The sequence below is a fragment of the Pseudomonas sp. MWU349 genome (assembly GCF_017947325.1).
Classification (GTDB): Bacteria; Pseudomonadota; Gammaproteobacteria; order Pseudomonadales; family Pseudomonadaceae; genus Aquipseudomonas; species Aquipseudomonas protegens.
The window spans coordinates 1-57248 of record NZ_JAFEVP010000001.1; the positions used below are offsets into that span (position 1 = coordinate 1).

A 57248-nucleotide genomic window follows, 5' to 3' on the forward strand; every position below is an offset into this window, starting at 1 on the left:
CGCAGTTGGGGTTTTGTTTTTGCGCGTGGAAAAACTTGCGGTATCCGAGTGGCCGCCAAGGCGCCATTGATCAGCCACGATGGAAATCCCCTCAAAGTCCGTGGGTGGTTTTTGGTATGGTGCAGCTCTTTTTTAAAGGACTTGAGTTCATCCGCACGGAACAGCGTCGACCTCTATTCACCGAGAAGCTGTAGCAATGCCCGAAGCGATTCCGATCAAGGACCACGAGAAAGAAAGCCGCCTGGTCAACAAACGGCTGCTGGCCTGTGCCGTATTGGTGGTGGCCATCACCTGCGCCCTGGTGGCGCGGATGTATTTTCTGCAAGTGGTGGAGTTCGACTACCACTCCACCGTTTCCGAGAACAACCGCGTCCATGTGCTGCCGATCACTCCCACCCGGGGGCTGATCTACGACCGCAACGGCGTGGTCCTGGCGGACAACCGCCCCAGCTTCAACCTGACGATCACCCGCGAACGCACCACCGACCTCAAGGGCGAGCTGGACACCGTGGTCGATCTGCTGCACTTGCCCCCGGAAGACCGCACGCTGTTCGACAAGGAGATGAAGCAAGCCCGTCATCCCTTCGTCCCCGTGACCCTGTTCTACGAGCTCACCGAAGAACAGATCGCCGTGCTCGCGGTCAACGAATACCGGTTGCCCGGCCTGGACGTGGAAGCCCAGTTCGTCCGCCACTATCCCCTAGGTGCACACTTTGCCCACTCCATCGGTTACGTCGGGCGGATCAACGAGAAAGAAGCCAAGACCCTGGACTCGGTGGAGTACCGTGGCACCCAATCCATCGGCAAGACCGGCATCGAGAAATTCTACGAAGCCGAACTGCACGGCCATGTCGGCTATGAGGAAGTAGAAACCAACGCCCAGGGCCGGGTGATGCGAGTGCTCAAGCACACCGATCCGATCCCAGGGAAGAACATCGTCCTGAGCCTGGATATCAAGCTCCAGGAGGCCGCTGAGGAGGCCCTGGGTGATCGACGTGGTTCTGTGGTGGCCCTGGACCCGGCCACCGGCGAAGTCCTGGCCATGGTCAGCAAGCCAAGTTTCGACCCCAACCTGTTCGTTACCGGCATCAGCTTCAAGGAATACGCGGCGCTACACGACTCCATCGACCGGCCCCTGTTCAACCGAGTGCTGCGGGGCCTCTACGCGCCGGGCTCCACCATCAAGCCGGAAGTGGCGATTGCCGGCCTCGATAGCGGCGTGGTTACCGCTTCGACCCGGGTCTTCGATCCGGGCTATTACCAACTGCCGGACTTCGACCACAAGTACCGCAACTGGAACCACAGCGGCGATGGCTGGGTGGACATGGACGCAGCGATCATGCGTTCCAACGACACCTACTTCTATGACCTGGCGCACAAGCTCGGCATCGACCGCCTGCACGACTACATGGCGATGTTCGGTCTGGGCGAGAAGGTCTCTCTGGACATGTTCGAAGAGTCTCCCGGCCTGATGCCATCCCAGGCCTGGAAGCGCGCCACCCGCCGCCAGCCCTGGTTCCCGGGGGAAACCGTGATCCTCGGCATCGGCCAGGGCTATATGCAAGTCACGCCGCTGCAATTGGCCCAGGCCACCGCGTTGATTGCCAACAAGGGCGTGTGGAACCGTCCGCACCTGGCCAAGACCATCGACGGCGTGGCACCGGTGGACGAGCATCCGATGCCCAACATCCTGCTGAAGAATCCCCGTGACTGGGACCAGGTCAACCACGGCATGCAGATGGTGATGCACGATCCCCGCGGTATCGCCCGCGCCGCGGCAGCCGGGGCGCAGTACCGCATCGCAGGCAAGAGTGGTACGGCCCAGGTGGTGGCGATCAAGCAGGGCGAGCGCTATGACCGTCTCAAGACCCGCGAGCGCAACCGTGACAACGCCCTGTTCGTGGGCTTCGCCCCGGCGGAGCATCCACAGATCGTGATTTCGGTGATGATCGAGAACGGCGAAGCCGGTGGTCGGGTGGCCGGCCCCGTGGTGCGGCAGATCATGGACGCCTGGCTACTGGACCAGAACGGCCATCTCAAGCCGCAGTACGCCGCCCCGGCCAAGGCCCCCGGCGATCCCCACGTCTGAGTCATTTCAACATCAGGCTACCCGGCACCGGCTCATGCTGACTGAGCATGTGCTGGATGCTCTGCAGAAACAGTACCTCAGCCCGGCTCATGCGCTGCTCGCGGTTCCACAGCAGGTGAATGTCGACATCGGCAATGCCTTCATGTGGCGGCAGGCGCCACAGCAGCCCGGCTTCGGTATCGGCCGCCACCACATGCTCCGGCAGGCAGCCGATGCCGAAGCCGGCGATCACCAGGCGTCGTACTTCTTCCAGGCTCGGGGATGAGGCGACGATGCGCCCGCTGAAGCCCTGCTGATCGCGAAAGATGGTCAGCGGCGAGAGCATGCCGCCGATCTGGTCGCTGGTGAAACTGACGAAATTCTCCCGTTGCAGATCGCCCTCGGCCACATCCCCACGGCCGAACAGCGGGTGGTGCTTGCCGCAGAAAAACGCATAGCGCTGACGCAGGAACAGCCGCTGTTCCAGGCGCGGCTGTGGCCGGCGGTTAAGGCTCAAGCCCAGGGTCGCGGTCTTTTCCTGCAGGGCGCTGACGATGTCCGAGCTGCGCATCACTTCCACCTCCAGATCGACCCGCGGGTGCTGACGATGGAAGTCGGCCAGGAAGTCGTCGAAGCGTTCGCTGAAGATCCGGCTGATGATCAACAGCCGCACTTTGCCGATCACTTCGTCGGCGGGCTGTTCCAGCATGCTGCTGACCTGGGACATCTGGCCGTAGATCTCTCCGGCCAGTGCGAAGATCTGCTCACCCACTTCGGTCAGGGCAAAGCGTGGGCCGCGCCGGGCAATCAACTGCCGGCCCAGTTGTTCTTCCAGGCGCTTGAGGGCCTGGCTGACCGCCGGCTGGGTCAGGTGCAGGCGCGCCGCTGCACGGCTGATGCTCAGCTCCTGGCCAATCACCCGAAAGGTGCGCAACAGGTTCCAGTCGAGGCGGTCGTTGAGCAGGCGGTGGGCATCGCGGTCGGACATGGCAGGTGCTCTGGTTCGGGCGGTAGCTGAATAATAAGGCAGGATAATAATCGAGATAACCAATAGAAAATTGACTAATTATCCCCCGGAACGGATAAATCCACCCCAGACAGGTGCCAGAAGAAGCCCCTGCGCCCGACCCTTTCTCCTGCCAAAAAAATAATCAAGGGAGCCAACCATGAAGCCTTCCGCTTCGCCTCAGCCTCGCCGGGCTGCGGCCGCCGCCTTTATCGGCACCATGATCGAATGGTACGACTTCTACATCTACGCCACCGCCGCGGCGCTGGTGTTCGGTGCCTTGTTCTTCCCCTCCGACGACAAGCTGTTCAGCACCATGGCCGCCTTCGGCACCTTTGCCGTGGGCTTTTTCGCCCGACCTTTGGGGGGCATCATCTTCGGCCATATCGGCGACCGCATCGGTCGCAAGAAGTCCTTGGTCATCACCCTGCTGATGATGGGCGTGGTCACGGTCTGCATCGGCCTGCTACCAACTTATGCACAGATCGGTGCCCTGGCGCCGGTGCTGCTGATCCTGCTGCGCATCGTCCAGGGCATTGCGGTGGGTGGTGAGTGGGGCGGGGCGGTGTTGATGGCCGGCGAGCACGCGCCCAAGGGGCGGCGCAATTTCTTCGCGTCTTTCGCCCAACTGGGCAGCCCGGCGGGGCTGATCCTTTCGCTGCTGGCCTTCAGCGCCGTGACCCGTCTGCCCGAGGACGCCCTGATGAGCTGGGGCTGGCGCTTGCCGTTCCTGGCCAGTGCGCTGTTGCTGCTGGTGGGCCTGGCGATTCGCCTGGGGGTCAACGAGTCGCCGGAGTTTCTCGCCAGTCGCGAGCGGGCGGCCAAGTCGCTACGCAAGGAGCAGGCTCCGGTAATGGAGGTGCTGCGCACCGCCTGGCGTCCCTTGTTGCTGTGCATCGGTGCCAACACCCTGGGGATTGCCGGGGTGTATTTCACCAACACCTTCATGATTGCCTACACCACCCAGCAGTTGGAGATCCCCCGTTCACTGATCCTTGAATGCCTGTTCGTGGTGGCGCTCATCCAGTTCTGCATCCAGCCCCTGGCGGCCTGGATCGCCGAGAAAATCGGCGCCACGCGCTTTCTCTGCCTGGTGTCGCTGCTGGCCATGGCCTCGCCCTATCCGATGTTCGTGCTGGTGAGTTCCGGGCAGGCACCGCTGATGATCCTCGGCATCGCCCTGGCGGTGGTGTGCATGGCTTCCTTCTATGCGGTGATCGCCGGTTACGTCAGCGGCATGTTCGAGACCCGGGTGCGCTACACCGCGATCTCCCTGGCCTATCAGGTCTGCGGTGCCCTGGCCGGTGGCCTGACCCCGCTGATCGGCACCTGGCTGGCCCATCGGTTTATTGGCCAATGGTGGCCGATGGCGGTGTTCTACAGCCTGATCGCTGCCGTTTCGCTGATCTGCGTGCTGGCCCTGGCACGCCGGCACGCTCATGCCCATCGCCTGGAAATGGCATCCCACGCCTGATTGTCTGGAGAATCTGATGATGTTGAAAACCAATGGCCAGCGCCTCTGGGCGAGCCTGATGGCCATGGCCGAAATCGGTGCCACGGCCCGTGGCGGCAGCTGCCGCCTGGCCTTGAGCGATGAAGACCGGGCCGGTCGCGAACTGTTTGCCCACTGGTGCACCGAGGCCGGCATGAGCCTGAGCGTCGACCCCATCGGCAACCTGTTTGCCCGGCGCCCCGGGAGCGACCCGGACGCTGCCCCGGTGATGATGGGCAGCCACCTGGATACCCAGCCCGAAGGCGGGCGCTTTGATGGGGTCTACGGTGTGCTGGCCGGATTGGAAGTGGTGCGCACGCTCAATGACCTCGGGATCCAGACCCGCAAGCCCCTGGAAGTGGCGGTCTGGACCAACGAGGAGGGCGCGCGTTTCACCCCGGCGATGTTTGGCTCGGCGGTGTTCACCGGGGTCATGGCCCTGGACGCCGCCCTGGCAGTGCGTGACGCCGATGGCATCAGCGTCGCCCAGGCCCTGCAGCGCACCGGTTATGCCGGCAGCCGGCCCCTGGGCGCAGCGGTGGATGCCTACTTCGAAGCCCATATCGAACAGGGCCCGATCCTTGAAGACAACGCCAAGAGCATCGGCGTGGTCAGCGGCGGCCAGGCCATCCGCTGGCTCGATGTGCAGGTCGAAGGCCTGGCGGCCCACGCCGGCACCACGCCGATGCCGCTACGCAAGGATGCGCTGTACGGCGCGGCGCAGATGATTCTTGCGGTGGAGCAGTTGGCAGCGGATTTTGCCCCCCAGGGCCTGACTACCGTGGGTGAGCTGAGCATCGCCAAGTCGTCGCGCAACACCATTCCCGGCTTGTTGAACTTCACCGTCGACCTGCGCCACCACCAGGATCGGCAGATCGCCGCCATGGAGCAGCAGGTGGAGGAACGCCTGCTGGCCATCGCCAGCCAGCGCGGGCTCAAGGTCAGTATCAGCCGGCACTGGGTCAGCCCGGCCACGCCATTTGATGCCGAGTGCGTGGCGGCGGTGCAGCAGGCGGTGGATGGCCTGGGCTACCCTCAGCAGTCCATCGTCAGCGGCGCGGGCCATGACGCCATCTTGCTGGCCCGCTACTGCCCGACGGCTATGGTGTTCATTCCTTGTGTCGGTGGCCTGAGCCACAACGAAGCCGAAGACGTGTTGCCCGAGGACGTGCGCCAGGGCGCCGATGTATTGCTTAACGCCGTGCTGGCCCGTGCCGGCCGGGTTGAATAAGGAGAAGGTCATGCGCAGTTTTTTCCACCCCGAACAGTTGCTCCACCATCCACGCAGCTACTACTCGCGCGGCCAGATGCGCATACCCCAGGAGGTGCCGGAGCGCGCCCAGCGCCTGGTGCAGGCCGCACACTCCCTGGGTTTTGCCGTCGAGCAGCCACGGGATGCCGGGATGGCACCGTTGCTGGCGGTACACGGCGCGCCGTACTTGGCGTTCCTGCAGGATGCGCACCAGGGCTGGAAGGACATCCCCGAAGACTGGGGCGATGAGGTGATGTCCAACATCTTCGTGCGTGAGCCCAATGCCTTGCGCGGGGTCCTGGCCCAGGCCGCGTGCTACCTGGCCGACGGCAGTTGCCCGGTGGGTGAGTCGACTTGGCGTGCAGCCTACTGGTCGGCGCAAAGTGCCGTCGCCGGGGCCCAGGCGTTGCTCGACGGCGAGCCGGCCGCCTACGCTCTGTGCCGGCCGCCGGGGCACCATGCCCGCGCCGAGGCGGCGGGAGGCTTCTGCTACCTGAACAATGCGGCGATCGCCGCCCAGGTCCTGCGGGACAAATACGCCCGGGTGGCGGTGCTGGACACCGACATGCACCACGGCCAGGGCATCCAGGAAATCTTCTACGAGCGCGCCGATGTGCTGTATGTCTCGGTGCACGGCGACCCGACCAACTTCTACCCGGGGGTGGCCGGGTTCGCCGAGGAGCGTGGCGCCGGGGCGGGGGAGGGCTACAACCTCAACCTGCCGATGGCTCATGGCGCCAGCGAAGGGGATTTCCTCGCCCATCTGGAACAGGCCCTGGCGGCGGTGAAGGCGTTCGATGCCGAGGTGCTGGTGCTGTCTTTGGGGTTCGATATCTATGAACTCGACCCGCAGAGCAAGGTAGCAGTGACCCGCGACGGCTTCGCCATCCTTGGCCAGCGAATCCGCAGCCTTGGCCTGCCGTGCCTGATCGTCCAGGAAGGCGGCTATCACCTGGAAAGCCTGGAGGACAACGCCCGCGCCTTCTTCGCCGATTCTGGCGCCTGGGCCCTGTAGGCACCCCCAGCCCCGCCCGCTCGCAGGAGCCGGCTTGTCGGCGAAAGGGCCCTCACGTCTTGCACCCGACTAAAGGCCCTCATTCGCTGGCAAGCCAGCTCCTGCACAAACTGGCAGGCCGGTGCCAACGGGAGGGGGCGTGCGGTACTTGCCATTTGCTTTACGTTAACGTCAAGATGCTCGGGCGCCCGTTCCACTGGCGCAGGTTTTGCTTGATCTCCAATGACAGGGTAAGCAATTCAGGGCTGCCCGATGATCCGGGCAAAGCCCCTTTACTGCCCCCTGAACCCGGTGTAGACATTGACCACGGCTTGCGTGCTTCGCGCAATCCAAGGGAGTGGAGCGGGATGCAGCGGGCGGACCGATTCGGAGCGCTTGATGACTCTTATAAAAACAATAAAGGGTGAGCAGCAACACGAAGCCCGGCTGGCCCGGGAACGGCTGCACCTGGAAGGCCAGATCCCCGACGGGGTTCTGCGTGCGGAAATCGATGCCTCATGGCGGCGCAGCCTCAGCCATGGCGTGCACTTTGGCAGCCAGCACCAGCTGACCCTGGAATCCAGCGCCAGCCTCGAAGTGCTGCTGGCCAGCAACCGCCTGTTGCTGGACGCGGCGATCCCGGCCATCGACTACCTGAACCAGCATCAGGGCAAGGACGGGATGATCATCCTGGCCAACGCCGACGCCACCATCCTGGCCATCGAAGGCCGCGCCGACCGTCTCAAGGACAGCGGCGTGCAGGACATCACCCTTGGCGCCTGCTGGAGCGAAGCCACCCGCGGCACCAATGCCCTGGGCACGGCCCTGGTGGAGGCCCGGCCGACCCTGATCGACTGCGGCGAGCACTACCTGGACCGTCTCAGCCATTTCTCCTGCACCTCGGTGCCCATCCAGTGCCCCCAGGGCGAGATTCTCGGGGTGCTCGACCTGACCCGCGAAGGCCCGCTGGGCCGGGCCCAGGACAGCACCGCGCTGCTGGCCATGGCGGTCAGCCAGATCGAAGCCCGGGTGTTCCATGCCACCTACCCGGAGCAGATCGTCCTGGCCTTCCACAGCCGCCGGCAATACCTCGAATCACCCTGGCAGGGGCTGCTGGCCCTGAGCCTGGGCGGGCAGATCCTCGCGGTCAGTGGCCAGGCCTGCCAGTTGCTCAACACCCCGCGCGCAGCCCTGGTGGGGCGGCGCTGCGAGGAGTTCCTCGGGGTCGATGGCCTGCAACTGCTTGCACGCCTGCAACAGGGCGCCGTGGGCAGCCTGCAAACCGCCAAGGGCGAGCTGTTCTACAAGGCCCTGCGGGCGCCGCAGCCAGCGCTCAACCTGCATCGCGCGCCACGCAGTGCTCCGAAAGCCGCCGCCATGCCCCAGGACCTGGAAGCCCTGGCCGGGGGCAATAGCCGCTACGCCCGCACCTTGCGCATGGCCCGTCAGGGCCTGGCCAATGACCTGCCGGTGTTGCTGCTGGGGGAAACCGGTACCGGCAAGGAAGTCCTGGCCCGGGCCCTGCATCGCGCCGGCAGCCGCGCCGAAAAACCCTTTGTCGCGGTCAACTGCGCGGCTATCCCCGAAGGCCTGATCGAGTCGGAACTGTTCGGCTATCGCGAAGGCGCCTTCACCGGCTCGCGTCGTGGCGGCATGATCGGGCGCCTGCAACAGGCCCACGGCGGCACCTTGTTCCTCGATGAAATCGGCGACATGCCCCTGGCCCTGCAAGCCCGCCTGCTGCGCGTGCTGCAGGACCGCAAGGTAGCGCCCCTGGGCGCCGGCGAAGAACAGGACATCGACATTGCCCTGATCTGCGCCACCCACCGCGACCTCAAGCAGCAGGTGCAGGACAAGGCTTTTCGCGAAGACCTGTTCTACCGGGTCAACGGCATCAGCGTGCTGTTGCCGGCCCTGCGCGAACGCGAAGACCTGCAGCCCCTGGTGGACAGCCTGCTGGCCAAGCTCGGTGGCGCCCAGGTGAGCCTCAGCGATGAGCTGCGTCGGCTGCTGGCGGGCTACCACTGGCCGGGCAATATCCGCCAGCTGGAGATGGTCCTGCGCACGGCCCTGGCCCTGCGCGAAGACGGTGAGTGCCACATCGGCCTGGAGCACCTGCCCGACAGCATGCTCGACGACCTCAATGCCAGTGCTCGGCCGCAGACCGGGAGCATCCGCGAGAACGAGCTGGAGCTGATCCGCAGTGCCCTGGACAACCACCAGGGCAATGTCTCGGCGGCAGCGGATGCCCTGGGCATCAGCCGCGCGACCCTGTACCGCAAGCTCAAACAGTTGCGCGCCTGATGCGGCGCCTGATCACCCGGCTGGTGGACAGCCGCGATCCCCAGGCCCTGAGTGCCGCCCTGGGCTGGCTCTACAGTTTCGTGCGGCCCCACCGGCTGGCCATCGGCGGCCTGCTGGGGCTGTCGGTGTGCGCTTCCCTGCTGGTGCTGGTGCAGCCCTGGCTGACCAAGCTGCTGATCGACGACGGCCTGCTGGCCCGGGACTTCCCGCGGCTGGTGCTGATCGCCGCGCTGATGATCGGTGCAGGGCTGCTGGGCACCGTGCTCTCCGGGGTCAACCGCTACCTGCACACACGCTTGTCCGGGCGCATCCTGTTCGCCCTGCGCGACGACCTCTATCGGCATCTGCAGCGCCTGTCGCCAAGCTTCTACGGCCAGCGGCGGATCGGCGACCTGATGTCGCGCCTGGATGGCGATGTGGCGGAGATCCAGCGCTTTGCCGTGGACTCATTGTTTTCCGCCGTGTCCAGCGTGATCGGCCTGGTGGTGGCGCTGGCCATGCTCCTGACCCTGTCCTGGCAACTGTCGCTGCTGGCACTGCTGCTGATCCCCCTGGACGTGCTCTGGCTGCGCTGGATGCGGCGCAAGGTGGAGCGCGATGTGCGCCAGTTGCGCGAGCGTTCGGCGGACATGTCCTCGTTCATGGTGGAAACCCTGCCGGTGATGAAGTTCATCCAGAGCGCCGGCCAGCAGCAGCGCGAGGCCCGGCGCCTGGATGGCCTTGGCCAGGGCTACCTGCAACAGCTGTTGAAACTGCAAGTCACCGAGTTCTTCACCCAGGCAGTGCCCGGTACCCTGACCTCGTTGTCCCGGGCCTGCGCCTTCCTGATCGGTGGCTACTGGGTGGTACAGGGCACCTGGCAACTGGGGGCGCTGATTGCCTTTTCCACCTACCTGGGCATGGCGGTGGGCCCGGTGCAGAGCCTGTTGGGCCTGTATGTGGCGATCCAGCGCATGACCGTGAGCCTGGGCCGGGTCATGGAGCTGCGCGGCGAGGAGCCGGGCATCAGCAACCCCGGGGTGCCGCTGCCGGTGCCGGAGCAAGGCGAGCTGCATTTTCATGCTGTGCACTTTTGCCACCCGGGCCGTGGGATGACCCTGCAGGGCATCGAGGCGCGGATTCCCTACGGCCGCAAAGTGGCCCTCAGCGGCACCTCGGGCGCAGGCAAAAGCACGCTCATCGACCTGTTGCAGCGCCATCACGACCCGCAGTCCGGGCAGGTGCTGCTGGGCGGCGTCGACCTGCGCCAGCTGGACCTGGCGCAGTTGCGCCGGCAGGTGGCGGTGGTCAGCCAGGATATCGTGCTGTTTCGCGGCAGCCTGGCGGACAACCTGGCCTACAGCGTGCCCGATGCCAGCCGCGAAGCCGTGGCCGAGGTGGCGCGGCTGGCGCAGTTGCAAGGGCTGATCGAGTCCCTGCCCGAAGGCCTGGACAGCCCCCTGGGGGAGCGCGGCCAGCAATTGTCCGGCGGGCAGAAACAACGCATCGCCATTGCCCGGGCGCTGCTCCAGGACCCGATGATCCTGGTGCTGGACGAAGCCACCTCGGCGGTGGACGAAGCCACCGAGCGCGAGGTGATCGAGGCCATCGACCGCCTGTTCGCCGGGCGCACGCGGATCCTCATCAGCCACCGGCCTTCGACCCTGGCCGATGCTGACCTGCGCTTCGAATTGCGCGATGGCGTACTGCATGCGCTGGAGGTGGCCCATGAAGCCTGAGCTGCGCATCGGCGTGATCGACAGCGGCCATGCCGCCCATCAGCGGGTGGCGGGCGGACGGCGTTTCTTCCTGCAGCCTGAAGGGATAGGCCAGGGCCCCTTGCAGGAAGACGCCCTGGGCCATGGCAGCGCGATCATCGAGGCCATCGGCCAGCGCGCGCCGACGGCGCAGGTCTATGTGGCCCAGGTGTTCGACGGGCGCGCAGTCACCAGCGCCGCGCAAGTCAGCGCCGCGCTGCACTGGCTGCTTGCGCAGGACGTGCGCCTGATCAACCTGAGCCTGGGCCTGCGCCAGGATCGCGACCTGCTGCGCCAGGCCTGTGCCGCGGCCGAGGCCCGCGGGGTGCTGTTGTGCGCATCCAGCCCGGCCCAGGGCGAGGCGGTGTTTCCGGCCAGTTACCCCGGGGTGCTGCGCGTTACCGGCGATGCGCGATGCAGCGCGCAGCAGTGGTCATGGCTGAACACCGCCCAGGCTGATTTCGCCGCCTGCGTGCGCGGCAGCAGCCCGGGGCAGTCCGGCGCCAGCCTGGGGTGCGCGGCCCTGAGCGGGCATATCGCGGCCTACCTGGGTGCCCACCCGCAAGCCGACAAGGCCCAGGTCCGGCAGTGGCTGCAGGACAATGCCCATTACCGGGGGCCGGAACGCCGGCAACAGCCATGCACGCCATCCTGATCCTCGGTGCGGGGCCGGCCGGGGCCGCAGTGGCCCTGGGGCTGCGCCGCCTCGGCTACCCGGTGACCCTGGTCAGCGACTGGCGACGCTTTCCGGCCCTGGAAGGGGTCTCGCTGCGGGTGCTTGAAGCCTTGCGCGGTGCCGGCCTGGAACAGGCGCTGGCCCAGGCCCTGCAACCGTCCCAGCGGCGGGTGGCATGGAACGGTGCAGAACATGCGCAGAACATCGAATACCTGCTGGATCGCCCGGCCTTCGACCGTGGCCTGCGGGAAGCCTTGCGCGAAGCGCAGGTCAAGCTGATCGAGGGCCGGGTGCTGGGAGTGCAGTCCAACGAGGCCGGGCATCGCGTCCAGGTGCAAGGGCAGGACGAGGTGCGCGGCCAATTCCTGGTGGAGGCCCGTGGCCGGCAGGCGCCGGTGCTGGACAAAGCCTTGCGCCAGGGGACCGGCAAGGGCCTGCGCGGCCCGGAAACCGTCAGCCTGCTCAACCGTTGGCAGGGCCCCGGCGGCAGCGCCGCCAGCGCGGTGCACAGCCTGGAGGACGGCTGGGCCTGGATGGCCCGGCGCGAAGACGGCCAGTGCTACTGGCAACTGACCCTGGATGTGGACAGCGCCGGGCTGCCGGGCAAGGCGCAGTTGCTGGAGTACTGTCGCCAGCGCCGCCTGGGCTCGGCCATGGCCCGGGAGTTCTTTGCCAGTGGCCAGGAGCAGCAATTGCACCTGCATGCCCGCAGCAGCACGGCGATCCTCAACCCCCAGGTCTGTGGCGCGAACTGGCTGCGGGTCGGCGATGCGGCCATGGCCGTGGACCCTTTGTCCGGCAACGGCATTTTCCAGTCCCTGTCCTCGGCGTTGCAGGCTCCGGCGGTGATCAACACCCTGTTGCAGCAGCCGCAACGTGCAGCGCTGGCGCAGCGTTTTCACGGGCAGCGGGTGGAACAGTTGTTCCTGCGTTTTGCGCGCATCGGCCGGGACTTCTACGCCGACGAGCAACGCTGGCCCGGGCAGCCGTTCTGGCAGGCCCGCCGGCAGTGGCCGGATTGCCAGCCGGCGCACAGTGCCGTGGACTTTTCTGCCTTGCGCGTCGAGCGCGCCCCGGTGCTGCGCGACGGCCTGGTGGATGAAGCCGAAGTGGTGATCACCCCGGACCAGCCCCTGGGCATCTGGCATGTACAGGGCGTGGAACTGGCGCCGCTGTTGCGCCGTTTGCGCAGCCAGGGGGCGGCCCAGGCCCTGGCGCAACTGAGCCCGGAACAGAATCGGCTGATACGCAGCTGGTTGCTGGCCCAAGGCTACCGCCCCTGAACGGGGATCGTAGGAGCGAGCTTGCTCGCGAACCGCGCAGCGCCCATCCACCGAAGTGAACCCGCGGTCCTTTTCGCCGGCAAGCCGGCTCCTACAGGGGGCACCGGGAGCTGGCGCAGCCCCCCGGCTTGCACTGGCTGCGGTCAGCTATGGGGGTTGAGGTACACCCGCTGGCCGCCTTTCCAGGTTTCGCAGACCTTGATGTCGCGAATCCGGGTGGCCGGGAACTTCTCGTCCAGCGGGTCCTGTTCGAGGATCACGAAGTCGGCGAAGTTCTGGTCCTGCAGGGAGCCGGTCCAGGCCTCGGCATGGCACTGCCAGGCAGCGTCGTAGGTGATGGCTTTCAGCGCCTGCTTGCGGGTCAGGCACTGGCCCTCATTGAGGATGGGTTGCAGGCGCGGGTCATGGACGAACTGGTTGTCATGATTGCGGATGCCTTCCATCTTGCGGGTCACCGCCTGCTCCATCGAGCGCAGGGGGCCCAGTGGGGTCACCGAGTAGTCGCTGTGCAGGGAAATCCGCAGATCGTGGTCCAGGGCCGACTTGCAGAGGTCGAGCATGTTGTGTGCCTTCTTTTCGAAAATGGCTTTATCGAAGGCGTAGCCCCAGTAGCCGACATGGCCAATCAAAAAGCTCGGTGACAGGCCCAGGCGCTGCATGGTTTCCAGGGTGCTTTTGCTCAGCAGCGAGCAGTGTTCGATGCGATGGCGCTTGCCCAGGCCGCTCTGGCCCTGCAGGGCCAGGTCATAGGCCTGCAGCGTGAATTCGATGGCCTGGTCGCCGTTGGCATGGATCATCAGCGGCCAGCCTTTTTTCACCGCCGCGTGGATAAATTCCTGGTATTTGACCGGGAGTGTTTTCGGGGTGTCCTCGCCCTTGTCGCACAGATTGAAGTTGCCCACCGGGCGGTCTGTCTCGCAGCAGTAGGGCGCGACCTGATAGCCGGTCAACCCCTGGTTGGACCCGTCCGAGATCACCTTGATCGAGCCCTGATACATGTGCCTGGCCTCTTCCCGCGTGGCCGGCCGATAGTCCGGCAGCAGCTTGAGGGCTTCGAGCGAGTTGTTGCAGGCGGCGGCGTAGCCGATCCGCAGCGTTCTGGGGTGGGACAGGAAGTAGGCGTTCAATACCAGCTTCGACAAGGGGTCCATCATCGCGTCGTACAGCAGGGTGATCCCGCGGCTGGCCGCGGTGGCGAAGAAGGTGTCCAGGCGCTCGAAGATCTTCAGCATTGCAAGCTTCTGCCTGGCGGGAATCGACAGGATCCCGGCCACTATCTGGGTTTCCTGCAGCACGCCGTTCTCGACCATGACCCCGGTTCTTTCATGCACCAGGTCCCGGGCCGCCGTGTTCATGTAGGCGGTGTGCATGGAGGCGCTGATCAGCAGCATCGGCCGCTTGGCCTCGATGGTGTCCAGGTAGCCCTCTTCGGGCGTGTCGCCACATTGCAGGGTAATGAGTTGGTTCAGGCCGCCCGGCACCACCTTGAACGGCATCAGCGCCGGATCGACCAGGTGCCCGAGGACCCAGCTCGTGCTGTCTTCGGGGAGGTTGTTCTGGATGGTTTCCTTCAGCCATTCCCAGGTATAGAGCGGCCGCAGGCGCTGGCTGTTTTTTGCTGGCGCCTGCTGGCTATCGCCGTCGTCGGGCTCGATGGCGCCCAGGTTCAGCCAGCCATCCATGGCGCAGCTCTGCACGATGTGGGCGTGGGGCTCGATCAGGCCGGGCAGCAGGGTCTTGCCGTGCAGCGACTGCTTCTGGTAGTCGACGCCCAGGGCCTGCATGCGGGCTTCGACGGCGGCCAGGGTGCCCGCGGCGACCACGTCGCCGGCATGGATGCCCAGGGCTTCGACCCGCTCATCCATGTTGCCGTCGCGCAAGGGGTAGATGATGCCGTCATGAAACACCAGGGACTCGCCGTTCGCGTCCCTGGCCGGGCCCTGTGCCGCGTTGGGGTGGCTGGCGATATAGCTGGCGGGGTCGAGGGTGTCTTTCAAGGCTTCCCAGACGGGGTTGTGGCAGCCGCACTGGATGTAATCGTGATCATTTCCATTTGATCCCATGATGCATTCCTCGGGTTTGCGGTGGTGATGAGGCGTTGTGAGGGGATGAGCCCAGGCTCTTCAAACGAGGTGGCCAGCCGGCTCGGGCTGAGCGTAGCAGTGCTTTGCACGGCGAACAGGGCGGTCGTCGGGGGGGGGCGCCGGACCCCCTCCGGCGCCCCGGGTGGGGCGGTTGGCGCGGGGGCGGATCAGAGCTTGATCAGCACTGATTTCAACTCGGTGTAGTGCTCGATGGCCGCGTGGCCCATTTCCCGGCCAAGCCCGGACATCTTGTAGCCGCCAAACGGCAGCGCCGGGTCCAGGGCACTGTGGCAGTTGACCCACACCGAACCGGACTTGATCCGCGGAATCATCCGGTGCACCGCCGCCAGGTCGTTGGACCAGATGCTCGCGCCCAGGCCGTAGGGGCTGTCGTTGGCCATGCGCAGGGCGTCGGCCTCATCGTCGAAAGGAATGGCCACCAGTACCGGGCCGAAGATCTCTTCCTGCACCAGCGAATGCTTCTGGTCCACATCCACTATCACCGTCGGCTTGACGAAATACCCCGGGCCGAACTGTTCGCCGCCGCAGGCGATGGTGGCGCCGCTTTCGCGGCCCGTCTCGATGTAGCGATAGACCCGCTCCTGCTGGCGCGCGGAAATCAGCGGGCCCATCTCGACGCTGGCGTCCAGGCCATTGCCCAGCTTCATGGCATTGGCGATGCCGGCGATGTCGGCTACCACCTGGTCGAAATGCTTGCGCTGCACATACAGCCGGGAACCGGCGCAGCACACCTGGCCCTGGTTGAAGAAGATCGCGCTGGCAGCCCCGGCCGCGGCGCTGGCCAGATCGGCGTCGGCCATGACGATGGTTGGCGACTTGCCCCCCAGTTCCAGGGTCACCCGGGTCATGGAGTCCATGGCGATCTTGCCGATTTCCTTGCCCACGGCGGTGGAGCCGGTGAAGGTCAGCTTGTCCACCAGGGGGTTGCGGGTCAGGGCGCTGCCGGCGGTGATGCCGGTGCCGGTGACCACGTTGAACACGCCGTCGGGGTAGCCGGCTTCCTGCACCAGTTCGGCCAGTTTCAGGGCGCTGAGCGGGGTTTCGTCCGCCGGCTTGAGCACCAGGGTGCAACCGGTGGCCAGGGCCGGGCCGAGTTTCCAACAGGCCAGCAGCAGCGGGAAGTTCCAGGCGACGATGGCGCCGACCACGCCCACGGCTTCGCGGCGGATAAAACTGTGGAACTGATCGTCGGGCATCAGCGGCAGCGAGACCTCGACGCTTGAACCCTCGATCTTGGTCGCCCAGCCGGCCATGTAGCGCAAGAAATCGATGGACAGTTGCACGTCCATGGCCTGGGCCACGGCGGCGCTCTTGCCGTTGTTCAGGCATTCCAGCTGGGCCAGCAGTTCGGCGTCGCGCTGCATCAGGTCGGCGAGTTTCCACAGCAGGTTCTGCCGCTCCCGGGGGCGGGTGCGGGTCCAGGGCGAATCGTCGAAGGCCTGGCGTGCGGCGAGCACTGCGCGGTCCACATCGTCCACCGTGGCCCGGGGCACCAGGCACAGTTGTTCGCCGGTGGCGGGGTTGCGCAGGGGCATGGTCTGGCCGTCGCCGGCCTCGGTCCAGTGGGCACCGATCAGCATGCGCGGGGCGCGCTGGATAAAGGCCGTGGTAGCGGCGAGCAGTGGGGCAATAGCCATGGCGAAGCCTCTTGTTGTAGGTGAGGCCGGGGCTTTCGCAATGGCTGTGCCAGTTCCACCCAGGCGCCGCGGCCCCGCTATGGCGGGGCCTGGGGCGCAGCACCGGGGCTTGCGCGGCGGCAGTTTTTCGCAAACTGCGACAGCCCGGTGAGATTCAAGAGACGCATCGGCTGGCAGGTTCCGGGGGCCGGCAGGGGGCTCTAGATGTGCAGCCAGGCCAGGGTGCCCAGCAGCACGCTGCCGCCGGCCGCGCCGTAGGCGAGCTTCTTCAGCCATTCCTTGCGGGTCAGCAGGGTGATGGCCGCCATCGAGATGGCGATCTGAATCGCCATCATCGCCTGGGCCCAGCGATGGTGCTGGTGCAGCGCGGCTTCCGATTGCTCGTCCCAGTCCCGGGCCTCGGCTTCCAGGGCCTCGGCCTTGAGGCGCACCGCTTCCTTTTCCTTCTGGTAGCGCTGGGCTTCGATGCCGTAGTGCGCGGCATCGACTCCGGGAATGTGGGTTGCCAGCTCCGCCAGGTTCTGCCGGCTGGACTTGGCCTGGTAGTAGTTCCACTGGTTGGCGGCTTCGGTCTTTTTCATCGCGGCGTTGTTCTTGTCCATCGCCGCCAGGCTCTCCGAGGAGCCGGCCTGATAGCTCAGGAGTGCGCCCAGGGTGGCCATGATCGCCGTCATCACCGCGATCTTGCTGGCGAAGCGGTCACTGCGGGCGTGGGCATGTTCACTCACGTGTTCCAAGTGCTTTTCGTGGGGGCTGGGCACATCGAATTCTTCGGTCATGGCGATCCGATCGGCAGGGTGGGGGTGTTTCAAATTGTATCCATGGCCGCTGGCGGCAGCAGGGCCAGTGTGAGTTCGTTCAGCTGGCCGACAGCCTGGAGCTGTGGGCCCAGGCCGGAAGGGCCGCGCTCGGGATCAAGGTTGACCATTTCGCGATAATCAAAAAGAAGTTCTCGTTAGACGGTCGCAAGCTGGCCTTTCTAAAGTAGGCGCTTCGAATCCGTGAGTACTTCCCATGCCCATTTACCCGAGGCCTGCATGGGCCCTGTGCGCCCTGCTGGCCGGTTGCACCCTGGGGCCGGAACGGCCACCCGGCAGCACTGTGCCCCTGCCCGTGAGCCACCTGGACGCAGTGGCCGAGCAGGGGCTCGACCAGTGGTGGCAGCTCTACCGTGACCCTGGGCTCAATGCCGCGGTACAGGAAGCCCTGAGCCAGAACCGCGACTTGCGGATGGCCGCGGCCAACCTGTTGCAGGCCCGGGCGCTGCTGCGCGAAACCGATACCCTGCGCCAGCCTTCCACCCAGGTGACGGCCCGGGCCGGCTACGGCAGTACCGCCGACGACCAGATGGAAGCCGCTTTGCAGGACAGCCAGCACATCCGCACCGGCAGCCGCTATGGGGTCGGCCTGGATGTGCAGTGGGAGGCCGACCTGTTCGGCCGCCTGCACAGTCTGGCCGATGCCGCCCGGGCCGATGCCGAGGCGGCCCGGGCCGCCGAAGATGGGCTGCGGGTGGTGGTGGCGGCGGAAACCACCCGTGCCTGGTTGCAGGCCTGCAGCTACGGCCAACGCCTGCAGGTGGCGGGCGAGTCCCTGGCGCTGGTGGAGCAGGGCCGCACCCTGAGCGCCCGGTTGTATCAGGCCGGCGCCGCGGTGAGCCTGGATGTGGTGCGCGCCGAAGGCCTGGTGGGCCAGGTGCAGGCCAGCCTGCCGCCGCTGCAGGCCGGACGGCAACGGGCCCTGGCCGAACTGGCCGTCTTGCTGGGGCGCCCACCGGGTGATGCACCGGCGGCGGCCCAGGCTTGTCGCCAGGCCCCGACCCTGGGGGCGCCCATGCCCCAGAGCGATGCCCTGGCCATGTTGCGTCGGCGCCCCGACGTGAGCGAGGCCGAGCGCCGGCTGGCGGCGGCCACGGCGCGCATCGGCGTGGCCCGGGCCGACCTCTATCCAAGGGTCAGCCTGGGGGCCGGGGTCTTCACGTCGGCGCACCACCCCTCGGGTTTCGATGACCGTGATGCCTCGGTCTGGCAACTGGGGCCGCTGTTGTCCTGGAGTTTGCCCAACCTCAATGCCGCCCGCGCCCGCATCGCCCAGGCCAGTGCCGGCGAAAGCGCGGCCCTGGCAGATTTCGACCGCAGCATCCTGGCGGCCCTGAAGGAGCAGCAACAGGCCCTGAGCGCCTACCAGGCCGCGTTGCAGCGCCAGCAAGCCCTGCACCTGGCAGCCGAACGTGACCACCAGGCCTTGCGCCTGGCCGGGCTAGCCAGGGCCGCCGGTGCCTCCACGGCCCTGGACTACCTCGATGCCCAGCGCACCGATGTACGCACCCGGGCCGCGGCAGCGCAGGCCGATGCCGCTGTCATCGATACCCAGGTGCTGGTGTTCAAGGCCCTGGGCGGCGGCTGGCGCAGCGCGCCGCCGATTGTCCTGCCGCAGCCGAGCCGGGCTGCGGCCAACCCTTTCCCGCGAACCCCCAACGAGCCTTTGCAATGACCCAGCCCCCTGTTCCCGCTTCCCCGGCGCAAGCCGTCACCCGCCGTCGCTTACTCGGTTATGCCGGGCTGGCGCTGGTGTTGCTGTTGATTCTGGCCTGGGGCCTGCGCTGGTGGTTCAACGGGCGTTTCCTGGTGGAGACCGACGATGCCTACCTGCGCTCGGACATCGTCACCATCGCGCCCCGGGTCGCCGGCTATCTGGTGGCGGTCGAGGTCCGGGACAACCAGCCGCTCAAGGCGGGCGACCTGCTGGCGCGGATCGACGACAGCGACTACCGGGCCCGGGTCGAACAGGCCGAGGCAGCGCTGCGCGAGGCCCAGGCCGAACAGCGTGCCGGGCAGGCGCGGCTGGCCAATCTGGCCGCCCGCCAGCAACAGCAGCAGAGCCTGATCGCCGAAGCCCAGGCCCGAGTCGGCGCCGCCGAGGCCGAGGCACAGCGGGCCGGCCAGGAAGGGCGGCGGCAGCAACACCTGGCCAGCCAGCAAGTCAGCAGCGTGCAGCAACTGGAAAACGCCGCCGCCCTGGCGCGTCAGGCCGAGGCCGCCCTGGGCGCGGCCCGCGCCAGCCTGGCCGCGCGGCGCCAGCAGGTACAGGTGCTCGATACCGAACAGCAAAGCGCCCGGGCGCAACTGGACAAGCTCGAAGCGGGCGTGGCCCGGGTCACGGCCCAGCGGCAACTGGCCCGCATCGATCTGGCTCGCACCTTGATCCGCAGCCCGGTGGACGGTATCGCCGGCCAGCGGCGCCTGCGCCTGGGGCAGTACGTCGAAGTCGGTGCGCCGCTGTTGGCGGTGGTGCCTGAGGACGCCTATGTGGTGGCCAACTACAAGGAAACCCAGGTCGACGGCATGCGGCCCGGGCAAGCGGCGCGGGTCGAGGTCGACGCCCTGGGCGGCCATGTGCTGGAGGGACGGGTGGAGAGTTTCGCCCCGGCTTCCGGCGCCGAATTCGCCCTGCTGCCGGCGGACAACGCCACCGGCAACTTCACCAAGATCGTGCAGCGCATACCGGTGCGCATCCGCCTCGATCCGGGGCAGCCGCGACAGGCGCAGCTGCGCCCCGGGATGTCGGTGGTGGTGACCGTGGACACCCGTCATGACTAGTGCCCAGGCCCTATCGGAAGGCACCGGCGAGGCCGCCGCACAGGCAATCTCCCTGCGCACCTGGGTGGCGGTGCTGGGCAGCGTGGTGGGCTGCTTCATGGCCGGGATGAACGTGCACGTGACCAACGCTTCATTGCCGGACGTGCGCGGTTCTCTGGGCGCCACCTTCGAGGAGGGCTCGTGGATCACCACCGCCTACCTGGTGGCGGAGATCATCATCATTCCCATGACCGGCTGGCTGGTCTCGGTGTTTTCCATGCGCAGGGTACTGATGGTAGGCACCGCCGGTTTCGTGCTGTTTTCGATCGCCTGTTCCCTGGCGCCGAACATCCACAGCCTGATCTTCGCCCGGGTGCTGCAAGGGGCCTTTGGTGGGGTGCTGATTCCCCTGTCGTTCCAGCTGATTGTCACCGAGCTGCCGGCGGCCCGGCACCCCATGGGCATGGCCCTGTTCGCCGTGGCCAACAATGTCGCCCAGGCCGCGGGACCGTCCCTGGGCGGCTGGCTCACCGATGCCTATTCGTGGCGCTGGATCTTCTACCTGCAAGTGCCGCCGGGGCTGTTGCTGCTGGCGGCCATCGGCTGGTCGGTGCGGCCCCAGCCCATGGTCCTGGCAAAGTTGCGCCAGGGTGACTGGGGCGGTATCGCCAGCATGGCCGTGGGCCTCTCGGCGTTGCAGATCATGCTGGAGGAGGGTGGCCGTTACGACTGGTTCGCCTCAAGCTTCATCAGCCATTGCGCGATCCTGGCCACGGTCGGCCTGCTGGCCTTCGTGGCCATCGAACTGCGTCGCGAGCAGCCGTTGATCAACCTGCGCCTGCTGGGTCGCTACAACTTCGGCATTGCCAGCCTGATGCAATTCACCTTCGGTGCGGTGGTGTTCGGCGTGGTGTTCCTGGTGCCCAACTACTTTGCCCAGATCCACGGCTACAACGCCCGGCAGATCGGCCTGATGATGATTCCCTACGGCCTGATCCAGTTCGTCATGTCGTTCGCCACCCCGCGGCTGATGCGCTGGACCAGCGCCCGCACCATCATCATTGCCGGGTTCGCCATCACTGGCATCGGCTGCCTGATGAACATCCACCTCAACCCCGATGCCTCGGTGAACGTCATCGTGCCCTCGCTGGTGGTGCGCGGTATCGGCCAGTCGCTGGTGGTGGTGGCGCTGGGGGTGATGGCGGTCCAGGGGCTGGAAAAGGACCAGGTGGGCTCGGCCTCCGGGCTGTTCTCCATGGTGCGTAACGTCGGCGGGGCCATCGGTATCGCGCTGTCCAGCCAGATCGTGGTGGAGCGCGAGAAACTCCACGCCCAGCGCATTGGCGAATCCGTCAGCCTCTTCGCCCAGGCCACCCAGGAGCGCCTGGTGGAAGTGGTGCGCCTGCTGGCCCAGGCACCGGTGGAGTACGCAACGGCCCTGCATTCGGCGGCGCTGGCGCCCCTGCGCCAGCAAGCCCTGGGCATGGTGGACAAGGTGCTGCACCGCGACGCCCTGCTGCTGGCCTACAGCGATGCCTTCTTGCTGGCGGGGCTGGCCATGCTGTTGTGCGTGGTGGCCGGTGTGCTGCTGCGCCGGGCCTGAGCCCTCAGCGGTAGAACTCCGAAGGCGGCGTGCCGAACTGGCGCTTGAAGGCGGCGGCGAAGGCGCTCTGGCTGTCGTAGCCGTGCTGCAGCGCCACTTGCACCACCGGCATGCCCTCGGCCAGGCACTCCAGGGACATCAGCAACCGCGCCTGCTGGCGCCAACGGCCAAAGGTGATGCCGGTGTGGCGCTGGAACTGGCGATGGAAGGTCTTGGCGCTCATGGCCAGGCAGTCGCCCCATTGTTCGGCGGTGCGGTTGTCCGAAGGGTCGTCCGCCAGCGCCTGGCACACCCGCAGCATGCGCGGCTCATGGGGCCAGGGCAGGCTGAACGGCAGCACCGGCAGCGAGCGCATCTCATCGAGGATCAGGCGCATCAGGCGGCCGTCGCGGCTGTCCGGCGCATACTGCGTGCCGACCTGGGCGGCGGCCAGGATCAGCTCGCGCAGCAACGGCGAGACCTCGATCACGCAGTCATGCTCGGGCAGGCCGGCAATGGCATCGACATTGATGAACAGGCTGCGCATGCGCACCGCGCCGCGCATGCGTACCCGGTGCTCGACGCCGGCCTGCAACCACACCCCGCGGCTGGGCGGCACCACCCAGTGGCCGGACTCGGTGTCGATCACCAGCACGCCCTCGATGGCATAGGCCAGCTGCGAGCGTGGATGGCTGTGGGCAGGTATTTCATGGCCGTTGGGGTAATCCACGGCGATGCTGGTAACCGGCATGGACAGGCAGTCGATGGACGAGACAACAAGCAGATCGGACATGCAGCGCAGCGCCTCCGTCCTGGAAGGGATCATGGGGCGCTTATCATAGGTGAAAATGTCCATTTTGCGATAATCAAAGGGCGTTTAGTGCATTACATTCAGAAGATCGCTACCTAGACTACAGATCACTCCTTGCCCGCCGACGGTTGCAACCGCCCATGAACCCCCTGTTCCTGACCCTGCTACTAGCGCTACCCCTGCCTTACGGCCGGGGTCTGCCGGTGCTGCCAGGAACCTGGCACCCAGGCTGATCTCCCCCAGACTCCGGCCTCGAAGCGCTTTCCATGATGAAAGCAGGGGAGATCCATCGCGTTCTCCATTGTGCTTTCGAGGTCAGTATGCTCGCCCATCCCCATACCAAATACCGTCCCTTTGCCCCCGTGGACCTGGCCTCGCGCCAGTGGCCGTCACGTACCATCACCCAGGCTCCGATCTGGCTGTCCACCGACCTGCGCGATGGCAACCAGGCGCTGTTCGAGCCGATGAACCGCGAGCGCAAGCTGCGCCTGTTCGAGGAACTGGTGCGCCTGGGGTTCAAGGAAATCGAAGTAGGCTTTCCCGCCGCCTCGCGCACCGATTTCGAGGTGGTCCGCGAGCTTGTGGAGCAGCAGCGGATTCCCGCCGATGTCACGCCCATGGTGATGACCCAGCTGCGCGAGGACCTGATCCGCGAAACCGTACGCAGCGTGCAAGGCGCGCGCCGGGTCATCGTCCACCTGTACAACGCCATCGCCCCGGTCTGGCGGCGCGTGGTCTTCGGGCTTTCGGTGGACGAGGTCGAGTCCCTGGTAGAGCGCCATGTCAGGCTGTTGCGCGAGTTGACCGACCAGCATCCGGAAACCGAATGGGTGTTGCAGTATTCCCCCGAAACCTTCTGCATGGCGGAGCTCGAGGTGTCTCTGCGCATGTGCAACACCGCGATCCGTACCTGGGACGCCGGCCCCGGGCGCCCGATCATCATCAACCTGCCGACCACCGTCGAGGTGGCCACCGCCAACGTCTTTGCCGACCAGGTCGAGTGGATGCACAGGCGCCTGGAGCGCCGCGACCACGTCACGCTGTCAGTGCACCCGCACAACGACCGGGGCACCGGCGTGGCCTGCGCCGAACAGGCGCTGCTGGCGGGCGCCCAGCGGGTGGAGGGTTGCCTGTTCGGCAATGGCGAGCGCAGTGGCAACCTGGATCTGGTGACCCTGGCCTTGAATCTCTATACCCAGGGCATCAGCCCCGGGCTGGACTTCTCCGATATCGCGGCGGTGGCCCGGGTCGCCGAGGAATGCACGGCGCTGCCGATCCATCCGCGCCATCCCTATGTCGGCGACCTGGTGTTCACCGCCTTTTCCGGCTCGCACCAGGATGCCATCGCCAAGGGCTTTGCCGCCCAGGCGGCCGACGGTTTCTGGGAGGTGCCCTACCTGCCCATCGATCCGCAGGACCTGGGGCGGACCTACGACAGCATCGTGCGGGTCAACAGCCAGTCCGGCAAAGGCGGGATCGCTTTCCTGCTGCAGCGTGACCACGGCATCGTCATGCCCCGGCGCATGCAGATCGAGTTCAGCGCCATTGTGCAGAAGCTGGCGGATGCCAGTGACGCCGAGTTAAGCAGCGACGCTTTATGGGAGGTGTTCCAGCGCACCTATCTGGCGGGCGCAGAGGGTACGGCCGGCCTGCGGTATCTCGCTCATCGGTTGTTCGATGCCCCCGAGGGGCAGGGGATCGAGCTGCGGGTCGCCACCCCCGGGAACCAGGAGGCGTGCTTGCATGGCGTGGGCAACGGACCTGTCGCGGCGGCCCTGGCCGCCCTGGGCTTGCCGCTGCGCATCGACAGTTTTGAAGAGCGCAACCTGGGGGCGGGGGCCGATGCGCAGGCGCTGGCAATCGTCGAAGCGGTGTGGCCGGGCGTTGCCGGGTCACGTTTTGGCGCCGGCTGTCACGCCAATATCGTCACCGCGTCGGTGCAGGCCGTGATCAATGCCGCGGCGCGGTTTTATCCCGAGCAGGCGCCGGCATTCGTCCCCACCCAGGCATCGCTTGCGGAGCGGGCGGCTCCCTGAGTGACCCGCACCAGCAGTCGGCGCCCCAGGGGGCCGACCGCTGGAGCCCGGGCAAAAAAAAGCCCGCTGTAGCGCGGGCCAAATGGGATTCGTTAAGGAGTGATTGGCAATATAAGGGCGGCGAGGTGAAAGCACCGTGAAAAAAAAGTCGTGCAGGGATAAACCTCCGGCATCTTTGCCCAAGTCGTAGGGTGTTTTCGGATATGTCCGATATTACTGCCCCAGGAGCCCGCGTATATTCCCTCCTGCTCGCCCAGCCAAAGGGGGTACTTCGGTCTGGATGCCACTGCCGAAGTGATGGGCGAGCACCTTTTTCCCTCCTGCCGTTTCTTTCTCCCTGGCTGTTTCCTTCCCGCTTGGCCTGGCCCATATCCTCACCCCATTCCCTTCAGGGCAGATCGAGCCGACGCCGGATCTCGGCCCACAGTTGCGGGTCGTCGAAGTCGTTGATCACGCGGTGGGCGCCAGCATCCAGCAAGGTTTGCGGGCGCTGGCTGGTGGCCAGGCCGAACGTGCAGATACCGGCTTTTACCGCGGCTGTCAGCCCGGGTACCGAGTCTTCGAAGGCCAGGGCCTGGTCGGCGGTGGCCTGCAGGCATTCCAGGCCGCTCAAGTAGGGCAGGGGATCGGGCTTGGCCCGAGGCAACTCCTCGGCCACCAGCACCGTCTGAAAGCGCTGCCGCAGGCCCAGCACTTCGAGCATGTGCTCGGCATTGGCCCGGGGCGCGTTGGTGACCACGCACACGCCGATGCCGTGCTCCTGGGCAAAATCCAGCAGGCGCAGCAGGCCGGGCATGGGCGTCAGTTGCGGGGAGAGTTGGCGAAAGCGCACTTCCTTGCGCTCGGCAAAGGCTTCATGTTCCGCCACGCTGCGCTCGGGGAACAGGTAGCGGCACATGTTGGCGTTGGCCTGGCCGCTGACATGGGCTTCGAATTCTTCCTGGGTGAAGGTCCGGCCCTCCTCTTCCAGCAGCAGTTGCTGCAGGGCCAGCAGGTGCAGGGCGTCGGTGTCGGTCAGGGTGCCATCAAGGTCGAAGAGCAGAGCATTGAGCATGGGACAGTTCCTGTCGGGCCCCATCCGGGCCGGTTGGCTGAATCGATCAAGCCCGCATCCTAGCAGGCTTGATCCCAACCGTGACCGGTTCGCTCGGGGCCTCAGCCCTGTGCGTTGTCGCCTTCGCCCTGGTCTTCCACTTCGTCAGGCTGCGGGCAGTAGTCCTGGGGGTTGGCCGGCCACAGCACCTGGTCATGGCCGTCGTGCACCTGTTCGGCGCCGCAATCGACCTGGCTGACCTGGAAGCTCGGAGTGCCGTCCAGGCGATACAGGGCCTTGAGGCTGCGGGACTGGTCGTCGCCCATGCCTTCCACGGCATAGCCGAAGATGGCGCCGCGGGTTTCGTCCACCACCAGTTCCTGCCACTTGCCGGGGATCAACCGCTTGCCCTTGAGGTCGTACAGCGCCGAGGTGGCCAGGGCCGAGGTGTCGTCGGTGGCCAGCAGGTAGTGGCCGCTGTTGTCCAGGCGGATGTCCACGTACTGGCCCGGCTCCAGCAGCACCTTGCCGCTGGCGTCCATCAGGCCCACGGTACGCACCTGGGTGGCCTGGCCGAACAGGGTGGCCTGCTTGGTCGGGCTGTTGGCGGTGCTGAAGACGAACAGGTCGGCATTGATTGCGCCGATCTGGGCGTAGGTGGGCTTGAACAGCTCCACGCCCTTGTCCACATCGAAGATGCCGAAGGTGGCGCTGAACACGTTCTGCAGCACCGCGACCTGGTTCAGCCCCGGTACCTGCCGGAACATTCCCAGGGGGCTGAAGCCGGCCGGGTCCGCCGAGTCATAGACCGGTTGCACCGTCCAACGGCCCTGGCGGTCGATCAGCCCGGCCTTGCCGGAGCTGCCGTCGGCGTTCTTGGCGGTGACCAGCGCGCCCTGCTTGCCGAATACCTGGCAGGTGCCGAACTGGGCCTGGATCACGGTCTTGCCCTGGAAATCCATGTAGCCGCAGGGGCTGTCGTATTTTTCCCGGAAGGCCACCAGGCCGTCACCCGGTTCGCCCATCCAGTTGTAGGTGGCGGCGCTGATCAACTGGGCCTGGGCATCGGCCAGGGCCTTGCCCTGTTCGGTGCCGACCACCAGATGCTGGTTGGCAAAGTAGTCGATGCTGTCGAAGTCGATCTTCTTCTGCTCGCCGGTCTTGAGGTTCAGCGCCCACTTGTCGTTGCCGCGCTCGGCGATCATCCACCAGCCGCGCTTGGCGAAGTCATCGCGAACCACGCTGCTGTCATACAGGGCCTCGGTCACCACCTCGCCCTTGGCGCTGAGAATGCCGCGCTTGCCGCCGATCTCGTAGACGATGAAGTCGTCGTTGCCGCCCACGTACAGATCGTCGAAGCGCGGTGGCTGAATCTGTTTGCCGCTCTGGTCGATGATGCCCAGCTTGCCGTCCTGGCCGAAGCCGAAGTAGCCCGGGGTCAGCAGCCGCAGGTCGTCGGTGAAGGCGGCCTTGAGGGTCTGCTTGCCATCGGCGCTGCTGAGGTTCCAGGTACCGTCCTTGGCGAACAGGAAGGTCTTGTCCAGGGGCAGGGCGACCACGGCGTCGTAGTCATTGTCGGCGCTGACCAGCACCTTGCCGTCCTGGTCCAGCACCGCACATTCGCCATTGGCGCAGATTGGCATGACCATGGCCGCCGGCGCGGGGGCCGCAGCGACGGCTGCAGTCTTGGGACTGGTTTCTTCCTTGCATCCGACCAGGGTCAGAGCAGACAACGAGAGGATCAGCGAGCCGAGACGGGCACAGGCGCTTCTATCCATGAACTTCAGGTTCCTTGTAATAGAGGGGGGCGGCACACCCCATGGGATGGGGCAGGCAAAGCGGGGGTGATTCTGCGGGGCCGCCGGATAAATGCAAGATCCAATTGCAAAGAAAACCAGCGGTACAGCCTGGTTGCCGGCCTTGAGAACTGTTCTGGCGCTGGCTAATCGCTGTCTCAGACTGAGACGTTTGTCGCGAAATTGAACGTCGGGTAACACCTGGCAGCCTGCCAGGGCCCGGTGTCTTCGCCCAAGTCATTGATTCCGGGTTTTTTTATAAGCTGGCACGCTCCGTGTATTGCATACCAACAGACGTTTCTCTTGCCTCCATGACCGGGCGTGCCGGGCATGGCAGAAACCATAAAAACGACTCGCTAAAAATAAGAAAGCACCGTGGGAGGTTTGACGTTGATGAAGAGAAGACTGCGCCTGAGGCTCAGTGCCAGCCTGCTGGCCATTGCCACCTGTACCGCCTTGCATGCCCCTTCGAGTTTCGCCGCGCGGGATGCGCAGAGCATCCTCAAGGAAACCTGCCAGGGTTGCCACACTCCCGAGGCCGGGGAAGCCCTGAGCCGCATCAGCCACCAGCGCAAGACCCCGGAAGGCTGGCTGATGAGCATTGCCCGCATGCAGACCATGCACGGGCTGCAAATCAGCGACGACGACCGCCGCACCCTGGTCAAGTACCTGGCCGATACCCAGGGCCTGGCGCCCAGCGAGACCGACGGCGTGCGCTACGCCCTGGAGCGACGGCTGAACACCGTCGAGCATTTCGACGAACAGACCACCCAGATGTGCGCCCGCTGCCACTCCGGCGCGCGGATCGCCCTGCAACGCCGGCCGGCCCAGGAATGGGAGCGGCTGGTGAATTTCCACCTTGGGCAATGGCCATCCCTGGAGTACCAGGCGCTGTCCCGGGACCGGGAATGGCTGCCCACCGCCCTCAAGGAAATGGTGCCGCTGCTGGCCAAGCGTTATCCCCTCGACAACCCCGCCTGGAAAGCCTGGCAACAGGCCCGCCCGCAAGCGGCGGCGCTGGCAGGGGACTGGAGCTTCAGCGGCCACCTGCCGGGCAAGGGCGAACTGGCCGGGGTGATGAGCGTCAGCGCCGGCGAGGGCGATCAGTTCAAGCTCAGCGTCAAGGGCCAGTACGCCGATGGCAGCCCGTTCAATGGCCAGGGCAGCGCGATCCTCTACAACGGCTATGAATGGCGCGGCAACGTCACCGTGGATGGCGTGGTCATGCGCCAGGTGCTGGCGGCACAGGGCAATGCACTGCAAGGGCGGATGTTCGAGGCCGAGCATGACGAGCGCGGCCTGGACTTCATCGCCGCCAAACAGGGCAGCCAGCGACTGTTGGCGGTACAGCCGGGTTACCTGAAGGCCGGGGAGGAGGCCGAGGTGACCCTGGTGGGCGCGGGCCTTGCGGGCACTCCGAGCTTCGGCAAAGGAGTGGAGGTCGTGCAGGTGCTGGAGCAGAGCCCCGAACGCATCCGCCTCAAGCTCAAGGCGGCGGCCAGCGCCCAGCCGGGGCTGCGGGAGGTCAGCGTCGGCAGCCTCAAGGGCGCGACGCTGGCGGTGTACCAGCGCATCGCCGAGGTCAAGGTGGTACCGGCATTTGCCGTGGCGCGGATCGGTGACGGCGGCGGTTCGACGCCCAAGGTCCAGGGCCGCTTCGATGCCGAAGCCTGGGGCAAGGGGGCCGACGGCAAGGCCTACCGCATCGGCGTGATGCCGGCGCAGTGGAAGGTCGAGGCCTTCGACGCCCAGGCGGCCAAGGATGAAGACGTCAAGTACGCCGGCAGCATGCAGGCCGACAGCGGCGTGTTCACCCCTGGCGACGCCGGGCCCAATCCGCAGCGCAAGATGTCCACCAACAACGCCGGCAACCTCAAGGTGATCGCCGCCGTGGATGACGCGGGCAAGGCCCTGACCGGCGAAGGCCAGCTGATCGTCACCGTGCAACGCTGGAACAATCCACCCATTCCCTGAGGGGCGTCGAGCGATACCGACAGACACTTTCAGGCAATGACCGCAGGCCCCGAACGCGGGGTTTGCACAGGAGGTTGTAATGGGCGCAATTCTGAATCTGGTGGAGCGCAACCTGCATGAAGTGCAGGTGGACGCCGACCGCATGCTGTTCCATATCCCCAGCAGTTCGCTGTTTGCCAGCGATGCCTTGACCGGCAGCATCATCGATGCGCTGCGCGGCCCGGGCTGTACCCCGGAAGACTTGATCCAGCGTCTGGCCGGCGCCTATGACGGTGCCGACGTCAGCGACACCCTGCGCGAGCTGATGGCCCTGGAACTGGTCAGCGACGGCTCGCCCCTGACCCCGGAAATCGGCGTCAAACGGGTCGAACGCACGGCGATCAATACCGTGGTGCTCAACGTCAATACCGGCTGCAACCTGAGCTGCACCTACTGCTACAAGGAAGACCTGGACAAGCCCTCGGCGGGCAAGAAGATGGGCCTGGACACGGCCATCGCCTCGGTGGAAATGCTGCTGCAGGAATCCCCCGACGAGGAGCGCTACACCGTGGTGTTCTTCGGCGGCGAACCCTTGAGCAACCGGCCGCTGATCGAGGCCATGGTGGACTACTGCGAACAGCGCTTTGCCGCTGCCGGCAAGTTCGTCGAGTTCGTCATGACCACCAACGCCACCCTGCTCACCGAGGAGGTGGTGGACTACCTCAATGCCCACCGCTTCGGGCTTTCGGTGAGCATCGACGGGCCCAAGACCGTGCACGACCGCAACCGCATCACCGTGGGCGGGCAGGGCACCTATGACGTGGTGCGGCGCAAGGCGCAGATGCTTCTGGAACGCTACGACAGCCGGCCGGTGGGGGCCCGGGTGACCCTGACCACCGGCGTCACCGACCTTGAGACCATCTGGGATCACCTGTTCAACGAGCTGGGGTTCGCCGAGGTGGGGTTCGCCCCGGTGACCTCGGGGGACATCAGCAGCTTCAACCTCAGCAGCGAGGAGCTGATCGAAGTCTTCGCCAGCATGAAGCGCCTGGGCCGGCGTTACCTGGCGGCGGCGCTGGAGCATCGCAATATCGGCTTCTCCAACCTGCACCAGCTGATCACCGATATCCACGAGGGCCACAAGAAGGCGCTGCCCTGCGGCGCCGGGCTGAAGATGCTGGCGGTGGACCACAAGGGCGAGCTGAACCTGTGCCATCGCTTCACCGGCTCATCCCTGCCGACCTTCGGCAATGTGCATGACGGTGGGGTCAAGCAGATGGAGCTCAACGACTTCCTGTCCCAGCGCCTGGACCGCACCAACACCGGCTGCGACAGCTGCCGCATCCGCAACCTGTGTTCCGGCGGCTGCTACCACGAGAGCTATGCCCGCTACGGCGACCCGGCGCATCCGACTTATCACTATTGCGAACTGATGCGTGACTGGGTGGATTTCGGCATCGAAGTCTACAGCCGGATCATGGCTCACAACCCTGCGTTCATCAGCAGCTACATCACTCCGCGCAAGGCTCACTGACATGAAACATCTCAAGCCGATCAACAACAAAGCTCAGAAACTGACCGAGGCCGCGGCCCAGGATCGTATCGAAGAAGTGCTGGCGATGAACTCCGTGGCCGGCTGCGCCTCGACCACCGACCCGGGCTGGGAAATCGATGCCTTTGGCGGCGTCTCGTCGCTGTGCCAGCCGATGGAGGCCGACCTCTACGGCTGCTCCGACCCTTGCTGGTGGCCGGCCCAGGTGCCGGACATGATGAGCACCTACCCCGACTGGAACAAGGACGCCCAGGCCTCCAACGACAACTGGCGCAACCTCGGCACCGTCTTCCCCAAAGACAAGTAACCGGACAGCACAAGGATTCCAGCATGCGAGCTATCACAGTGTGCGGCCTGGCCGCCGGCGCGGTTCTCAGCGCCTGTTCTTTCACCGCCCTGGCCGACGAGGGCCTGGCCCTCAACAGCGGTCACGAGTACATGGTGACCACCAATTACCCCAACAACCTGCACGTTCTCGATCTGGCCACCGACAGCCTGTACAAGACCTGCAAGATGCCCGACGCCTTCGGCCCCGGCACCGTGCAACTGTCGCCGGACCGCAAGATCGCCTACGTGCTGAACAACCACTATGCGGACGTCTACGGCGTCGAGCTCGACAGCTGCAAGCAGGTGTTCCACGCCAGCATTACCCAGCACCCGGGGGAGAAGGCGCGCTCGATGTTCGCCTTCACCGTCAGCCACGACGGCAAGGAGCTGTACACCGTGGCCAACCCGACCCTGTTGCTCAATGACCGCTATGAGGTCAAGGAGCCGCGGCTGGATGTCTACGCCACCGATGCGGGGCTCGACGCCAAGCCGCTGCGCAGTTTTCCCGCGCCGCGCCAACTGACCATCATGCAGAGTGGCGACGACGGCACCCTGTATGTGGCCGGGCCGGACCTGTACAAGGTCGACGTCAAGACCGGCAAGTTCGAGGTACTGATCCCCAGCCGCCACTGGAAACGCCCCAACTACAGCGCGCCGGACGTGCTCTACGTGTGGAACCAGCAGACCTTCCGCCATGACTTCTCGCTGCTCTACACCGCGGCGAAGTTCAAGGACAAGAAGCAGGACCCGGCTACCGCCGAGCCATTGTACGGGCTGTTCAGCGTCGATCTTGCGACCGGCAAGACCGAGACCACCGACTTCGGCCCGCTGACCGAGATCTACTTCAGCGGCATGCGCTCGCCCACGGACCCCAACCTGATGTTCGGCGTGCTCAACCGCCTGGCCAAATACGATATCAAGCAGAAGAAGCTGCTCCAGGCCGCGACCCTGGAACATTCCTACTACTGCATCTCGTTCAACCGGGCCGGGACCAAGATCTACCTGGCGGGGACCTTCAACGACGTGGCGATCTTCGATGTCCAGAGCATGAAGCAGATCGGCAAGATCACCCTGCCGGGCGGCGACATGGCCATCACCACGGCGCAGGTCTTCGTTCGCTGACCCCGCCCCCAGCCCCCGGCTCCTGTAGGAGCCGGCTTGCCGGCGAACAGGCCGGCAAGCCGTGCAGCGCCCTCACCGACGCCTTCGCGGGCAAGCCCGCTCCTACCGTGCGGGGACCGGGCAGCTCAAATCGCCTTCCTCGCACTGCAGGTACTGTTTGAAACTCTCCACGCGGGTCTTGGTCAAGGCCGTGAGGCAGTTGCTGTAGGCCACCGGGTACAGGCTGCCACCTTCCACGCCCGAGGTGGAAAAACTGCACTCGGCATCGCGGAACGCCACCCAGGCGCGCTGGGCGCTGACCAGCCGCGTTTTGCTGTGTGGCTGGTCTTTCAGGCGCTGGTTGATCTGTTGGTAGAGGGCGTTCAGTTCCTTGTCCGCGGCCTTTTGCTGGACGTTGGCGCACAGGTTCATGTCGGTCTGGGTGGTGCTGTTGCACTCATAGGCCTGGGCCAATGGAACAAGCAGCAGTGGCGCGAGGGCCAGCAACAGGATCGGACGCATGGAAAGTCTCGCAATCGGTCAATGAGAAAAAAGTCTAGCCGCGGCTGGGTTGCCACTCGGGCCAGCGTTGCAGCGCTTCGTCGGCCAGCCAGGGCACATCGTGGGAGGTCCAGATATGCACCTGTGGCGTCTGCCCCGGATCATCGTCCAGGGTCGCCACCCGCAGGATTACGTGGGGCTGCCCCGGGCGCTCCGCCATCAGGTGAGAACCGCAGACCGAGCAGAAGTGCCGCAGCTTGCCCGGGGACGATTCGTAGGTGCTCAGGCGTTCCTGGCCCTGGGTCCACTGGAAGTGTTCGCGCATGACTCCGGCGGTCGAGGCAAAGGCCGCGGCGTGGGCCTTGCGGCAGGTCTGGCAATGGCAGTGGCCGATGGGCATGTCCAGGCGTTCGACCCGGTATTGCACCGCCTTGCATAGGCAACTGCCATGCAGCGGCCGGGCAGGCGCGCGACGCCGGGCGGCGGCCAGCAGGTCGTCGGCCATGGCCTGGATCTCCTCGCCCATGTGCAGCTTGGCCAGCCAGTGCGGCGGTATGCCCTGGGCCCCGTAGAAGGCTCCGGCCAACTGGCCGACGATGGCGGCGGTGGTGTCGGCATCGTCCCCCAGGTTGGCGGCGGCCAGCACTGCTTCGGCATAGTTGTCGCTGTGCTGGAAGCACCAGAGCGCGGCTTCCAGGGAGTCGACGCAATAACCGTTGCCGCGAATCTGGTCGCGGGTTTTATCCAGGTAATTGCCCTGGGCCAGGGCCGCGACCTTGCTCTGGCGAAAGCCCTGGGCGTCGAGCCGTTGCAGTTGCTGCTTGCTGGCACCGTCCAGGGCCTTGGCGATCAGCCCGGCCAACAGCTGGCAGCATTCGATGGCTTCGGCGGCGCCGTGGGTGGTACGCGAACTGGCCCCGGCAAACTCGCGCACCTGGGCCAGGTCGGGGTAATGGAACAGCACCACCGGCGCCAGGCGCATCAGCGAGCCATTGCCGGCGGTCTGCGGGTCGCTGGAACCCGCCAAGGGCTGGCCGTGTTCCTGATAGTCGGCCAGGGCCTGGCGCACCGTCATGCCGATATCGAAGCATTCGCCGGTGGCGCTCAGGTAGCCCCATTGCCACCAGTTGAGGTAGCGGCCCATCTGGTCGGCGGGGTCGAAACCGTCCTTGCGCAGCAGGCTTTCCCCCAGGCACAGGGCCATGGAGGTGTCGTCGGTCCACTGTCCGGCCTTGAGGTTGAACGGGCCGCCGCCCAAGAGATCGGTGACCGGGGGGAAACTGCCCCGTGGCTTGAATTCCACACTGGTGCCCAGGGCATCGCCACAGGCCAGGCCCAGCAGGCTGCCACGGTAACGGTCGGTGAGGGTGAGGGGCATGGCAGGTCCTTTGCAGAGGTATTGGCGCCGGCGACAGTAGCATTTTTCATGCTGGGCAATCAGTGGGGCCTTCGGCCAGATAAAGGTTGCGCTCGATTCAGAGAGGTCTAGTGTTCATCACTGGAGGTGGCCCATGAATTCTTCAGATCGCATCGAACGCAAGATCCTGCTCAAGGCCGACCCGGCCCAGGTCTGGCAGGCGCTGAGCGAGGCCGAACGCTTCGGCCGCTGGTTTGGCGTGGCCCTGGCCGGCCAGCAGTTCATACCCGGCCAGCGGGCCCGGGGCGCGGTGACCTACCCAGGCTATGAGCACCTGACCTGGGATGTCCTGGTGGAGCAGATGCTGCCCCAGGAGCTGTTCTCCTTCCGCTGGCACCCCTACGCCATCGATCCCGCGCAGGACTATTCGGCGGAGCCCAGCACCCTGGTCCGGTTCGAACTGGAAGAGCACGCCGGTGGTACCTTGCTGCGGGTCACCGAGTCGGGCTTCGATGGCATTCCCGCCGAGCGCCGGCTCAAGGCCTTTCGCATGAACAGCCGGGGCTGGGACGAGCAGATGAGCAATATCGAGCACTACCTGCAGCAGGGTTGAAACAGGCCGTTGCAAGCGGCACGTTGCAGAGCCAGGCCTGTCGCCTGAAACTGGCCGCTTCCCGTCTGGAGCAGCCCCTTGTTCGAAACCTATATGAAACGCTGGCGCCTGACGCCCGATGGCGACCCTATCGTCACCCCGGGCAGCCGCCTGTTGCCGGTGCGTCTGCAAGACGGTGCGCCAGCCATGTTGAAGATTGCCCTGGATGAACACGAGCAGGCCGGCAACCGGCTGATGGCCTGGTGGGCCGGGGAGGGGGCGGCGCGGGTTCATGCCCAGCAAGGCGATGCCCTGCTGATGGAGCGCGCCATGGGCAAGGGGTCGCTGATGCGCATGGCCCTGGCGGGCCAGCACGATGAGGTCAGCCATATCGTCTGCGCCACCCTGCAACAGTTGCACCGGCCACGGGCACAACCGCGGCCGCCGCTGGTGTCGCTGGATCGCTGGTTTGCCGACCTGCGCGAGGCGGCGCCGCAGCAGGGCGGGTTGTTCCTGCGCTGCCTGGTCGAAGCCGAGCACCTGTTGGCCACGCCCCGGGAACCGGTGGTGCTGCATGGCGATATACACCACGACAATGTGCTGGACTTCGCCGAGCACGGCTGGCGGGTGATCGACCCCAAGCGGGTCCATGGCGAGCGCACCTTCGATTTCGCCAACCTGATCTGCAACCCGGACCTGCCCAGCGCCACCGACCCTGTGCGCTTTGCCCGCCAGGTGCAGGTGATTGCCCGGGCGGCGCAGCTGGAGCCGCGCCGGCTGGTGCAGTGGGTGCTGGCCTTCAGTGGTTTGTCCGCTGCCTGGTTTCTCCAGGACGATCATCAGCCCGGGGCGCAGCACCAGCTCAAGCTCGCGGCTTTGGCCGCCCAGGCACTGGAGGGGTGAACTAGGGGGTTGCGTAAGTGCGGTATAGCGAATTTCCTACACGCGCTGTAATTCAATGCGCCTTCTGCGCACCGGGCTTTGTGTTTAATCTTCTTTCCCACAACTGCAGCGCAGGAAGCGCTCAGGATCAGGGAAGGTCGACCATTAGCACGGATGCTGCAGACAGGAAGTCATAATGGTCTTGGAAAAAACCCGCTTCGGCGGGTTTTTTTTCGTCCGGCATTTCGTGCCTGCAGCCTGGGTGCGGTGGCCGCTTTGATACTTCACGCAGCGGAACATGAACGTGGCAGGTTCTTTTCAGCCCGACGCTAAGGGCGGGGTTCTGCAGGTGTGCTTAGCGGGTGATTTCGTTGCGGACCTTTTCCAGAGCCTGCTCCAGCAGCGCCAGGCCGATGGAGCCCAGGGCCAGGCGCAAGGCCTGGGGCACATGGGCGGTGGTGGCGAAGGGCTCGGCCGAGGTCACCGTTACCCCCTGATGCTCCAGGGCCGCCACCACGGCGTCGGCCCGCCGTCCTTCCGGCAGTTTCAGCCAGAGAAAATACGATGAGCCATAGGCCTGGTAATCGCAGCCCTTGAGCACCCTCCGGGCCAGTTGCTGGCGGCTGCGGGCATCGTTGCGCTTCTGTTCTTCCAGGCTGTCCACCAGCCCCGACTCGATCCAGCGACAGCCCAGGGTCACGGTCAGCGACGGGGTGCTCCAGGTGGATACGCGGATCGCTCGTTCCAGGGCCGGGATCATCTCCAGGGGGGCGACGATAAACCCCAGGCGCAAGCCCGAGGCGACGCTTTTCGACAGCCCGGAAATATACAGCGTGCGGTCCGGGGCCAGGGTCTGCAGCGGCGGCGGGGCCGGTTCGGCGAGGAAGGCGTAGGCGCCGTCCTCGATCAGCAGCAGGTCATGCTCGCGGGCCAGTTGCGCCAGGCGCCGGCGTTCGGCCAGGGGCATCACCGTGCCCAGGGGGTTGTGCAGGGTTGGCATGCAGTACAGCGCCCGCACCGGGCGCCGGCGGCACAGGGCCTGCAGGGCGTCGAGGTCCATCTGGCCGTTGTGCTGGGGCAGCGCTTCGAGGTCCAGGCGATGGACCTGGGCCAGGGTCTTGAGGCCGGGGTAGGTCAGGGCGTCCACTGCCAGGATGTCCCCGGGCTGGAGCAGCGCCAGCAGGCTCACCGCCAGCCCCTGCTGGGCGCCGTTGACGATCAGCACCTGCTCGGCGGCGACGCGGATCTCGCGGTTGCGCAGGTGCCGCGCCGCGGTCTGGCGCTCATGGGGGCGGCCGCCCTGGGGCGCGGAATGCAGCAGGGCATCCAAGTCGCCGGAGGCGGCTATCGCCCGCAGCCCCTCGCGCAGGCTTTCCGCCTGGCCGGGCAGGGACGGGTAGTTGAACGCCAGGTCCACCGAGGCGGCGCTGGCCGGGTGCTGTTCCAGGCCCATGCCCCGGGGCAGGCTGGTGTCGCGGACAAAGGTACCGCGCCCGGGCTCGCCCACCACCAGGCCGATGGCTTCCAGCTCGTGATACACCCGCAGCGCCGTGGCCAGCGCCACCTGCTCGCTGGCCATCAGCGCCCGCACCGTAGGTAGTTGAGTGCCTGGGCACAGCTGGCCGGCGCGGATGCGCTGGGCGAAGTGATCGACGATGGTTTTGTAGCGGGTACGGCGCATGCTCGGCCACCTTATGTATCTAGAACACTTTTTTGTTTGTATCAGACAGGCGTCCTAATCTAGCGGCTTTTGCGCAGGAACGCTCACATGCCGGACCTTTCAACCCTCTCGATCTTCCTCGGCGCCGTGCTGCTGTTGCTGCTGTCGCCGGGCCCCAACATGGCCTTTGTCATCAGCCACGGCGCAGCCTATGGCTGGCGCGGTGGGGTGGCATCGGGGCTGGGGATCGGTGCAGCGGATATCGGCCTGACCCTGCTCACGGCCACGGGCGTCACCTCCGTGGTGGCCAGCTGGCCGCCGGCGTTCGACCTGATCCGCTATGCCGGGGTTGCCTACCTGCTGTGGCTGGCCTGGAAGGCCCTGGGCCTGCGTGGGGGCCTGGACCTTGCCGATTCACCCCGGGTGCCGCTGGCCACGGTGTTTGTCCGGGCCCTGTGCAACAGCCTGCTGAACCCCAAGGCGCTGCTGTTCTTCATGGTGTTCCTGCCGCAGTTCGTGCGCCCCGAGCACGGCAGCATCGCTGTGCAACTGGTGGTCCTGGGCTTGCTGCTGACCCTGGTCAGCGGGGTCTTCCATACCAGCCTGGGGATCTTCGGCGCGGCCTTGCGCCGTGGCTTGCCCGGCAGCGATTCGCTGTTGGCCCGCTGGCAATCCTGGCTGCTGGCGGCGGTGCTGCTGGCCCTGGCCCTGCGCCTGGCGCTGCTGGCGCGTCCGCTCTGATTCATCAGCCAATGGAGTTTGCCCATGTACATCGCCGCCTTTATCTACCAGCCGGGCCAGCGCGACGAGGAGTTCCACCGCCTCAGTGCGCTGATCGACGAAATCGCCATCAGCCTGCCGGGCTTCGTCGGCGCCCAATCCTGGACCAGCGCCGACCAGGGGCTGATCAACGCCAGCTATTACTGGGAGGACGAAGCCTCGATCCAGGCCTTTGCCAGCCACCCCAGGCACATCGAAGCCAAGCGCCAGTACCGGCGCTGGTACGCCGGTTATCAGGTGGTGATTTCCAGGGTCGAGCGCACCTATGGCGATGGCGCCATCACCCAGTTGCTGGGCAATGCCCGCCAGGGGCCGGTGCGCCGTGCCTGAAGGCTCAGCCGGCTGCCAGCCGCGCGGCCGCGCGCAGGGTGATTTCCCGGCGCTTGTGCAGCGAATCCGCGGCGCGCTGGCGGGCTTGCTGCACCACGCTGGCGGGGGCGGTATCCGGGCTGCCGGCATTGAACGGTGGCGCCGGGGCGTACTCCAGTTGCAGCTGTACCCGCTGCGCGGTGGCGGCGTCGAACAGTTCGGCGGCCAGGGTCAGGGCGAAGTCGATGCCGGCGGTGATACCGCCGCCGGTCAGCAGGTTGCCGTCACGCACCACCCGCTCATGCACCGGGATCGCCCCCAGCGGCGCCAGCAGTTCGTGGTAGGCCCAGTGGGTGGTGGCGCGCTTGCCCTGGAGCAGGCCCGCGGCACCGAGCACCAGGGAGCCGGTGCACACCGAGGTCACGTAGCGCGCCCGGGCGGCCTGCTGGCGGATGAACGCCAGGGCCTGCGGGTCTTCCATCAGTGCCCCGACCCCGGTACCGCCGGGGATGCAGATCACATCCAGCGGCGGGCAGTCGGCGAAGCTTGTGGTGGCCTGCAGCATCAGCCCCGAGCTGGCCACCACCGGCCCCGGCTCCTTCCAGATCAGGTGCACCTGCACATCCGGCAGAGAGGCCAGTACGTCGTGGGGGCCGGTCAGGTCCAGTTGCTGGACCTCGGGGAACAACAGAAAACCTATCTGCACTGCCATTGCCTGTTCCTTGTGTCGATGAAGTGGACGGCTTGACTCTAGCGCTCTAGGATTTGGCGCATACGCCAACCAGCCCTCGATTTACGCCAACCATGCCCACTGCACCGAAAAACGTGTTTGTCCTGGCCTTCGCCAATGCCCAGTTGCTGGACATCAGCGGGCCGCTGCAGGTGTTCGCCTCGGCCAATGACCGGGCCCGCGGCCTGGGCCTGCCCTTGCCTTACCACCCGCGGGTGATTGCCAGCCCGGGCGGGGCGACCCTGAGCTCCTCGGGGCTGGCGCTGCTGGCCGATCCGTTGCCGCTGCCGCAAGAGCCCTGCGACACCCTGATCGTTGCCGGTGGCTGGGGTGTCTACGAGGCGGCCCGTGATCCTGAACTGGTGGCCTGGGTGGCGGCCCGGGCTGCGGCGTCACGGCGGGTGGCGTCGGTCTGCACCGGGGCCTTTCTGCTGGCCGCCAGCGGCTGGCTGGACGGGCGTCGGGTGGTCACCCACTGGACCCGCTGCGAGCAGTTGGCCGAGCAATATCCGCAACTGGAGGTGGAGGCCAATCCGATCTTCATCAACGATGGCCCGGTGTGGACCTCGGCCGGGGTCACCGCCGGCATCGACCTGGCCCTGGCCCTGGTGGAGGCCGACCTGGGGCGTGCAGTGGCGCTGGAAGTGGCGCGGCAACTGGTGGTGTTTCTCAAGCGCCCGGGGGGCCAGTCGCAGTTCAGCGTGACCTTGTCGCTGCAGAACCAGGGCGGGCGTTTCGACCGGCTGCATGCCTGGATCGCCGAGCACCTGAACCGCGAACTGACGGTGCCGGTGCTGGCCGAGCAGGCGGGAATGAGCGAGCGTAGTTTCGTCCGTCACTACCGCGCCGACACCGGCCAGACCCCGGCCCGGGCCATTGAACTGATCCGTGTGGAAAGCGCCCGGCGCCTGTTGGCCGACAGCACCCTGCCGATCAAGCGCATCGCCGCCCAGTGCGGTTTCGGCAGCGAGGAAACCCTGCGTCGCAGCGTGCTGCGGGCCCTGGGCGTGACGCCCCAGGCCTACCGCGAACGCTTCGCCAGCATTGCGCAGCCCTGAGCGCGGGTTTCAGCCTTCTACCAGGCTCAGTTGGCCGTCGGCATACAGCACTTCGCGGCCGATCCAGGCCGGGTCTACCTGGGGCAGTACCGCCGAGGGCTTGCGCAGTTCGCGCAACAGGGTCGAACCGTGGGACAGGCGCCCGCCCATGCGTGCGATCACAGCCCGGGCCTGCTGATAGTGGGCATGGCGCCCGGGGTCGAGGGTGTCCTCCAGCAGAATGTCGACCCCCAGCACGCCCTGGACCTGGCCCGGGTAGATCATGAACCCCGCCGCCTGCTCGCTGCCTTCGCGGCCGTCCTGCCAGAAGCTGCCGCCACGGTTGCGCACCTGCTCATGGGGGGCGAACCAGTAGCTGCGATCAGCCTCGGGCACGGCATGGTGCAGGCGGAAAAAGATCCGCATCAGGTTGTCCCGGTACCACTCGCGCACTTGCAGGTAATAGCCGCGCATGCCCGGCAAGCCCAGGCGGTGGGCCAGGGTGATGGCCGGGCTCCAGTGCGGGAAGGCTTGCAACGGCAACTCGGCGCACTGCGGGCGCGGGGTGCCGGGGTCGGTTTCCCAGGGCAGGCGATGGGGGCTGTTGTCCAGGTTGTCGTAGGCGGTGGGCGGACGCCCCAGCAGCGCGCCGCCACTACTGGTCAGGGCGGTGGCGATGCACAGGTTGCCCTGCACCACGAACACATAGAAGCGGCTGAACCAGTCTGCCAGTTGCTGGCCGTCGGCCCCGGCGCCGTGCAGCTGCGCCAGCTCCCGGTCGAAGCGTCGCAGGCCCGCTTCCAGGTTCAGCAGGTGGCCGCGGGCGATGTGCTGCATGCGCAGGAAGCGCGGCAGCGAGCGCAACAGGCGCAGCGGGCGCAAGGGCAGCTGCGGGGTGGCGCCGCCCACCTCGCCGGCATAGCTGGAGGAGGGCAGGCCCCAGTCGGCCAGCCGCGCCAGGAACAGGTCATTGTTGATATAGGAAGCACCGCCGAATACCGCGGTGAAGGGTTCGTTGTCCTGCAGTACACGGGCGTCCCAGCGCGCCATGATCGCCGGAATGCTCGCCGCCGCGCGGCGCTGGCCGTACTCGACGAAACGGCTGGGTTGCGGTGGCAGGATCTCGGCGATATTGGCCGCGGTCAGGTGCCGGCGCCAGCCGTAGTCGCTGATGGGGCGGTACTGCAGCAGCCACAGTTGCTGGCCGTCCCAGGCCCATTCCACATCACCGGGCACGTAGTGGAAGGTCTTGAGCACCCCTTGCAGGAAATCCCACAGGGCGCTGGCGCTCAGGCCCCGGGTGGTGGCGAAACGGCCGCTTTCCCAGGCCGCGCCCAGGCGTGAAAGGATCGCCCGCTGCGGGCTGACCTGACCGTCGGCAAGGCTTTCCAGATGGCCCTCGACCCACTCCAGTTCCACCGCCAGGTGACGGACGAAGGCAATCCCCGACAGGGTCGGCTGGATAAAGCGCTGCACCACCACTTCCTCGACCCCGGCATCGCGCAGTTCGCTGATGCGCTCGGGCACTTGCTCGCTGGGCACCCGCAGGTAAGTGGTGCTCAAGCCGGCATTGGCCGAGTCGGCCTGGTCCTCGCCGTAGCTGGAGGAGCGCACCGCCCACAGCGCCGCGGGCTGGCTGGCGAGCAGGGCCGGCAGGCGCGGGTCGCGGGCGCTGTCCAGGGACAGGGCGCTGGGCACCGGTTGGCCGGCCAGCTCCGCCAGGCGCAGGCGGCCGCCCTTGGTGTGGGCCACGAAGCCGTTGTCGGCGGATTCCAGCCACGCGACGAACTCGGCGGGGTGGTCGATCCAGGGGTAATGGCCCCAGCCCGGCCGCAGGCTGACCCGCAGGTCGGCCCGGGCCAGGATGGCCGACCAGGCTGCGGCCTGGGCAATCCCCAGCAGCCGGTCCTGGTCGCCCCAGACCAGTTGCACCGGGTCCTTGATCCACTCCAGCAGCGGCAGCGCGGTATCGGCCCGCAGTTGCTCCCACAGCGGTACGAAGGCCCGGCACCGACCATAGCCGGCGCCCATGCGCCGGTACTGCTCCTGGCTCCACGGCTGGCGCGAGAACTTGCCGGCAAACCACGTCGGTTTATGGCTGAGCAAACCGTGAATCAGCAAGCGCACGGGCAGCGGCGACATCAGCGCCGGCAAGCGCCGTTGCCAGAGAAAGGCCCCCACGGGCGACAACAGCACGCTGCGGCAGAAGTGCCCCGGACGGCGCTGCAAGGCGTGCAGCACGATCAGCGCGCTGACCCCCACCGCGACAATCGCGTTGCCCGGCGCGGTCATGCCCAGCAGGGCCTCGGCGTATTCACCCAGGTCCTGGCAGGGCGGCAGCGGGTTGTCGCCAAACCCCGGCAGCTCCAGGGGCTGCACCTGATAGCGCTGGAAGTGCGGCAGGGCATCGTCCCACCAGTCGGCGGCGCTGCCATTGCCCGCCAGCAGGTACAACAGGGGCTTGCTCATGGGCATTCCTCAGCTCAGGTCAGGTCGCGCAGGGCGGCGTCCAGGGTCGGGTAACGGAAGCGGTAGCCGGCCTGCAGCAGGCGCGCCGGCACTACCTTCTGGCCATCGAAGAACAGCTCGGCCATCTCCCCGGCCAGGGCCCGTACCGGCGCAGCCGGCACATGCAGCCACACCGGGCGCTTGAGCACCTTGCCGACAGTGGTGGCGAAGGTGCCCTGGCTCACCGCTTCCGGCGCCACCATGTTGTAGGTGCCGGACAGCGTCGCGTCGTTCATGGCCCGGGCCATCACCTGCAACACGTCGTCGCGGTGCACCCAGCTCATGATCTGCCGGCCATCGCCCATGCGTCCGCCAAAGCCGAAATGGAAGGGCATCAGCAATGGCTTCAGGGCGCCCCCGGGACCGAAGACGATCCCCAGGCGCAGCACCACCTGGCGCACGCCGAAGCGGGTCGCCGGTTCGGCGGAGGATTCCCAGCGCGCGCACAGGTCGGCCATGAAGCCTTCGCCGCGCTCGGCGTTTTCATCCAGGCTCTGGCTGGCGTCGCGCACGCCATAGAAGCCGATGGCCGAAGCCTGGATCCACAGCTCCGGCTTGTGCTGGGCGTGTTGTAGCCAGTTGAGCAGGGCTTCGGTGGTGCCGACCCGGCTGGCCAGCAGTTGCGCCTGGCGCTTGGCCGACCAGCGCGGCCCGGCCACCGGGGCGCCGGCCAGGTTGATGATTACGTCGAAGGCTTCGCCGTGGCCCAGCTTGCTCAGCGAGCGCAGGCAACGGGCGCGACCGTCGAACAGGTAGGCGGCGCGCAGCGGGTCCCGGGCCAGCACGCTGACCGTGTGCCCGGCATCCAGCAGTTGGTTGACCAGGGTCTCGCCGATAAAACCGGTGCCTCCGGTGACCAGCACCCGCTTGCCGCTGCCCCCGGCAAAGGGGTTGGCGCCCTGGCCCTGGCGTTGCAGGCGCAGCGCCGCCAGGCCGTCGCGGATGCCCGAGGCGGTGACGCCCACGGCGAACAGGCTCAGGGCCCAGCCCTGCCAGCCCAGGTCGATGGGATTCAAGGCACTGGGCAGGCGTGACCATTCCAGCAGTTGCAGGCCGTACAGGGCGAAGAAGGCCCCGGCGTTGATCGCCAGCACGGTGTGCATGATGCGTTCGATGGCCGGCAGCTTGCGGCTGCGATCCTCGACCACGAAGTCCCACAGGGTCAGGCCGATTTCCAGGGCGAACAGTACGGCGATCACCAGGGCCCAGATGCCCTGGAACGCCAGGTGGGCGATGCCCATGAACAGCACGCCGTAGAAGCACGAGCGCAGGGCATGGATGCTCAGTTCCTTGCGGGCGCTGTGACGCTGCGGCAGGGCCACGGTGAGTTCGTGATGGTAGAGAGTATCCAGGGCGCCGAGCACGCCCTGGGCGAGCAACAGGGCGATGGCCCACTGCAGGATTGGCAAATCAGCCACGATGGTGAAGTCCTTTTACGAGGGAAGACGAGAGGTACGGCGGTCGTGGCGCTGCAGCCACAGTAACGGCGGCAGCAGCACCAGCAGGGCGAAGCTGTCGATCCACAGGTGGGCGGTCATGTTCATCTGCCAGGACAGCCACATGTCCTGGGGCGCCCACAGCACAATCCCGGCCATCAGCCAGGCCCAGGCGGCAGGTGCCCGCAGGCGGTTGCCCAGGTGCACCAGCCCCAGCAGGAACAGCGAATAGCTTTGCAGGGTGGCGCCGAACAGCCCCAGCCACCAGATCTGCTGGGCCCGGGCCGGTGCCGGCGCGGCGGCGCCCCAGAAGGCTTGTTCGATGCCCGCGAGGTAATCGTTGAACAGGCCACTGTGGCCGGCCCAGGCCAGCAGCAGCCCGGCCAGCAGGTGGCCGGCGCCGACGGCATACAGCCAGAGCACCAAGGCCCGGCGCAGGCCGGGTCGGGGAGAAGCGGCGACGGATAACATTCCATGTCCTGTGGGGGGATCGAGGCCGCGAAGTGTACCGATTTTTTCCGGCCCATGGCGTGCGCCGGTGCCCATCTCAAGGCTTGCCGAGCAACTCCAGCAGCGCGTCGAGGGTGGCTTGCGGCGCTTCCTGGGGCAGGTTGTGGCCGATCCCCGGGAGGATCCGCCGTTGATAGGGCCCACTGAACAGGCCGACATCGGGGTCCGGTTCGGTGGCCGGGCCGACGCCGTCGTCAGCGCCGCACAGGGCGATGGTCGGCACCCGGATCGGCGGTTGCGCCTCCAGCGCCCGTTCGATGCTTTCCAGGCCCGGGTCGCCCGGCACATAGCCGAAGCGATGGCGGTAGGAATGGATCACCACCGCGACGAAGTCCGGGTTGTCGAAGGAGGGCGCGCTCAGGCCATAGAGCCCCGGCCCTTGTTTCCAGGTTGGCGACCACAGGCGCCACAACAGCTCGCAGAATTCCCGGCGGTTGGCCGTCAGGCCGTCCACCCCGCGTTGGGTATTGAAGTAGTACTGGTACCACAGCCGCAGTTCGGTCTCCGGCGCCCGGGGCTCGATGGCCCGGGGAATGTCCTGGATGTTGTAGCCGTCGGCGCTCATCAGGCCCTTGACCCGCTGCGGCCACAGCGCCGCGACGATGCACGCGGCGCGCCCACCCCAGTCGTAGCCGGCGAGGGTGGCCTGGGGCAGGTGCAGGGCGTCCATCAGCTCCAGCAGGTCCCGGGCCAGGGCCGCCTGCTGCCCGGAGCGCATCACCTGTTCGCTGGCAAAGCGCGTCGGGCCGTAGCCCCGCAGGTAGGGAACGATGACCCGATAGCCGCGCTCGGCCAGGGGCGGGGCGATCTCGTCGTAGGACCGCACGTCGTAGGGAAACCCATGGAGCAGGATCACCGGCTCGCCGTTGCGCGGGCCATGTTCCTCATAGGCGATATGCAGGCTGGGGGTGCTGACCTGGTGCAGGGAGGCTGGGCTGGGCATGAGGACTCCGGATCCGGTGGGCCGGGAAAAGCTAGCGCAAAACTTGCGCGCTGTCCTCAAGCCGCAGCGGCATGCTGCCCGTGGGCGTCGCGCCAGCAGCCGGCGGATGTCTTCCAGGGAACTGTGGCCCTAGGGTTCGGGGCCCTTGATGTGCACGTAGCAGCGCAGGCCGACGGTGAAGCTCAGGGGCCTTATGAGGGCGTGCGAGTGCGGACTCTAGCGCTGTGTGGCCCGCAAGATCGCCTTCGCCGGCAAGCCGGCTCCTACGCAGCGGCGCCGCCACCTGAGGGCTGTATGCGCTGGCTTGCCAGCGAAGAGGCCCGCAAGATTGCCTTCGCCGGCAAGCCGGCTCCTACGCAACGGCGCTGCCACCTGAGGGCCGTAGGAGCTGGCTTGCCAGCGAAGGGGGCCGCAAGCCGGCCCCTAGAGTTCGTCGCTGCGGGCCAGGTGCTTGAAATGATGCCGCCACAGGTCGATGCCCAGGCCGCCGCTGCGGTCCAGGGACGAACCCACGGTCAGGTCGGTGAGCAGGGTCGGCTGCAAGCCGGCATCGAACAGGGCAAAACCTGCGGCCAGCACGCAGGTGTCGGTCTGGATACCGCACACCAGCACGCGCTCGGGGGCGAGGCTTTTGAGGTGCTCGAGAATCTCCGTCGTCGGCCCGTAGCCGTGCTTGATGAAGACCTTGTCGGCGGCCACCAGGCTCTGGTCATCCACCGCCGGCTGCCAGCCCAGTTGCCGGGCGAAGGGCGTGCGGCTTTCATCATGGCGCTCCACCGTGGCCACCGAGGGCATGAGCCCGAGCAGGCGGTTGATGCCGTCCACCAGCCACTGCGGAGGGTTGAAGCAGGGTTGCACGTCGATGATCAGCAGCACCTGGTTCATGACGCTTGCCCCAAACGGGCCGGCTGGCGCAGGCCGATGCAGTTGCCCCAGGGGGCCTGCACCTGGCAGATCGAGTCGCCGCCTTCAATGACCATGGGGCCGCGATACAGGTGCCCACCCAGCCCGGTCAGGCGCTGCACCTGGCCGGGCAGATCGGCGACCTGCCAGTACACCACCGTGCCCGCCGGCCCCTGGCCGACCTTGGCGTCGCAGGGGACGATTTCCAGGGACAGGCCCGCGAGCTGCAAATGGCCGAAATCATCCGGCTCATGCAGCACCCGGCGGGCCTGGGGAAAGGCCTGGGCGTACCAATGGGTGGCGGCACGCCAGTCGGCGGCATGGATCATCACGGCGATGATCGGCGAGTCGGGCATGGGGCGAGTTCCATTTCTGTCGGGCACCAAGGGAAGAGCGCCCCGGTCTCAGCACCGGGGCCGGGCTCAAGGTTGCCAGACGCTCTTGTCGCCACTCAAGCGCCGGTCGAGAAAACTTGCCGCGCTAATCAGCGCCAGGTGCGTCAGGGCCTGGGGCGTGTTGCCCAGGTGACGGCCGTGGCTGTCGAACTCCTCGGCGTACAGGCCCAGGGGGTTGGCGTAGCGCAGCAACTGCTCGAACTCCAGGTGCGCCTGCTCCAGGCGCCCGGCCCGGGCCAGGCATTCGACGTACCAGAACGAACAGGCGGCGAAGGCGCCTTCGGTGCCGGCCAGGCCGTCGATCTGGCTGTCGTCATTGCGGTAGCGGTAGACCATGCCGTCACGCACCAGGCTCTTTTCGATGGCATCCAGGGTCGCCAGCCAGCGCGGGTCCTTGGCGCTGACAAAGCGCACCAGGGGCATCAGCAGCATCGAACCGTCCAGGGCGGTGCTGCCGATGTGCTGGACGAAATGCCCGCGCTCCTGGTTCCAGAACCGGCTCCAGATATCGTCGTAGATGGCTTGCCGGGTCTGGTCCCAGCGGGCGAAGGGGGCCGGCAGCGAACGCTTGGAGGCCAGGCGGATGGCGCGGTCCACCGCCACCCAGCACATCAGCCGCGAGTGCAGGAAGTGGTGCTGCTCGCCGCGCATCTCCCAGATGCCCACATCCTTGCTCTGCCAGCTGTCACAGACCTGGTCCACCACCTGTACCGTGTGTTGCCAGCCTTCGTGGGAGATGGCCTCGCCGTACTTGTTCACCAGGTACACCGCATCCAGCAGCTCGCCGAAGATATCCAGCTGCACCTGGTCGTAGGCCTGGTTGCCGATGCGCACCGGTTGCGCGCCGCCGTGCCCGGAGAGGTGCCCAAGCTCGGTCTCCGGCAACTGCTGGCGGCCGTCGATGCCGTACAGGATATTGAGCTTCATCGGTTGCCCATGGCAGTCGCTGACCCGGCCCCGCAGCCAGCGCATGAAGGCGTTGGCCTCCTCGACGAAACCCAGGCGCATGAAGGCGTAGACGGTGAACGAGGCGTCGCGTACCCAGGTGTAGCGGTAGTCCCAGTTGCGTTCGCCGCCGGGGCTTTCCGGCAGGCCGAAGGTGGCCGCCGCGAGGATCGCGCCATGGCGCCTGGAGGTCAGCAGTTTCAGCGCCAGGGCCGAACGGTTGACCATCTCGCGCCAGCGCCCGCGGTAGTTGGACTGGCCGATCCAGTCGCGCCAGAACTTCAGGGTGCGCGTAAGGTGCAGCTCGCTATCGCCGTGCTGCACCCGCAGATCGTCGACGCCACCGAGGATGAATTCGGCGCCCTGGCCCTGTTGCAGCACGAACTCGGCCCGGGCCGAGTCCCGTTCAAGGTGCAGCGGCTGGTCGCCCAGCAGGCGCAGCCCGGGCTGCCCGGGGGCTTCGAAGCACACCGAGTCGCCTTCCTGTCGTGCCCCGGTGGTGGCCCGCCCATAGTCCAGGCGCGGCGCGCAGTGCAGGCGCAGGGTGGCCTGGCCGCTGACCACCCGTACCCGGCGGATCAGCAGCGGCAGCTGCTCGGGGTCGTCGTCGATGGTCAGCAGGTCGGTGACTTCCACCACCGCCTCGGCTCCCAGCCAGCGGGTCTGCAGGACGTTGCTGTCGGGCAGGTAGATCTGTTGGCGCCGGGCGTCGGCGAGCACCGGTGCCAGTTCGAAGATCCCGGCGGCGGCGGAGTCCAGCAGTGAGCAGAAGATGCTCGGGCTGTCGAACTCCGGCCAGCAGAAGAAATCGATGCTGCCCTGGTCGTTGACCAGGGCGGCGCTGCGCATGTCGCCGATGATGCCGTGGGCGTCGATGGGGCGCTGTGCCGTGGGATGCTGGTCAGCCATTGCCGCGAAACTCCGGATAGAGGCTCATGCCGCCGTCGATGAACAGGGTGCTGCCGACCACATAGTCGGAGGCGTCCGAGGCCAGCCATAGCGCGGCATTGGCCACATCCTCGGGATCGCCGACCCGGCCGTAGGGAATCAGCTTGAGCAGTTCTTGCTCTGCCGCGCCCTCGGTGGCGGCGCGGTTGATGGCGGTGCGGATCGCCCCCGGGGCGATGCCATTGATGCGGATCCGCTGCTGGCTGACCTCCTGGGCCAGGGTGCGCATCAGCATGTCCACGCCGCCCTTGGAGGCCGCGTAATTCACGTGCCCGGCCCAGGGAATCAACTGGTGCACCGAACTCATGTGGATGATCTTGCCCGCCGCCTTGGACACCCCGGCGCGCACCCCCTGGCGCTGGAAGATGTTCAGCGCCGCGCGAGCGCAGAGGAACTGCCCGGTGAGATTGACGCCGATCACCCGGTTCCAGTCGTCCAGGCTCAGGCTGGCGGCCGGCCCATCCTTTTGCAGGCCGGAATTGGCCACCAGGATGTCGAGAAAACCAAAGGCCTCGATGGCCTGGGCGAACAGCGCCTCGACCTGGGCCTCATCGGCCACATCGGCGCCAATGGCAATGGCCCGGCCGCCTTCGGCATTGATCCGCGCGGCCAACTGCTCGGCCGGCGCGGCCTGGGAGTTGTAGTTGAGCACCACGCTGGCGCCGGCCGCCGCCAGGGCGATTGCGGTGGCGGCGCCAATGCCGGAGCTGGCGCCAGTGACCAGGGCTACCTGCTGGTCGAGGGATATCTGCATGCACTGCACTCCTGTTGCCGCTGTCGAAGGCCGGGGCTGGTGCGCCCATGCGACACGCACCGCATCAGTGGCCCCTGTTGTGCTGACCCCGGACGCGGTTCAGGAGTTCAGTTCAGCGCGCTTGTTGCAGCCCGCGCAGCAGCAGCTCAAGCGCCTGCAGGGCTTGTTGCAGGCGTTGCCCGGGCTGCTCGGCGGCGGCGATCCACAGCGCCGCGTCCACCAGGCTGCCGTTGATCAGGCGCGCCAGGGCCTGGCTCGGCGCGGGCGTGATCAGCCCGGTTTCGACCAGCGCTTGCAGGCGGCGGCTGAGGGAGTCGATGCAGTGTTCCTCGGCGGGCTGCCGTTGCCCCAGCACGGCCCGGGCATCCTGCAGGACGATGCGGCGGATTTCGGCTTCCTGGGCCATTTCCAGGTAGGCCCGGCAGCGCTGGGCAAAGCCTTGCCAGGGATCACTGGCCGCCGCGGAAATGGCATCCAGGCGCTCATCCATTTCACTGTCGATCTGCTCCACCACCGCCGCCAGCAACCCCTGCTTGTCACCGAAGTGGTGATACAGCGCGCCCCGGGTCAGCCCGGCTTCGGCGGTCAAATCGTCCATGGAGGTCTTGGCGTAGCCCAGGCGGGCAAAGGCCTGGCGCGCGCTGGCAATCAGCCTGGCGCGGGTTTGCTCGATCATCGCGGCGCGTGGGCGGTTGCTCATGGATACAGTTCTCCAACAAATGGCGGGTTGACATACGAGGCGTATGTTTACATGATTTTTAACATACGAGGCGTATGTATTTCTACCGTGCCTGCCCTTTGTGGCAAGTTGCAGCCCCCCAAGGAGTCGTTGTAAATGGCAAACCCCTACCGCGAACTGTTCAAGGCTCCCGGCAGCCGGGCCTTTGTGCTGGCCGGGATGATCGCGCGCATGCCGATCTCCATGACTGGCATCGGCCTGATCACCATGCTGGCTCAATTGCACGGCGGGTACGCCCTGGCCGGTTCGGTGGCGGCGACGTTCGCTCTGGCCACGGCGTTCTGCTCGCCCCAGGTATCGCGCCTGGTGGACCGTTACGGCCAGAGCCGGATATTGCCCCTGGCCGCCGGCCTGGGGGGCGGGGCGCTGCTGGCCCTGCTGCTGTGCACCCGCTTGCAGGCCCCGCACTGGACCCTGTTCCTCTGCGCCGCCCTGGCCGGCTGCATGCCCAGCATGTCGGCCATGGTCCGTGCCCGCTGGACCGAGCTGTACCGCGGCCAGTCGCAACTGCAGACCGCCTATGCCCTGGAGTCGGTGCTCGATGAGGTCTGCTTCATCGTCGGCCCGCCCTTGTCGGTGGGCCTCAGCGTCGGCCTGTTTCCCGAAGCCGGGCCCCTGGCGGCGTTGCTGATGCTGGTGCTGGGGGGCGGTGTGTTCGTCATGCAGAAGAGCACCGAGCCGCCGGTCCATCCCCATGAGGAAGGGCACTCCGGCTCGATCATCCGCTCGGTGGAAATCCGCCTGCTGCTGTTGCTGATGACCGCCATGGGCACCATCGTCGGGGTGGTGGACGTGGTCAGCGTGGCCTTCGCCCAGCACCAGGGGCAGCCGGCGGCGGCGAGCATCGTGCTCTCGGTGTACGCCATCGGCTCGTGCCTGGCGGGCATCGCCTTTGGCGCCCTGAAACTGGCCACGCCCTTGCCCCGGCTGTTCATGTACGGCGGCATCGCCACGGCGCTGACCACCTTGCCGCTGCTGCTGGCGAGCAACATTCTCGGCCTGTCCCTGGCGGTGTTCGTTGCCGGGCTGTTTTTCTCGCCGACCCTAATCGTCGCCATGGCCCTGGTGGAACGCAGCGTGCCGCCGGCCAAGCTCACCGAGGGCCTGACCTGGCTGGTCACCGGCCTGAGCATCGGCGTGGCCCTGGGGGCCGCGGGGTCTGGAGCGCTGGTGGACCAGTTCGGCGCCCGCAGTGGCTTCTGGCTGGCCTTGGCTGGCGGCGCGGTGGTACTGGGGGCGGCGTTGCAGAGCTATCGGCGCATGCGCTGAGCTGATCGGTGGACTAATTTGTTCCCCTCGTGCTGCGTTTCTTTAGCGTCCATCCGTCGAGGGAATAACCGTGACTCAGTTGAACCTGCTGTGCCTGCCGTATTCCGGCGCCAGCGCCATGGTCTACAGCCGCTGGCGCCGCAAGCTGCCGCAGTGGCTGCACCTGCAACCGCTGGAGCTGCCCGGGCGTGGCACCCGTTATGCCGAGCCGCTGCACACCGACATGCGCGAGCTGGCGCGGCAGCTTGCCCTGGAAATCCGGGGCACGCTGCGCACCCCTTACGCCCTGTTCGGCCACAGCATGGGCGCCTTGCTGGCCTGCGAACTGGCCCATGCCTTGCGCGCCCTGGGGTGCCCGGAGCCGGTGGCGCTGTTCGCCTCGGGTACTGCCGCGCCGACCCTGCGCACCGAGTACGACCGGGGGTTTGCCGAGCCCAAGACCGATGAGCAACTGATCGAACAGTTGCGCACCCTCAACGGCACCAGCGAAGAAGTGCTGGCCAACCAGGAACTGATGAGCCTGACCTTGCCGATCCTGCGGGCCGACTTTCTCTTGTGCGGGCGTTTTCGCCCAGTGCAACGGCCACTGCTCAATTGCCCGGTGCATGTGCTGGGCGGCAAGACGGATCGCGCCACCACCGAGCAACTGATCGGCTGGCGCAAGGAAACCCACGGCAGTTTTTCGGTGGACATGCTTGCGGGCGGGCACTTCTTCATCCACGAGCACGAGGCCAAGGTGCTGAGCCTGCTCAAGGGCCATCTGGAGGTGCATCGCCGCCGCCACCTGCAACCGGTCGCCGCGCTTTCCTAGCGGCTACAGACATGCTTGCTGTAGCCGCTGGCGCAGGCTGCGCACGGCCCGCAGGGGCGCAAAAATCCCGAGTTCTCCAAAGGTTCGGCTGGCAATCGCCAAGCAAGCCCCTGCGGGCCTTGGCGCAGCTTCGCGGGCTCGGCAGCGGCTACAGGGAAGAGGGTGGGGCGGTTGGTGGGGTTCAACCCAGGGAGCTGCCCAGGCGCCAGTAGCCCATCAGCGTCAGGTTGCGACGCTCCTGGCCGCGCTCGTTGATCAGGTGGCGGCGAATGTTCATCACCGTGGCCGACTCGCCGGCCACCCAGGCGTAGAAATCGTTGTCCGCCGGTTGGGCGGTTTCCCAGAGGCGCTGTTCGTCATTGCGTTCGGAAACCTTGATCGGCCGGCGCTGGCTGTTGGCCGGCGGCAGTTCAGCCAGCTCCCGGGCGGCATGGATCAGGGTTTCGCCATGGCGTGCGCCCAGCAGGTCCCGGGGCAACCAGTTGATCCGCGCCTGCGGGTGGCAGCGCAGGTCGATGCAATCGCTTTCATAGGGCACTTCGATAAACGCCTGCACATCCGGGTGGTCCGGATAACCCTGCAGTTCTTCCAGAATGCCGGCAATCGCCGGCAGCGCGGTTTCATCGCCCATCAACAGCACCTTGCGGATCCCCGCCGGCGGCAGCCATTCATAACCACCGGGGTCGCCGCTGTAGGCCTTGTTCGGCACCACCATTTGCAGGCGGTCGCCGGGCCGGGCATGGGTGGCCCAGGCGGAGGCCGGGCCGTTGACCCCGTGCAGGACGAAATCCACATCCATCTGCGCAGGGTGCAGGCGCAGGGCGCGAATGGTGTAGGTACGCATCGGCGGTTGCTGCTCGGCCGGCAGCTTGCGCCGGGCCGCCTGCCAGTCGCCTTCCACCGGCAGTTGCGAGGGCGTGCCATCGGCCCCGGGAAACAGCAGCTTGATGCGCTGGTCCGGCGCCAGGGTGCGCGCCTGGGCGATGTCCTCGCCGGTGAACACCAGGCGGGCCATGGACGGGCTGAGGTGGATGCGCTGCTTGAGCTCGACGTTGATTACCCGGTAGCCCCGGGGTTGCTGGGCGCCGGCGCCTACCAGCTTGCGCAAGCCATTTGCCAGTGAGCTGGCCAGTGAAGTGGCGGAGGACATGATCGCGACCTTATTAAAGAGAAGGTCCTGATTTGACGAGCCGCACGCCCTGGAATTTACCGATCGCAGCGGCGCCGCAGTGCTGCGCCCACGGTTAATTTTTCCCCTGGCCCATCCGTTTCGTAGGGATAGCCGAGCCAACGCTCGATACCCAACATGTACGGATGAACCCAGATGAACGCTGAAAAGTCCCTGAAACTTGCTCGCCGGTTTATCGAGCTGCCGCTGGAGAAGCGGCGGTTGTTCCTCGACGGACTGCGAGCTGAATACATCGACTTTTCGCTGTTTCCGATCCCCGCCGACGTGGTGGTCGAGGACCGCCACGCGCTGTCCTACGCCCAGCGGCGCATGTGGTTCCTCTGGCAGCTGGATCCGCAGAGCGGCGCCTACAACCTGCCCGGGGCGGTGCGCCTCACCGGCGCGTTGAATCGCTCGGCGCTGGAGCAGGCCTTTGCCAGCCTTGTCGCCCGTCACGAAACCCTGCGCACGGTGTTCAAGCGTCATGCCGACGACCGCCTGGAGCAGGCGCCTGCGGATATTTCTCTGCCTGTGGAGTTCCTGGATCTGAGTGATATCGATGCACCTGGGCGCGAGCAGGCCGTCGCGGCCGAGGCCCAGCGCCAGTCGCTGCTGCCGTTCGATCTGGGCAGCGGGCCGCTGCTGCGGGTCAAGCTGCTCAAGCTCGGCACCGAGGAGCACGTACTGCTGCTGACCCTGCACCACATCGTCTCTGATGGCTGGTCGATGAACGTGCTGATCGACGAGTTCATCCGCTGCTACGACGCCTTCGAACGAGGTGAGACACCGCGACTGCCGCCGCTGCCGATCCAGTACCGCGACTATGCCCTGTGGCAGCGTCGCTGGCTGGAGGCCGGTGAGCAGGCGCGGCAGCTTGAATACTGGCAGGCCCGCCTGGGGGACGAGCATCCGGTGCTGGAACTGCCCATTGATCATCCGCGCCCGGCGATGCCCAGCTATCGCGGCACCCGTTATGACTTCGCGATAGAGCCGCAGTTGGCCGAACAGCTGCGGGCCCTGGCAAAACAGCACAATGTGACCCTGTTCATGCTGTTGCTCGGCGCCTTCAACGTGCTGCTGCACCGCTATACCGGCCAGGGTGATATCCGTGTCGGCGTACCCATTGCCAACCGCAATCGCGCGGAAGTCGAGGGGCTGATCGGCTTCTTCGTCAACACCCAGATACTGCGCACCGAGCTTGGCGGCCAGACCCGGGTCGGCGAGTTGTTGCAGGCGGTCAAGGAAGCCGCCCTGGGTGCCCAGGCCCACCAGGACCTGCCGTTCGAGCAATTGGTGGAAGCCTTCAAGCTGGAGCGCAGCCTGAGCCATACGCCGCTGTTCCAGGTGATGTACAACCATCAGCCGCAAGTGGCGGACATCAGTACCGTGCAGACCGCCTCCGGGCTGGAGCTGGGGGTAGTGGAATGGCAGAGCCGCACTACCCAGTTCGACCTGACCCTGGACACCTACGAAAAGTCCGGCAAGCTGCATGCTGCCCTGACCTATGCCAGCGACTTGTTCGACGCCGCCACCATCGCCCGCATGGCGCGCCATTGGACCGCGTTGCTGCAAGGCATGCTGGGCGATGCTGAACAGCGCATTGGCGAGTTGCCGCTGCTCGATGCCGAGGAGCAGCAAACCCTGGTGCACGAGTGGAATGCCACCCGGGTCGCTTACCCCACCGGGCAGTGCATGCACCAACTGATCGAAGCCCAGGCCCGGCGCACCCCCGAGGCCTGCGCCCTGGTGTTCGGCGAACGGCAACTGAGCTATGGCGAACTGGATGCCCGGGCCAACCAGTTGGCACGTCTGCTGCGTGAACAGGGCGTGACGGCGGATGGGCTGGTGGGGATCTGCATCGAGCGCTCCATCGAGATGGTCGTGGGCCTGCTGGCGATCCACAAGGCCGGTGGCGCCTATGTGCCGCTGGACCCGGAATACCCCCAGGACCGCTTGGCCTACATGATCGAGGACAGCGGCATCCGCCTGCTGCTGACCCAGAGTTCGCTGGTACCGTTGCTGGCGGTTCCTGGTACTCAGGCCCAGGGGCTCAAGGTCATCACCCTGGACCAGGAGCAGGACTGGCTGGATGCCTATAGCGACAGCCCGTTGCAACTGCCGCTCGATCCGCTGAACCTGGCGTACGTGATCTACACCTCGGGTTCCACCGGCAAGCCCAAGGGCGCCGGCAACAGCCATGCGGCGCTGGTCAACCGCCTGTGCTGGATGCAACAGGCCTATGGCCTGGACGCCAGCGACGCGGTGTTGCAGAAAACCCCGTTCAGCTTCGATGTCTCGGTGTGGGAGTTCTTCTGGCCGCTGATGACCGGCGCCCGTCTAGTGGTGGCCGCCCCGGGCGCCCATCGTGAGCCGGAGCGGCTGATCCAGACCATCACCGAGCAGCAGATCAGTACCCTGCATTTTGTGCCGTCGATGCTCCAGGCGTTTATCCACGACAGTGGCGTGAGCGCCTGCACCAGCCTCAAGCGCATTGTCTGCAGCGGCGAGGCGCTGCCCCTGGATGCCCAGCAGCAGGTGTTTGCCCGACTGCCGAACGCTGGCTTGTACAACCTCTATGGCCCGACCGAAGCGGCGATCGACGTCACCCATTGGACCTGCGTCGATGAGGGCGCCAGCAGCGTGCCCATCGGCCGGCCGATCGCCAACCTGCGCACCCATGTACTGGATGCGCAGCTACAGCCGGTTCCGGCGGGTGTCGCTGGCGAGCTGTATCTGGGAGGCATTGGTCTGGCGCGCTGCTACCACCGACGTCCGGCGCTGACTGCCGAGCGCTTTGTGCCTTGCCCTTTTCATCAGGGCGCGCGGCTGTACCGCACCGGTGACCGAGTGCGCCAGCGTGCTGACGGCGTGATCGAGTACCTGGGGCGTCTGGACCATCAGGTCAAGCTGCGCGGACTGCGTATAGAACTGGGTGAAATCGAGGCCCGGCTGATGCAGCACCCCGGTGTACGCGAGGCTGTGGTGCTGGTGCAGAACGCCAAGCACCTGGTGGCGTATCTGGTGCTACAAGAGGCAGGGCTTGCCGAGGCGTGGCGCGATGAGCTCAAGGCTTGGCTGGCCGGCAGCTTGCCAGAGTACATGGTGCCCCATCATCTGCTGGCCCTGGAGCGCCTGCCGGTGACCGCCAATGGCAAGCTCGACCGCAGAGCCTTGCCGCTGCCAGAGGCGGCACAGCAGCTGACCTACGTGGCTCCGGAAAACACCATGCAGAAGGCCTTGGCTGGGGTCTGGCGCGATGTCCTGGGGCTGGACCAGGTGGGCCTGGACGACAACTTCTTCGAGCTTGGCGGTGATTCGATCATCTCGATTCAGGTGGTCAGCCGCGCCCGTCAGGCCGGGATTCGCCTGGCCCCCCGGGACCTGTTCCAGTACCAGAGCGTGCGTAGTCTGGCTCAGGTTGCGGTCCTGGACGATCTGCCGCAGATCGACCAGGGGCCGGTGGCCGGCGAGGTCCCGTTGACCCCGGTACAGCACTGGTTCCTGGCCCAGGAGGTGCCTCGACCCGGGCACTGGAACCAGTCGTTGCTGCTCGATCCGCGCCAGCACCTGCAGCCGCAGCTGCTGCAGGCGGCGCTGCTGCACCTCGTCAATCATCACGATGCATTGCGCCTGCGTTTTGCTTTCTCGCCGCCTGGCTGGCAGCAGGCGTACGCCGAGCCCGCTGGCCATTTCGACCTGTGGCAGCGCCGGGTAGCGGATGATCAGGCTCTGGCGGCGTTGTGCGATGA

At 66.5% G+C, this 57248-nt stretch carries 46 protein-coding genes and 1 pseudogene (1 of these 47 running past the window's edge); 25 read left to right on the top strand and 22 right to left on the bottom strand.

Translation table 11 applies throughout. The annotated features are described in order from the left end of the window. Positions 1–194 (top strand): hypothetical protein (locus KCG88_RS00005; RefSeq protein WP_210711435.1); only part of this gene is annotated, 194 nt, incomplete at its 5' end. Positions 195–196: 2 nt separating this feature from the next. Next, entirely contained in the window at positions 197–2089 is a 1893-nt protein-coding gene (gene mrdA / locus KCG88_RS00010) for a penicillin-binding protein 2 (RefSeq protein ID WP_047337423.1), read from the top strand. Between the two features lies 1 nt (position 2090). Here mrdA and KCG88_RS00015 read toward each other — a convergent pair whose 3' ends face one another. Further along, positions 2091–3056: a LysR family transcriptional regulator gene (locus tag KCG88_RS00015; RefSeq protein ID WP_047288081.1), complete on the bottom strand. Its 966-nt coding sequence runs from the start codon at positions 3054–3056 to the stop codon at positions 2091–2093. A 178-nt stretch (positions 3057–3234) separates the two neighbouring features. On the opposite strand from KCG88_RS00015, the gene KCG88_RS00020 reads away from it, so the two are divergent. From KCG88_RS00020 to KCG88_RS00050, 7 genes are all read left to right on the top strand, one after another. Further along, on the top strand, positions 3235–4548 hold the full coding sequence (locus KCG88_RS00020) for an MFS transporter (RefSeq protein WP_047288080.1): 1314 nt from the start codon (positions 3235–3237) through the stop codon (positions 4546–4548). Positions 4549–4567: 19 nt separating this feature from the next. Next, positions 4568–5797 (top strand): Zn-dependent hydrolase, encoded by a 1230-nt coding sequence (locus KCG88_RS00025; protein WP_210712117.1) that lies wholly within the window; start codon positions 4568–4570, stop codon positions 5795–5797. 10 nt (positions 5798–5807) lie between these two features. Beyond that, the gene (locus KCG88_RS00030) at positions 5808–6833 is read left to right on the top strand and encodes a histone deacetylase family protein (RefSeq protein WP_019094085.1); all 1026 of its coding nucleotides are present in this window, start codon (positions 5808–5810) and stop codon (positions 6831–6833) included. Positions 6834–7211: 378 nt separating this feature from the next. Further along, positions 7212–9116, top strand: coding sequence for a sigma-54-dependent Fis family transcriptional regulator (locus tag KCG88_RS00035; protein WP_210711436.1), 1905 nt, complete (start codon positions 7212–7214; stop codon positions 9114–9116). Then, positions 9116–10834 (top strand): ABC transporter ATP-binding protein, encoded by a 1719-nt coding sequence (locus tag KCG88_RS00040; protein WP_210711437.1) that lies wholly within the window; start codon positions 9116–9118, stop codon positions 10832–10834. The genes KCG88_RS00035 and KCG88_RS00040 overlap by 1 nt, the downstream gene beginning before the upstream one ends. Further along, on the top strand, positions 10824–11507 hold the full coding sequence (locus tag KCG88_RS00045; RefSeq protein WP_210711438.1) for a S8 family serine peptidase: 684 nt from the start codon (positions 10824–10826) through the stop codon (positions 11505–11507). Before KCG88_RS00040 ends, KCG88_RS00045 begins: the two co-directional genes overlap by 11 nt. Further along, a complete protein-coding gene (locus KCG88_RS00050; protein ID WP_210711439.1) occupies positions 11492–12811 on the top strand; it encodes a tryptophan 7-halogenase in 1320 nt (439 codons plus the stop codon). Before KCG88_RS00045 ends, KCG88_RS00050 begins: the two co-directional genes overlap by 16 nt. A gap of 143 nt (positions 12812–12954) precedes the next feature. Here the strand turns inward: KCG88_RS00050 and KCG88_RS00055 are convergent, their stop codons facing one another. From KCG88_RS00055 to KCG88_RS00065, 3 genes are all read right to left on the bottom strand, one after another. Further along, positions 12955–14874 (bottom strand): amidohydrolase family protein, encoded by a 1920-nt coding sequence (locus tag KCG88_RS00055; protein ID WP_210711440.1) that lies wholly within the window; start codon positions 14872–14874, stop codon positions 12955–12957. Positions 14875–15062: 188 nt separating this feature from the next. After that, the gene (locus tag KCG88_RS00060; protein WP_047288074.1) at positions 15063–16553 is read right to left on the bottom strand and encodes an aldehyde dehydrogenase family protein; all 1491 of its coding nucleotides are present in this window, start codon (positions 16551–16553) and stop codon (positions 15063–15065) included. Between the two features lie 200 nt (positions 16554–16753). Beyond that, positions 16754–17332 carry a DUF4337 domain-containing protein gene (locus KCG88_RS00065; protein WP_210712118.1) on the bottom strand — a complete coding sequence of 193 codons (579 nt, stop codon included), beginning with the start codon at positions 17330–17332 and terminating at the stop codon, positions 16754–16756. Positions 17333–17567: 235 nt separating this feature from the next. Between KCG88_RS00065 and KCG88_RS00070 the strand changes: the two genes are divergently transcribed. From KCG88_RS00070 to KCG88_RS00080, 3 genes are read left to right on the top strand one after another with little or no spacing between them, the layout of a single operon-like run. Beyond that, positions 17568–19046, top strand: coding sequence for a TolC family protein (locus KCG88_RS00070; RefSeq protein ID WP_210711441.1), 1479 nt, complete (start codon positions 17568–17570; stop codon positions 19044–19046). Then, the gene (locus KCG88_RS00075) at positions 19043–20152 is read left to right on the top strand and encodes an HlyD family secretion protein (RefSeq protein WP_047288072.1); all 1110 of its coding nucleotides are present in this window, start codon (positions 19043–19045) and stop codon (positions 20150–20152) included. Before KCG88_RS00070 ends, KCG88_RS00075 begins: the two co-directional genes overlap by 4 nt. Further along, on the top strand, positions 20145–21734 hold the full coding sequence (locus KCG88_RS00080; RefSeq protein WP_047337414.1) for a DHA2 family efflux MFS transporter permease subunit: 1590 nt from the start codon (positions 20145–20147) through the stop codon (positions 21732–21734). Before KCG88_RS00075 ends, KCG88_RS00080 begins: the two co-directional genes overlap by 8 nt. 4 nt (positions 21735–21738) lie before the next feature. Here KCG88_RS00080 and KCG88_RS00085 read toward each other — a convergent pair whose 3' ends face one another. After that, on the bottom strand, positions 21739–22569 hold the full coding sequence (locus KCG88_RS00085; RefSeq protein ID WP_210711442.1) for a helix-turn-helix transcriptional regulator: 831 nt from the start codon (positions 22567–22569) through the stop codon (positions 21739–21741). A 275-nt stretch (positions 22570–22844) separates the two neighbouring features. Between KCG88_RS00085 and KCG88_RS00090 the strand changes: the two genes are divergently transcribed. Beyond that, a complete protein-coding gene (locus KCG88_RS00090; RefSeq protein ID WP_210711443.1) occupies positions 22845–24560 on the top strand; it encodes a 2-isopropylmalate synthase in 1716 nt (571 codons plus the stop codon). Positions 24561–24948: 388 nt separating this feature from the next. On the opposite strand, the gene KCG88_RS00095 is transcribed toward KCG88_RS00090, so the two are convergent. Both KCG88_RS00095 and KCG88_RS00100 read right to left on the bottom strand, forming a co-directional pair. Continuing rightward, on the bottom strand, positions 24949–25614 hold the full coding sequence (locus tag KCG88_RS00095) for an HAD-IA family hydrolase (protein ID WP_047288068.1): 666 nt from the start codon (positions 25612–25614) through the stop codon (positions 24949–24951). Between the two features lie 101 nt (positions 25615–25715). Continuing rightward, entirely contained in the window at positions 25716–27371 is a 1656-nt protein-coding gene (locus KCG88_RS00100) for a WG repeat-containing protein (RefSeq protein WP_210711444.1), read from the bottom strand. Between the two features lie 411 nt (positions 27372–27782). On the opposite strand from KCG88_RS00100, the gene peaA reads away from it, so the two are divergent. The 4 genes from peaA (at position 27783) to peaD (ending at position 32343) form a co-directional block, all read left to right on the top strand. Then, on the top strand, positions 27783–29363 hold the full coding sequence (gene peaA / locus KCG88_RS00105; protein ID WP_210711445.1) for a quinohemoprotein amine dehydrogenase subunit alpha: 1581 nt from the start codon (positions 27783–27785) through the stop codon (positions 29361–29363). A gap of 79 nt (positions 29364–29442) precedes the next feature. Continuing rightward, positions 29443–30876 carry a quinohemoprotein amine dehydrogenase maturation protein gene (peaB, locus tag KCG88_RS00110; protein ID WP_210711446.1) on the top strand — a complete coding sequence of 478 codons (1434 nt, stop codon included), beginning with the start codon at positions 29443–29445 and terminating at the stop codon, positions 30874–30876. A 1-nt stretch (position 30877) separates the two neighbouring features. Further along, complete coding sequence (gene qhpC, locus KCG88_RS00115) at positions 30878–31201, top strand: quinohemoprotein amine dehydrogenase subunit gamma (RefSeq protein WP_011062399.1); 324 nt, start codon at positions 30878–30880, stop codon at positions 31199–31201. 23 nt (positions 31202–31224) lie between these two features. Then, the gene (peaD, locus tag KCG88_RS00120; RefSeq protein WP_210711447.1) at positions 31225–32343 is read left to right on the top strand and encodes a quinohemoprotein amine dehydrogenase subunit beta; all 1119 of its coding nucleotides are present in this window, start codon (positions 31225–31227) and stop codon (positions 32341–32343) included. 102 nt (positions 32344–32445) lie between these two features. Here the strand turns inward: peaD and KCG88_RS00125 are convergent, their stop codons facing one another. The 3 genes and pseudogenes from KCG88_RS00125 to KCG88_RS00130 form a co-directional block, all read right to left on the bottom strand. Further along, the gene (locus KCG88_RS00125) at positions 32446–32844 is read right to left on the bottom strand and encodes a lysozyme inhibitor LprI family protein (protein ID WP_047337382.1); all 399 of its coding nucleotides are present in this window, start codon (positions 32842–32844) and stop codon (positions 32446–32448) included. 34 nt (positions 32845–32878) lie between these two features. Further along, positions 32879–33328 (bottom strand): GFA family protein, encoded by a 450-nt coding sequence (locus KCG88_RS30835; protein WP_338390785.1) that lies wholly within the window; start codon positions 33326–33328, stop codon positions 32879–32881. A gap of 51 nt (positions 33329–33379) precedes the next feature. Further along, positions 33380–34201 (bottom strand): annotated as a pseudogene (locus KCG88_RS00130) (ADP-ribosylglycohydrolase family protein); the annotation flags it as partial. Between the two features lie 133 nt (positions 34202–34334). On the opposite strand from KCG88_RS00130, the gene KCG88_RS00135 reads away from it, so the two are divergent. Together KCG88_RS00135 and KCG88_RS00140 are read left to right on the top strand one after the other, a co-directional pair. Further along, complete coding sequence (locus KCG88_RS00135) at positions 34335–34793, top strand: SRPBCC family protein (protein WP_047288061.1); 459 nt, start codon at positions 34335–34337, stop codon at positions 34791–34793. Between the two features lie 78 nt (positions 34794–34871). After that, positions 34872–35675: an aminoglycoside phosphotransferase family protein gene (locus tag KCG88_RS00140; protein ID WP_210711449.1), complete on the top strand. Its 804-nt coding sequence runs from the start codon at positions 34872–34874 to the stop codon at positions 35673–35675. A 334-nt stretch (positions 35676–36009) separates the two neighbouring features. On the opposite strand, the gene KCG88_RS00145 is transcribed toward KCG88_RS00140, so the two are convergent. Further along, positions 36010–37335 carry a PLP-dependent aminotransferase family protein gene (locus tag KCG88_RS00145; protein WP_210711450.1) on the bottom strand — a complete coding sequence of 442 codons (1326 nt, stop codon included), beginning with the start codon at positions 37333–37335 and terminating at the stop codon, positions 36010–36012. Positions 37336–37422: 87 nt separating this feature from the next. Between KCG88_RS00145 and KCG88_RS00150 the strand changes: the two genes are divergently transcribed. Both KCG88_RS00150 and KCG88_RS00155 read left to right on the top strand, forming a co-directional pair. Continuing rightward, on the top strand, positions 37423–38055 hold the full coding sequence (locus KCG88_RS00150) for a LysE family translocator (RefSeq protein WP_210711451.1): 633 nt from the start codon (positions 37423–37425) through the stop codon (positions 38053–38055). A 24-nt stretch (positions 38056–38079) separates the two neighbouring features. Continuing rightward, the gene (locus KCG88_RS00155; protein ID WP_011062391.1) at positions 38080–38424 is read left to right on the top strand and encodes an antibiotic biosynthesis monooxygenase; all 345 of its coding nucleotides are present in this window, start codon (positions 38080–38082) and stop codon (positions 38422–38424) included. A 4-nt stretch (positions 38425–38428) separates the two neighbouring features. Here the strand turns inward: KCG88_RS00155 and inhA are convergent, their stop codons facing one another. Beyond that, a complete protein-coding gene (gene inhA / locus KCG88_RS00160; protein ID WP_210711452.1) occupies positions 38429–39115 on the bottom strand; it encodes an isonitrile hydratase in 687 nt (228 codons plus the stop codon). A gap of 92 nt (positions 39116–39207) precedes the next feature. Here inhA and KCG88_RS00165 point away from each other — a divergent pair, with 92 nt between their 5' ends. Beyond that, positions 39208–40191, top strand: coding sequence for a helix-turn-helix domain-containing protein (locus KCG88_RS00165; RefSeq protein ID WP_210711453.1), 984 nt, complete (start codon positions 39208–39210; stop codon positions 40189–40191). A 9-nt stretch (positions 40192–40200) separates the two neighbouring features. Here the strand turns inward: KCG88_RS00165 and KCG88_RS00170 are convergent, their stop codons facing one another. The 9 genes from KCG88_RS00170 to KCG88_RS00210 form a co-directional block, all read right to left on the bottom strand. Next, positions 40201–42639, bottom strand: a complete 2439-nt coding sequence (locus tag KCG88_RS00170; RefSeq protein WP_210711454.1) for an alpha/beta fold hydrolase — start codon at positions 42637–42639, stop codon at positions 40201–40203. Between the two features lie 14 nt (positions 42640–42653). Continuing rightward, positions 42654–44096, bottom strand: coding sequence for a TIGR01777 family oxidoreductase (locus KCG88_RS00175; RefSeq protein ID WP_047288054.1), 1443 nt, complete (start codon positions 44094–44096; stop codon positions 42654–42656). Positions 44097–44111: 15 nt separating this feature from the next. Then, the gene (locus tag KCG88_RS00180) at positions 44112–44585 is read right to left on the bottom strand and encodes a hypothetical protein (protein WP_047337376.1); all 474 of its coding nucleotides are present in this window, start codon (positions 44583–44585) and stop codon (positions 44112–44114) included. 76 nt (positions 44586–44661) lie between these two features. Beyond that, a complete protein-coding gene (locus tag KCG88_RS00185; protein WP_210711455.1) occupies positions 44662–45567 on the bottom strand; it encodes an alpha/beta hydrolase in 906 nt (301 codons plus the stop codon). Between the two features lie 423 nt (positions 45568–45990). Beyond that, a complete protein-coding gene (locus tag KCG88_RS00190; protein WP_210711456.1) occupies positions 45991–46452 on the bottom strand; it encodes a cysteine hydrolase family protein in 462 nt (153 codons plus the stop codon). Continuing rightward, positions 46449–46826, bottom strand: a complete 378-nt coding sequence (locus KCG88_RS00195) for a glyoxalase/bleomycin resistance/dioxygenase family protein (RefSeq protein WP_210711457.1) — start codon at positions 46824–46826, stop codon at positions 46449–46451. Before KCG88_RS00195 ends, KCG88_RS00190 begins: the two co-directional genes overlap by 4 nt. 66 nt (positions 46827–46892) lie before the next feature. After that, entirely contained in the window at positions 46893–48719 is a 1827-nt protein-coding gene (locus KCG88_RS00200; protein ID WP_210711458.1) for a glycoside hydrolase family 15 protein, read from the bottom strand. Further along, positions 48712–49512: a glucose 1-dehydrogenase gene (locus KCG88_RS00205; RefSeq protein ID WP_047288050.1), complete on the bottom strand. Its 801-nt coding sequence runs from the start codon at positions 49510–49512 to the stop codon at positions 48712–48714. Before KCG88_RS00205 ends, KCG88_RS00200 begins: the two co-directional genes overlap by 8 nt. 112 nt (positions 49513–49624) lie before the next feature. Beyond that, on the bottom strand, positions 49625–50212 hold the full coding sequence (locus tag KCG88_RS00210; protein ID WP_210711459.1) for a TetR/AcrR family transcriptional regulator: 588 nt from the start codon (positions 50210–50212) through the stop codon (positions 49625–49627). A 135-nt stretch (positions 50213–50347) separates the two neighbouring features. Here KCG88_RS00210 and KCG88_RS00215 point away from each other — a divergent pair, with 135 nt between their 5' ends. Next, a complete protein-coding gene (locus KCG88_RS00215) occupies positions 50348–51520 on the top strand; it encodes an MFS transporter (RefSeq protein WP_210711460.1) in 1173 nt (390 codons plus the stop codon). A 70-nt stretch (positions 51521–51590) separates the two neighbouring features. Next, a complete protein-coding gene (locus tag KCG88_RS00220; RefSeq protein WP_210711461.1) occupies positions 51591–52331 on the top strand; it encodes an alpha/beta fold hydrolase in 741 nt (246 codons plus the stop codon). A 181-nt stretch (positions 52332–52512) separates the two neighbouring features. Here KCG88_RS00220 and KCG88_RS00225 read toward each other — a convergent pair whose 3' ends face one another. Then, on the bottom strand, positions 52513–53481 hold the full coding sequence (locus KCG88_RS00225; RefSeq protein ID WP_047288046.1) for a siderophore-interacting protein: 969 nt from the start codon (positions 53479–53481) through the stop codon (positions 52513–52515). Between the two features lie 174 nt (positions 53482–53655). Here KCG88_RS00225 and KCG88_RS00230 point away from each other — a divergent pair, with 174 nt between their 5' ends. Next, a protein-coding gene (locus KCG88_RS00230; RefSeq protein ID WP_210711462.1) for a non-ribosomal peptide synthetase crosses the window boundary here: on the top strand, positions 53656–57248 show its beginning. It continues 5707 nt past the right edge of the window; only the first 3593 of its 9300 coding nucleotides appear in the window; its start codon is at positions 53656–53658; its stop codon lies off the right edge, out of view.

What these genes read in the sequence shown, in the direction of transcription:
- KCG88_RS00210 (WP_210711459.1), bottom strand. Translation starts at nt 50,212, where the DNA reads ATGAGCAACCGCCCACGCGCCGCGATGATCGAGCAAACCCGCGCCAGG.
- KCG88_RS00135 (WP_047288061.1), top strand. Translation starts at nt 34,335, where the DNA reads ATGAATTCTTCAGATCGCATCGAACGCAAGATCCTGCTCAAGGCCGAC.
- KCG88_RS00200 (WP_210711458.1), bottom strand. Translation starts at nt 48,719, where the DNA reads ATGGCTGACCAGCATCCCACGGCACAGCGCCCCATCGACGCCCACGGC.
- KCG88_RS00155 (WP_011062391.1), top strand. Translation starts at nt 38,080, where the DNA reads ATGTACATCGCCGCCTTTATCTACCAGCCGGGCCAGCGCGACGAGGAG.
- KCG88_RS00030 (WP_019094085.1), top strand. Translation starts at nt 5,808, where the DNA reads ATGCGCAGTTTTTTCCACCCCGAACAGTTGCTCCACCATCCACGCAGC.
- KCG88_RS00190 (WP_210711456.1), bottom strand. Translation starts at nt 46,452, where the DNA reads ATGAACCAGGTGCTGCTGATCATCGACGTGCAACCCTGCTTCAACCCT.
- KCG88_RS00070 (WP_210711441.1), top strand. Translation starts at nt 17,568, where the DNA reads ATGCCCATTTACCCGAGGCCTGCATGGGCCCTGTGCGCCCTGCTGGCC.
- qhpC (WP_011062399.1), top strand. Translation starts at nt 30,878, where the DNA reads ATGAAACATCTCAAGCCGATCAACAACAAAGCTCAGAAACTGACCGAG.
- KCG88_RS00050 (WP_210711439.1), top strand. Translation starts at nt 11,492, where the DNA reads ATGCACGCCATCCTGATCCTCGGTGCGGGGCCGGCCGGGGCCGCAGTG.
- KCG88_RS00215 (WP_210711460.1), top strand. Translation starts at nt 50,348, where the DNA reads ATGGCAAACCCCTACCGCGAACTGTTCAAGGCTCCCGGCAGCCGGGCC.
- peaA (WP_210711445.1), top strand. Translation starts at nt 27,783, where the DNA reads ATGAAGAGAAGACTGCGCCTGAGGCTCAGTGCCAGCCTGCTGGCCATT.
- KCG88_RS00195 (WP_210711457.1), bottom strand. Translation starts at nt 46,826, where the DNA reads ATGCCCGACTCGCCGATCATCGCCGTGATGATCCATGCCGCCGACTGG.
- KCG88_RS00145 (WP_210711450.1), bottom strand. Translation starts at nt 37,335, where the DNA reads ATGCGCCGTACCCGCTACAAAACCATCGTCGATCACTTCGCCCAGCGC.
- KCG88_RS00045 (WP_210711438.1), top strand. Translation starts at nt 10,824, where the DNA reads ATGAAGCCTGAGCTGCGCATCGGCGTGATCGACAGCGGCCATGCCGCC.
- KCG88_RS00205 (WP_047288050.1), bottom strand. Translation starts at nt 49,512, where the DNA reads ATGCAGATATCCCTCGACCAGCAGGTAGCCCTGGTCACTGGCGCCAGC.
- KCG88_RS00090 (WP_210711443.1), top strand. Translation starts at nt 22,845, where the DNA reads ATGCTCGCCCATCCCCATACCAAATACCGTCCCTTTGCCCCCGTGGAC.
- KCG88_RS00080 (WP_047337414.1), top strand. Translation starts at nt 20,145, where the DNA reads ATGACTAGTGCCCAGGCCCTATCGGAAGGCACCGGCGAGGCCGCCGCA.
- KCG88_RS00025 (WP_210712117.1), top strand. Translation starts at nt 4,568, where the DNA reads ATGTTGAAAACCAATGGCCAGCGCCTCTGGGCGAGCCTGATGGCCATG.
- KCG88_RS00100 (WP_210711444.1), bottom strand. Translation starts at nt 27,371, where the DNA reads ATGGATAGAAGCGCCTGTGCCCGTCTCGGCTCGCTGATCCTCTCGTTG.
- KCG88_RS00020 (WP_047288080.1), top strand. Translation starts at nt 3,235, where the DNA reads ATGAAGCCTTCCGCTTCGCCTCAGCCTCGCCGGGCTGCGGCCGCCGCC.
- KCG88_RS00075 (WP_047288072.1), top strand. Translation starts at nt 19,043, where the DNA reads ATGACCCAGCCCCCTGTTCCCGCTTCCCCGGCGCAAGCCGTCACCCGC.
- mrdA (WP_047337423.1), top strand. Translation starts at nt 197, where the DNA reads ATGCCCGAAGCGATTCCGATCAAGGACCACGAGAAAGAAAGCCGCCTG.
- KCG88_RS00180 (WP_047337376.1), bottom strand. Translation starts at nt 44,585, where the DNA reads ATGTTATCCGTCGCCGCTTCTCCCCGACCCGGCCTGCGCCGGGCCTTG.
- KCG88_RS30835 (WP_338390785.1), bottom strand. Translation starts at nt 33,328, where the DNA reads ATGGCCGACGACCTGCTGGCCGCCGCCCGGCGTCGCGCGCCTGCCCGG.
- KCG88_RS00060 (WP_047288074.1), bottom strand. Translation starts at nt 16,553, where the DNA reads ATGGCTATTGCCCCACTGCTCGCCGCTACCACGGCCTTTATCCAGCGC.
- KCG88_RS00035 (WP_210711436.1), top strand. Translation starts at nt 7,212, where the DNA reads ATGACTCTTATAAAAACAATAAAGGGTGAGCAGCAACACGAAGCCCGG.
- KCG88_RS00165 (WP_210711453.1), top strand. Translation starts at nt 39,208, where the DNA reads ATGCCCACTGCACCGAAAAACGTGTTTGTCCTGGCCTTCGCCAATGCC.
- KCG88_RS00015 (WP_047288081.1), bottom strand. Translation starts at nt 3,056, where the DNA reads ATGTCCGACCGCGATGCCCACCGCCTGCTCAACGACCGCCTCGACTGG.
- KCG88_RS00225 (WP_047288046.1), bottom strand. Translation starts at nt 53,481, where the DNA reads ATGTCCTCCGCCACTTCACTGGCCAGCTCACTGGCAAATGGCTTGCGC.
- KCG88_RS00085 (WP_210711442.1), bottom strand. Translation starts at nt 22,569, where the DNA reads ATGGACATTTTCACCTATGATAAGCGCCCCATGATCCCTTCCAGGACG.
- KCG88_RS00125 (WP_047337382.1), bottom strand. Translation starts at nt 32,844, where the DNA reads ATGCGTCCGATCCTGTTGCTGGCCCTCGCGCCACTGCTGCTTGTTCCA.
- KCG88_RS00150 (WP_210711451.1), top strand. Translation starts at nt 37,423, where the DNA reads ATGCCGGACCTTTCAACCCTCTCGATCTTCCTCGGCGCCGTGCTGCTG.
- KCG88_RS00065 (WP_210712118.1), bottom strand. Translation starts at nt 17,332, where the DNA reads ATGACCGAAGAATTCGATGTGCCCAGCCCCCACGAAAAGCACTTGGAA.
- KCG88_RS00170 (WP_210711454.1), bottom strand. Translation starts at nt 42,639, where the DNA reads ATGAGCAAGCCCCTGTTGTACCTGCTGGCGGGCAATGGCAGCGCCGCC.
- peaB (WP_210711446.1), top strand. Translation starts at nt 29,443, where the DNA reads ATGGGCGCAATTCTGAATCTGGTGGAGCGCAACCTGCATGAAGTGCAG.
- KCG88_RS00185 (WP_210711455.1), bottom strand. Translation starts at nt 45,567, where the DNA reads ATGCCCAGCCCAGCCTCCCTGCACCAGGTCAGCACCCCCAGCCTGCAT.
- KCG88_RS00055 (WP_210711440.1), bottom strand. Translation starts at nt 14,874, where the DNA reads ATGGGATCAAATGGAAATGATCACGATTACATCCAGTGCGGCTGCCAC.
- peaD (WP_210711447.1), top strand. Translation starts at nt 31,225, where the DNA reads ATGCGAGCTATCACAGTGTGCGGCCTGGCCGCCGGCGCGGTTCTCAGC.
- KCG88_RS00040 (WP_210711437.1), top strand. Translation starts at nt 9,116, where the DNA reads ATGCGGCGCCTGATCACCCGGCTGGTGGACAGCCGCGATCCCCAGGCC.
- inhA (WP_210711452.1), bottom strand. Translation starts at nt 39,115, where the DNA reads ATGGCAGTGCAGATAGGTTTTCTGTTGTTCCCCGAGGTCCAGCAACTG.
- KCG88_RS00095 (WP_047288068.1), bottom strand. Translation starts at nt 25,614, where the DNA reads ATGCTCAATGCTCTGCTCTTCGACCTTGATGGCACCCTGACCGACACC.